The sequence below is a fragment of the Falsiroseomonas sp. genome (assembly GCF_041690465.1).
Classification (GTDB): Bacteria; Pseudomonadota; Alphaproteobacteria; order Acetobacterales; family Acetobacteraceae; genus Falsiroseomonas.
Genome location: NZ_JAWLHG010000014.1, coordinates 1 through 56,724 on the forward strand (window position 1 = coordinate 1; position 56,724 = coordinate 56,724).

Here is a 56,724-nt window from a genome sequence, read left to right on the forward strand (position 1 = left end):
TCTCCGCCTCCAGCCAAAGCTGGACGCCTACGAATCACACCCTGCCGCGCCGCATCCAATCACAAGCCGATTCCAGCCTGGGCTACTCGGGTCTAGGGTTGCCGCGAGCTTCGCCTGCAGCGTGTGGCGGCCGGCTGCCAAACGCCACGCGAACTGCTCGAGATCCTGCTTGGTCGGCACGTAGGGGGCGGTAGGGGGTGCGAGCTCGATAAGCGCGACGCTCGCGGCGACACTCGACTTGATGCCGGCCCCAGCGCGCCCGGCGCACCACTTCAGAACGCGATTGACCGCGCCGACGAGGTGGTGGGCCTGCCGCCCTTTACCGGCGCGCCAAGCATCGTCTTAAAGCCGCTTCACGTCCTCGTCCGTCAGGTCAGCGAGCAGTCGACCGTCCCAGCGCCCGCGCAACCACGGGCTGAACAGCCGGTTCCTGTAATCCACGTAGGTCTTCTCCGGCTTCACGGACTTGATATGGGCCAGGTACTCGTCACGGCCCCGCTCCCACGTCCAACCTGTCCGCGGCGCCGTCAATTCGCCTCTCAGGTCCTTGGGCAGGGCCTCCTCCCCCAGAGCCTCCTTCACGAAGAACGCGGCCGGGTCGTGCCCCTCCTTCGCCAGCAGCTTGCCCCCCTGGGCACGGGCGCGGATGACGTCGGGATCGTCGGCCTCGGTGACGAGGCCGACCTTCCGGGTTGTCTGGCCGATCTCAGCGACGTGTAGGCGGATGTCTCAGGAGACGGTCCTCTTTCTTACCCTGAGGCTCAGCCCCGGCACTCCGGTGTCTGGGATCTCCCCCTCAACGCCACCGGCCAGCATGCGCAACGCCAAGCGGACATCCTCGCGCCCAATACGCCGCGCGGCCAGCCGTCCGCCCTGCAGGGCTGCCTGCACTTTCCTGCCAGCCATCCGCGTGTCCTGTTGCTGACCCCGACCTCCGCCACAAAGGCAGTTTGGGAAACCACGGGGACACGGGCAAGGGCGGAACAATTATGATAGAGGTGATATACAGGCGACGGGACATGTAGATCTAAGTTACTGATAAATAATGGATCATATGGGATGCGCGTGGTCCGATACGAGGCGGAGAACTGATGCGTAATCAGTAGGTCCCCGGTTCAAATCCGGGTGTCGGCACCATGTTCCCTGGCGCAGGGCTGGCGCGGCCGAACTGCGGCCGCGCACCGCGATTCAGCCGAACACGTCGGCCGGCGAGTCCGCCCGCAGCCGCTCGCCAAGCTCCCTGCCGAGACGCGCCGCGTCCGAAGCCGAACCGCGCAGGCGCTGCTTCAGAAGAAAGGAACCATCGGCCCGCGCCACGAGCCCGGTCAGCTCCACATCGCCCTCCGGCCGCAGCCTCGCGTGGCCGCCGATCGGCGTGCGGCAGGAGCCGTCGAGCTCCGACAGCAGTGCCCGCTCGGCCGCGCTTGCGACAGCCGAATCGCAGTCCTGGATGATTGAGAGCATCTCGCGCAGTTCAATGTCGTCGGCGCGAACGGTGACGCCGACGATGCCCTGGCAGGCGGCTGGCACCATGATCTCCGGGTCGAGCACCTGGCCGGCCTCATGCTCCAGCTCCAGCCGGCGTAGCCCGGCAAGCGCCAGCAACGAAGCCTGCGGCCCGCCCTCGGCGCGCACCTTGGCCAGGCGCATCCCGACGTTTCCGCGGATCACCTCGACCTGGAGGTCGGGGCGCGCATGCAGCAGCTGGCTCTGCCGGCGGACCGAGGCGGTGCCGACAAGCGCACCGCGTGGCAGGCAGGCATAGGGATCACCGTCAGCCGCCGCGGCGCAGTGCGGCCCGAGCACGATGGCATCGCGCGCATCCTCGCGCCGCAGCGTGCAGGCCAGCACGATGCCGGGCGGCAACTCGGTCTCCAGGTCCTTCAAGCTGTGCACGGCGAAGTCGATCCGGCCATCGGACAGCGCCTCGTGGATCTCCTTCGCGAACAGCCCCTTGCCGCCGATATCGGCGAGCCGGCGGTCGAGCAGCTTGTCGCCGCTGGTGGCGATCACATGCTCCTCGAAGGCGTTCACCTCCCGCAGCAGCGGACAGACGCGGGTGATCAGCGAGAGGAAGTGCCGCGTCTGCCACAGCGCCAGCGGTGAGCCGCGGGTGCCGACCTTGAGCGGCAGGGCGCGCGAGGTGCCCTGGCGGTGCGGGTTGCCGGATCGGCCGGGCGCCCGCAGGCCTTCCAGCGGTGCGTCGAGCGAAGACAGTTTCATGCCGTTTCAGGCTCCGATGTTCTTGGCGCGAGCGTGCATGGTCAGGCCCGCGCAAAGCCGAAGAGGTGGGCCAGGTCCTTGAAGAAGATCCGCACATGCGCCATCGGATCGCGGCGCACGAGTTCCTTGTTCATGTAGCTCTGCCAGGTCAGGCGCTGGACGTCCTTGTCCTCGCAGATCTTGACGAACTTCTCGCGGCGCCTGTCCGACGAATACCAGAAATACTGCATGATCCCGAGGATCCAGAAGACGCGCCCGTGCTGCTTCATGAAGCGCTTGCGGGCCAGCGCGAGTGCTGCAGGGTTGCCGTTGGCGCAGAACTCCTCCGCCGCATCGGCGGCCAACCGCCCGCCGAGCATCGCGTAGTAGATCCCCTCGCCGGAGGCCGGCGCGACCACGCCCGCGGCGTCGCCGGCAAGCAGCACGTCACGACCGTTGTCCCACTTCTTCAGCGGCTTCAGCGGAATCGGCGCGCCCTCGTGGCGAATCGTCCGCAGCTTGTCGAAGCCCGTTGCCCTGCGCAGCTCGGCGACCGAGCCGCGCAGCGAGAAGCCCTTCTGCATCGAGCCGGTGCCGATGCTCACCGTCTCTCCATGCGGGAAGATCCAGGCGTAGAAATCGGGCGAGAGCTTGCCCTGGTAGTACACGTCGCAGCGGGTGCCGTCGTACTTTGCCATTCCGCCGGTGGGTGCTTCGACGATCTCATGGTAGGCGAAGACGCACTTCACCTTGTCGGCGCCCGGCACCGCCTGCTTGCCGACCTGGCTGCGCGCACCGTCGGCACCAATCACCAGCCGCGTGCGCACACGCCGCGGTGGTGCGCCATCCGCCGCATCCTTCGCCTGGTACTCCACCACCGCCACGCCGTCGGGATCATGAGCGATCCGGGTGAAGCTGCCGGTGGCGCGCACGGCGCCAGCCTCGGCGGCGCGTTCGCGCAGGAACTCGTCGAACACCTCGCGGTCCACCATGCCGACGTAGCCGCCGGTGTCGATCGGCATGTCCACCTCATGGTCCTTCGGCGAGACCATGCGTGCCGAGGTGATGCACGCGACGAGCAGATGCTGCGGGATGTCGAAATCGCGGATCAGGCGTGGCGGCACGGCGCCGCCGCAGGGCTTGATCCGCCCGGCCTTATCGAGCAGGAGGACCGAGCGACCCTTGCGCACCAGGTCATGCGCCGCAGTGGCGCCACATGGCCCGCCCCCCACCACGACGACGTCGAATGTCTCCGGCATCCCGCCGTCTCCTTCCCGCTCAACCACCAAGTGCCGCAGGCGCCGCCCGCCCGTAGCCGTCGCGCCGCCGCTGAATGGTGATGCCGATGCGCAGCGCCAGCAGCGCAGCGGCGAGGAACAGAACCGCATCCGCGAGGAACACAGCGCTGTAGCCGCCCACCACGCTGCCCGTGGCGAGCCGGCCGAAATCGAGGATCACCGTACCGAGGAAGCCGCCCAGCCCGAAGGCGATGGCCTGGGCCGCGCCGAACATGCCCATCCGCACGCCCTCGCGCCCCTGCCGGTCGCCGGCAACGAGCTGCATCATCGCGGCGATCGCGGCCGCGGCGAACACGCCGTTTGCCATGCCCAGCACGAAGAAGGCGGCGCGCAGCGGGAAAGAAGCGGTCGCGGCATGGGCGAAGGCCAGCGTGACCAGCATCGTGCACGCCAACAGGCAGCCGCCGACGATCCAGCCGCGCAGCACGTGCAGCCCGCCCCGGGTCAGGCTGCCGATCACCGCGATCAGGATCATCCCCGCCAGCACGCCGCCATGCTGCAGCGAGGAAAGCTGCGTCGATTCGCCGAGCGTCATGCCGAAGACGTTGCCGGCGAAGGGCTCCAGGATCAGGTCCTGCGCGCTGTAGGCCAGCATCGAGACGAAGACGAAGAGGGTGAAGTGGCGTGCCACCGGCTCCGCCCAGACCTCGCGCAGCGCCACCATGAAGGGCGTCTGCGCCAGTCTTGCCGCGCCAGCCGCCGCTCGCCGGCCCTCGATGCCTGCCACCGCCAGAAGGCTCACCAGGAAGGCGATGGCGCTCACGGCCGCGGTCACGCCCACCAGGCGCTCCGGCGAGTAGGGATCGAGCAGCCTGCCGGTGGTCGCGGTCGTCATCACGAAGCCGGCGATCATCATGATCCAGACGATGGAAGCCGCCGCAGGCTTGCGCGCCGGCGCCACCCGCGCCGCCAGCAGGACCAGCAGCGAGGTTCCCGCCGCGCCGACGCCCAGCCCGACCAGCAGGAAGGCGACCACGGCCAGCGCAATGCCCGGCAGCAGCGCATCGCCCATCCATGCGGTGGCCGCCGCCGCCAGCACGCCGCCAACGGCCAGCACCGCCATGCCGCCCACGATCCAGGGCGTGCGCCGCCCGCCCTGGTCGGAGCCGTGGCCGAGACGCGGCCGCAGCATCTGCACGGCATAGTGCAGCGCCACAAGCGCGCCGGGCAGCGTGGCGGGCAGCGCGTGCTCCACGACCATCACGCGGTTCAGCGCCGCCGTGGTCATCACGACGATCGCGCCGAGTGAAGTCTGCACCAGCCCGAGCCGCAGGATGCCGAGCCAGCCGAGTGGCGGCAGCGCATCGGCGTTCATGGCGCGCCTCCCGGAGCGAGGGCCAGCGCACTGGCCATCATGCCCGCGACATAGAGGGTCACACCGGCGCCGTTGTACCAGGGCGCCAGGCCGCGTGGATCGCGCAGCCATTTCCGCATCGAGAGCCCCTGCAAGGCCAGCAGCAGCGCGACGATGCCGGCGGTGATCGGCGCGCCCCAGGCCAGCAGCAGCGCCACCACGATCGCCTGCGGTGCGGCCATGACGATGCAGGCCACCCGCGCGGCGCGCTCCGCGCCCAGCATCACCGGCAGCGAGCGCAGGCCGAAGCGGCGGTCGCCCTCGATGGACTTGAAATCGTTCAGCGTCATGATGCCGTGCGCACCAAGGCCGTAGAGCACCGCCACCAACACCACGCGCGGGTCCGGCGCTGTGCCGGCAAGCACGGCCGCGCCGGTGATCCAGGGCAGCGCCTCATAGCTCAGCCCACAGGCCAGCGGCCCCCAGATGCCGTTCTGCTTCAGCCGGAGCGGCGGCGCGCTGTAGATCCAGGCGAGCACCACCGCCAGCACCGTCGCGCCGAACCCCCAGGGGCCGAGCAGCGCACCCACGCCGAGCGACACCCCGGTCCAGGCGAGCGCGACGTACAGGCCCCACCGCCCCGGCATCCGCCCGGACGGGATTGGGCGTTGCGGCTCGTTGATCGCGTCCACATGCCGGTCGAACCAGTCGTTGACCGCCTGGCTCATGCCGCAGACCAGCGGACCGGCGAGCAGGATGCCGAGCAGCGCCGGTGGCCAGCCTTCCCACAGCGAGGCGCCGGAGGCCGCGATGCCGCAGCCGAAGGCCCACATCGGCGGAAACCAGGTGATCGGCTTCAGCAGTTCCAGCACCACCGCCGGCGAAGGCCGGGCGACGGCAACGGGCGGGGCCAGGGGTGCAGGGCGCGCCATTGCTCAGCCCTCCTCGCCTTCGTCATTGCCGAGGTCGCCGAGGCCGTAGCGCCGCAGCTTCACATAGAGGCTCTGCCGGCTCAGCCCGAGCATCTCGGCGGCCGAGGCGCGGTTGTCGCCGGTGAGGTCCAGCGCCGCCTCGATGCAGAGCCGCTCGATGGCATCCGTCGCCTCGCGCACCAGGTCCTTCAACGGCACGCGGCCGATCAGCTCGGTGAGCTGCTCGACCGAACGCGTGGCGCCGCTGCCCGGCCGGGTCGCGGGCCTGATGCGGGCGCCGATGTCGCGGATCGCGAAGCCGAAACAGGGCTGCCCGCCCTGCGCCACGGAAACGGCAGAGATCTCGACCTCCGCCAGCCCGCCGAGCTCGCCGCGCAGCGTGCTGTTGTAGAGCCGCACCGCACCGCGGCTGCGCAGCGTCGCCAGCAGCACTTCGAACTCCACGCCCTGGCGGCCGAGCCAGCGCTCCAGCGCCACACCCCGCGCCTGCTCCTCGGCGGTGATCTGCACCATGTCGAGGAAGGCGGCATTGGCGGTGAGGATCGCGCCGTCCTGATCCGTCACGACCATGGCGTCCGGCACGCCTTCCACCACCCGCAGCAGCTGTTGCTTCGCGTCGGACAGGCCGCCATGATCCTGGTCGGACGGCGTCACTTCCAGCCGCACCAGGATCAGCAGCCCGCCTTCCTGGCGGAAGGTGGAGGCGGAAACCAGCACTTCCGGCCCGTCCTCGGCGAGGCGCGCGCGCAGGTCGTCCGCACGGCCGGCGCTGCGCAGCGTGGCCAGGAGCAGTTGCAGCGACTGTCGGTCGTCGGCGGCGAAGGCTTCGGGGAGTGGCCGCCCGGGCAGGCGCCGCGTGGCGTGCACGAACAGGCGCTGCGCCGCCGGGTTCGCCTCGAGCACGCGAAGCGACTCGGCGTCCAGCACCAGCAGCGGGTCCACCGACATCTGGAACAGCAGCCGGTAGCGGGTCTCGGCCTGGCGAAGGCGGGAATAGTCCCGCTCCATGGATTGCTGCACCTCGACCAGGCGCTGCTGCAGCTGCGAGAGGGGGCGCAGGTCGCGGCCGAACACCACGCGCCGGCCGGCCCGCCCAAGTGGCGCGATGGCGCAGAGGATCGGCAGCGTCGTGCCTTCCGCCGCAACGTGGTTCACATGCCGCCAGCGCGGCGCATCCCGCGGTCCGCCGCCGACAAGCAGCGCCTCCACCTTGCCGCGGCTGTCGCGGCTGACGGTGTCGATCCAGGGGCGGCCGACCCAGCCCTGCGCAACGCCGAGATCCCCCGCCAGCTCTTCGCTGCCGAAGCCGACGTCACGGATGGCCCCGCCCTCGTCAAGCACGAGGGCGAGGTCCGCCGACGCGACGACCAATTCGGCCGCTGCCTCCGCATCGAGGTGTCCGAGGGTCGTCCGTGGGGCTCTGAACGATTTCACGCGACATCCCGTCCTTCGTGCCGGGGGACCCCATCACCTACTCAACCTCCTGGTCTCGAAGCGCAGATTTCACACAGGCGTCGTCACAAGGAGCGGAGGGCGTCATTCCTCCCGGACAAGCAACGCAAGCAGAGTCTCGGCCTTGAGCACGGCCTGCTGGCCGTCGCTCGCGGTGGCATCGGCGCCGACCAGCGCGGTCAGCTCGGGGCGGTCGAGGAAGGCCTTGCCGCCCACCAGCACGCCGATCTGCGGATTGCGCGAGCCGCGGCGAATCTCCCGGATCAGCGCTGAGAGCGACTCGATCCTGGTGTCGCAGGCCAGCGAGAAGCCGACCATGCTGAACCACTGCTTGCGCACCATGGCGACGATCTCGCGCCCCGGTGCGCCGGTGGCGCTGTGCACGTCCCAGCCCTGGCGGCGGAAGAACTCGCCCACCATCAGCAGGCCGAAGCTGTGCTGCTCGCCGGGCGTGGGCGCCAGCAGCACGCGCCGGTCGGCGCCGCGTCGCCCGGGGCGTGGTCCGAAGGCCGGGCTGTTCTCCAGCACCAGCTGCTGCAGGCAGCAGAGGCCGATGGTCACGCTCGTGAAGTCGCAGCGATCGGCCGCCCAGAGATCGCCGAGATGCCGCGCCACCGGTGCCAGCAGCTCCAGATAGATGCGCTCGAGCGGCAGGTTGCGGGCGCGGAGCTCGGCGAGGAAGGTCGCTGCCCCGGCGAAGTCGCCCTGCATCGCGATGGCCGCCAGCGTCGTGACGTCGGCGGCGGTCGGCGGCTCGGCAGCTTCCGCGTGGGCGGGCCTGGCCAGTGCCTCGCGGGCGAGCAGCAGGCGGGGGATCACCTCGGCCTCGAGCGCCCTCGCGAGCACCGCGACGCGGCGATGCTCGGCCGCCCGGTTGCGCGGCGCCTGCAGCAGCGCCGGGGCGCCCCGCAGTTCGGCCGCGCAATGCCCGGCGGTGTAGCCGCCCGGCAGGCTCGTCACGCATTGCTGTCCGCTCTCACTCATCTCGGCCAGTGGCGCTCCGCCATTGATCGGTTCCGAGGCCATTGCCCTCTCCCCCCAGACTGTCAGGTCCCGCGGCTCGACTGTCAATCCCGATTTACGTCAATGACGCTTGACACTCGCTGCGATGCTTCTCTAGCCTTCGTCCACGAAGCGCGAAGAGGGGAGAGACAATGCAGAACCATCCCGCCCTCGTTGCTGGTGCCACCCTCGCTCGGATGGCCTCCCGCAGCGCGCCGCCTGTCAGGGCGGCGCAGCCCGCGCGACCCGAAGCGGACTGCCTTTGACCGAGGGTTGTCAAGCGATGCTTACACCGAACCGCCTTGCCGGCCTGATAGACGCGCTTGACAGCGCCCCGTGGGGGGTCGCGTCGGGGCGACGCCTGCCGCGCTGCGAATGCGCCGCCCCGCCCCTGTACACGCCGGAGGAGCGGGTGCGGCGCGACGCCTCGCCCTGGACCATGGTCCAGGGCGTGCTGGCGCCGCTGCAGTTCCTGGTCTTCCTGGTCAGCCTCGGCCTGGTGCTGAACTACCTGGCCACCGGCGAGGGGCTTGCCGCCGCCACCGCCTCCGTCGTGGTGAAGACGCTGGTGCTCTACACCATCATGGTCACCGGCTGCATCTGGGAGAAGCAGGTGTTCGGCCGCTGGCTGTTCGCACCGGCCTTCTTCTGGGAAGACGTGTTCAGCATGCTGGTGCTGGCGCTGCACACCGCCTATCTGGCCGCGGTGGCCACCGGCTTCGGCGACGCGCACGGCCAGATGCTGCTGGCGCTCGCGGCTTATGCCGCCTACGTCGTCAACGCAGCGCAGTTCGTGATGAAGCTTCGCGCGGCCCGGCGGCAGGAAACCTCCTCGATGTCCGGGCTGTCGGCCGCATGAGCCTGGCAGCTGTCCCCGCCGGCGGCTGCGCGACCGCGCCGGTGCTGCGCGAGCGGGGGCAGCATGAGGTGTTCTGCGGCCTTACCGGCATTGTCTGGTTGCATCGCAAGATCCAGGACGCGTTCTTCCTGGTGGTCGGCAGCCGCACCTGTGCGCATCTGCTGCAATCGGCCGCCGGCGTGATGATCTTCGCCGAGCCGCGCTTCGCCACCGCGATCATCGACGAGCGCGACCTGGCGGGCCTCGCCGACTGCAACGCCGAGCTCGACCGCGTGGTGACGCGCCTGCTGGAACGGCGCCCCGAAATCAGGCTGCTGTTCCTGGTCGGCTCCTGCCCGTCGGAGGTCATTAAGCTTGACCTCTCCCGTGCAGCGCAGCGCCTGTCCCAGCGCTTCACCCCCTCGGTGCGGGTGCTGAACTACTCCGGCAGCGGCATCGAGACGACCTTCACCCAGGGCGAGGATACTTGCCTCGCCTCGCTGGTGCCGGAGATGCCCGCCGAGCTTGGCAGCGCGCGCTCGCTGCTCGTCGTCGGCGCCTTGGCGGAGGTGGTCGAGGACCAGATGCTGCGCCATTTCGCGGCGCTCGGCGTTGGTCCGGTGCGCTTCCTCCCCGGCCGGACGGCGGCGGAGCTGGCGCCGATCGGGCCGGGCACCCGCTTCCTGCTGGCACAGCCATTCCTCGGCGACACCGCACGGCTGCTGGAATCGCGTGGCGCGACTCGCATCGCGGCACCCTTTCCGCTCGGCGCCGAGGGCACCACGCTTTGGCTGCGCGCCGCCGCCGAGACCTGGGGCTGCGACGAGGCACGCATCCGCGCAGTCACCGAACCCGGCGAGGCGCGTGCCCGCGCCGCGCTGTCCCGCCATCGCGAGCAGCTTGCTGGCCGCAGCATCTTCTTCTTCCCCGACAGCCAGCTGGAAATCCCGCTGGCGCGCTTCCTCGCGCGCGAGCTGGGCATGCGGCCCATCGAAGTCGGCACGCCCTATCTGCATCGCCAGATCATGGCGGAGGAGCTCGCGCTGCTGCCCGAAGGCACGCGGCTTTCCGAAGGCCAGCATGTGGACCGCCAGCTCGACCGCTGCCGCGCGGCGCAGCCGGACCTGACAGTCTGCGGCCTCGGCCTCGCCAATCCGCTGGAGGCGGAAGGCTTTGCGACCAAGTGGTCCATCGAGCTCGTGTTCACCCCCATCCAGGGCTACGACCAGGCGGGTGACCTTGCCGGCCTTTTCGCGCGGCCGCTGGTGCGTCGCACCAGGCTGGAGGTCTAGGCCATGCAGCTCTCGGTCTGGACCTATGAGGGGCCGCCGCATGTGGGAGCGATGCGCATCGCCACCGCGATGCGGGGCGTGCACTACGTGCTGCACGCGCCGCAGGGCGACACCTATGCGGACCTGCTGTTCACCATGATCGAGCGGCGCGCGGCGCGGCCGCCAGTGACCTACACCACCTTCCAGGCGCGCGACCTCGGCGGCGACACCGCTGAGCTGTTCAGGACGGCGGCGCGCGAGGCCTATGAGCGCTTCAAGCCGCAGGCGATGCTGGTCGGCGCCTCCTGCACGGCGGAGCTGATCCAGGACGATCCGGGCGGCCTGGCGAAGACGCTCGGCCTGCCCATCCCGGTGGTGCCGCTCGAGCTGCCGTCCTACCAGCGCAAGGAGAATTGGGGCGCCGCCGAAACCTTCTACCAGCTCGTCCGCGCATGCGCCGGCCCACAAGTTCCCGCGCCAGGCACGCAGCGGGCGCCCCGGGCGCCGGGCGTCGCGCCGCGGTGCAACCTGCTTGGCCCCACCGCGCTCGGCTTCCGCCATCGCGACGACGTCGTCGAGGTGTGCAAGCTGATCGAGGCGATGGGGATCGAGGTCTCGGTGGTCGCGCCGCTCGGCGCCACGCCGGCGGATCTCGCCCGGCTCGGCGAGGCCGATTTCAACGTCGTGCTGTATCCCGAGATCGCCGGCCTGGCCGTCGCCTGGCTGAAGCGCAGCTTCGGCCAGCCCTGCACCACCACGGTGCCGATCGGCGTCGGCGCAACGCGGCGCTTCTGCGCCGAGGTTGCGACGCTCGCCGGCCTCGCGCTGCCCGTGGAGGATCCCACGCTGCGGCTGCCCTGGTACTCGCGCTCGGTGGACAGCACCTATCTCACTGGCAAGCGCGTCTTCGTCTTCGGCGATGCCACGCATGCCGTCGCCGCGGCCAAGGTCGCCGCCTCCGAATTCGCCTTCGAGGTGGTGGGGCTGGGCACCTACAGCCGCGAATTCGCCCGCGAGGTTCGCGAAGCCGCGCGCGCCTTCGGGATCGAGCCGCTGATCACCGACGACTACCTGGAGGTCGAGCAGGCGATCGCCGCGCTGCAGCCCGAGCTCGTGCTGGGCACGCAGATGGAACGCCACATCGCCAAGCGGCTCGGCATTCCCTGCGCGGTGATCTCGGCGCCGGTGCATGTGCAGGACTTCCCGGCCCGCCACTCGCCGCAGATGGGCATCGAGGGTGCGAACGTCCTGTTCGACACCTGGGTCCATCCGCTGATGATGGGGCTGGAGGAACATCTGCTGGCGATGTTCCGCGACGATTTCGAGTTCAATGACGGCGCCGTGCCATCCCACCTCGGGTCGGGAAAGCAGGCGCAGACCGAGATGGGCATTGGGGCGGCGCCCGCCGCGCCGTCCGTGCCCGCGCCCGCGGTGGTGACTCCCCACGCCACCGCGGGCGACCCTATCCGATGGGGAACGGATGCGGAGCAGGAGCTGAGGAAGATCCCCTTCTTCGTGCGCGGCAAGGCCCGGCGCAACACGGAGCGCTTCGCGCAGGAGCGCGGCATCGGCGTGATCACGCTCGAGACCCTCTATGATGCCAAAGCCCATTTCTCCCGCTGAGGGCGCGCCGATGCGCGTCACCATCGTGACCATGGACAGCCACCTGGCGGGCGCGATGCTGCTGGCGCGCGGCGATCTCCGGCGGGAGATCCCGGGGCTTGAGCTCAGCGTGCACGCCGCCGATGAGTGGGCAAGCGACGAGGCCGCGCTGGCAGCCTGCAAGGCCGATATCGCACGCGCCGATATCGTCATCGCCACCATGCTGTTCCTGGAGGACCACATCGGTGCGGTGCTTCCCGCGCTCGCCGCGCGGCGCGATACCTGCGACGCCATGGTCTGCATGCTCTCCGCCGGCGAGGTGATGAAGCTCACGCGCATCGGCCGCTTCGACATGGGCGCCGAGGCCAGCGGGATCATGGGCCTGCTGAAGAAGCTGCGCGGCGCGAAGAAGGGCGGTGCCTCCTCCGGGCAGAAGCAGATGCGCATGCTGCGCGAATTGCCGCGGCTGCTGCGCTTCATACCCGGCACCGCACAGGATGTGCGCGCCTATTTCCTTGCGCTGCAATACTGGCTCGCCGGCAGCCGCGTGAACCTGGCGAACATGGTGCGCCTGCTGGTCAACCGCTACGCCGCCGGGCCGCGCCAGGCGCTGGCCGGCTCGTTGAAGGTGGCGCCGCCCGAACACTACCCTGATGTCGGCCTCTACCATCCGCGCATGACCGGACGCGTGGGCGAACGGCTGGACCAGCTTCCGCACGGCGGACGCTCCGGGACGGTCGGGTTGCTGATCATGCGCAGCTACGTGTTGGCGGGCAACGCGGCGCATTATGACGGCGTGATCGCGGCGCTGGAATCGCGCGGGCTCCGGGTGATCCCGGCCTTCGCCAGCGGCCTCGACAACCGCCCCGCCATCGAGCGCTTCTTCATGAAGGACGGCGTGCCGGCGGTGGATGCCGTGGTCTCGCTCACCGGCTTCTCGCTGGTCGGCGGCCCCGCCTACAATGATGCGCGCGCCGCCGAGGAGCTGCTGGCGCAGCTCGACGTGCCCTACATCAGCGCGCACCCGCTCGAGTTCCAGACGATGCGCCAGTGGCAGGCCGACCCGCGCGGGCTGCTGCCGGTGGAGGCGACGATGATGGTCGCCATCCCGGAGCTCGATGGCGGCATCTGGCCCATGACCTATGGCGGCCGCTGCGGCGCGGATGCCACCGGCAAGACCTGCCCCGGCTGCGACGGCGTCAGCTGTCAGCGCGACATGCGCCCGCATCCCGAGCGCACCGACCGCCTGGCGGAGCGCGTCGCCCGCCTCGTCGCGCTGCGCCGCTCGCAGCGGCGCGAGCGCAAAGTCGCGATGGTGCTGTTCAGCTTTCCCCCGAATGCCGGCAACATCGGCACCGCCGCCTATCTCGGCGTCTTCGAATCGCTGCTCAACACGCTGCGCGCGATGGATGCCGCCGGCTATGCGGTGGAGGTGCCGGAGAGCGTGGACGCGCTGCGCGACCGCGTGCTGCATGGCAACGCGGCGCAGTTTGGCGCGATCGCGAATGTCGCCGCGCGCATCAGCGCCGACGACCATGTCCGGCGCGAGCCCTACCTGGCCGACATCGAGCGGCAATGGGGCCCGGCGCCGGGCCGCGCGCAATCGGATGGCGCAAGCATCCATGTGCTCGGTGCGCGCTTCGGCAACGTCTTCATCGGCATCCAGCCCGGCTTTGGCTGGGAGGGCGACCCGATGCGGCTGCTGTTCGAACGCGGGTTCGCGCCGACGCATGCCTTCAGCGCCTTCTATCGCTGGATCCGCGAGGATTTCGGTGCCCATGCCGTGCTGCATTTCGGCACCCATGGCGCGCTGGAGTTCATGCCGGGCAAGCAGGCCGGCCTCTCGGCCGAGTGTTGGCCGGACCGGCTGATCGGCGTGCTCCCCAACTTCTATCTCTACGCCTCCAACAACCCGTCGGAGGGCATGCTCGCCAAGCGGCGCGCGGGTGCGGCGCTGATCTCCTACCTGACGCCGCCGGTTGCGAATGCCGGGCTGTATCGCGGCCTGCTGGACCTGAAGGCGTCGCTCGACCGCTGGCGCGGGCTCGATCCCGCCTGCGATCCGGGCGTGCGGCAAGCGCTGGCGGAGCTGGTGCAGGCGCAGGCCGCGGCGGTGGATCTGGCGCCGGCCGAACCCGCCTGGCCGGCCGGGGAATTGCAGGGCCGCGTGTTGAAGCTCACCGAGGCGCTGCTCGAACTGGAGTACACGCTGATCCCGCACGGCCTGCACGTGATCGGCGAGGTGCTGACGCGCCAGCAGCGTGGCGAGACGCTCGACGCCGCCGGCGTGACGGATGCCGCAGAGCGCGCGCGGCTCGATGCGCTGCTCGCCAGCGATCCGGAACTGCCGGCGATCCTGCATGCGCTTGATGGCGGCTACATCCGCCCCGCGCCTGGCGGCGACCTTCTGCGCACCACCGCGGTGCTGCCGACCGGGCGCAACCTGCACGGCTTCGACCCCTTCAAGATCCCCTCCGCCTTCGCCGTGCAGGACGGCGCCCGCCAGGCGGACCGGCTGCTGGCGCGGCATCGGGAGGAAGCGGGCAGCCTGCCGGAGACGGTCGCGATCGTCCTCTGGGGCACCGACAACCTGAAGACCGAGGGCGGTCCGATCGCCCAGGCGCTGTGGCTGATGGGCGCGGAGCCGCGGCACGACAGCTACGGCCGCGTCACCGGCGCGAAGCTCATCCCGCTGGAGCGGCTCGGCCGGCCGCGGGTGGACGTGATGGTCACGCTCTCCGGCATCTTCCGCGACCTGTTGCCGCTGCAGACGAAGCTGCTGGCGGAAGCCGCGCTGCTCGCCGCCGAGGCGGACGAGCCGACGGCCGAGAACTTCATCCGCAAGCACGCGCTGGCCTATCAGGCGCAGCATGGCGGCGAGATCGCGCAAGCGGCGCTGCGGGTCTTCGGCAATGCCGAGGGCGCCTACGGCTCCAACGTCAACGGCATGATCGACGCCGGCGTCTGGACCGATGAGGACGAGCTCGCCGAGACCTATGTCCGCCGCAAGGGCTTCGCCTATGGCGTGGACGGCAAGCCGGCCCGCCAGGACAAGGTGCTCACGCATCTCCTGGGAAGCGTCGAGGTGACCTACCAGAACCTCGACAGCGTGGAGGTCGGGCTGACCAGCATCGACCAGTATTTCGATACGCTCGGTGGCATCAGCCGCGCCGTCCGCCGCGCCCGCAACGGCGCCGAGGCCGCGGTCTATGTCGGCGACCAGACGCGCGGCGAGGGCACCATCCGCACCGTGGCCGAGCAGGTTGCGCTGGAAACCCGGACCCGCGCGCTCAATCCCAAATGGTTCGAGGCGCTGCTCGCCCATGGCTACGAGGGTGTGCGGCAGATCGAGGCGCAGGTCACCAACACCATGGGCTGGTCGGCCACCACCGGCCAGGTCGCCCCCTGGATCTACCAGCAGCTGGCGCAGACCTACATGCTCGACGCCGAGATGCGCGCCCGGCTGGCGAAGCTCAATCCGACCGCCTCGGTCCGCATCGCGAATCGCCTGATCGAGGCGCATGAGCGCAGTTACTGGCAGCCCAGCGAAGACACGATCGAGGCCCTCCGCCGCGCTGGCGAGGAACTCGAGGACAGCCTTGAAGGCATTGCCGTGGAGATGGCCGCGTGACCGTGATCATGAGACCGCCGCCGAATTCCAGCGTCTCCCGCCTTGGGGATGGCGAGGGCAGCGTGCAGGTGCACGCCGATCCCGCCGCCAAGATCGAGGGCGCCACCGTCTTCGCGGTCTATGGCAAGGGCGGCATCGGCAAGAGCACGACCAGCTCGAACCTTTCCGTCGCCTTCAGCAAGCTCGGCAAGCGCGTGCTGCAGATCGGCTGCGACCCCAAGCACGACAGCACGTTCACGCTGACCGGCCGGATGATCCCGACGGTCATCGACGTGCTGGATGGCGTCGGCTTCCACGCCGAGGAACTGCGGCCCGAGGATTTCGTCGTCGAAGGCTACAACGGCGTGCTCTGCGTCGAGGCAGGTGGTCCGCCGGCCGGCACCGGCTGCGGCGGCTACGTGGTCGGCCAGACGGTCAAGCTGCTCAAGGAGCACCACCTGCTCGAGGAGACGGACATCGTCATCTTCGACGTGCTGGGCGACGTGGTCTGCGGCGGCTTCGCGGCACCCCTGCTGCATGCCGACCGCGGCCTGATCGTCGCGGCGAATGATTTCGACAGCATCTTCGCGATGAACCGCATCGTCTCCGCGATCAAGGCCAAGGCCGTCAACTACAACGTCCGGATCGGCGGCGTGATCGTCAACCGCTCGGACGACACCGACCAGATTGAGAAGTTCAACGCCGCGACCGGCATGAAGACGCTGGCGCACTTCCCCAACCTCGACGCCATTCGCCGCTCTCGCCTGGCGAAGAAGAGCCTGTTCGAGATGGGTGACGCGCCGGAAATCGTCGCCGTACAGGACGAGTATCTCCGCCTCGCTGCATCGCTGCTGGCCGGCGTGACGCCGCTGGAGGCCACGCCGCTCAAGGACCGCGACATCTTCGACCTGCTGGGCTTCGACTGATGCCGACCGCCAGCTACCAGGCACGCCGCGGCGAGCTGCACGAGTATTTCGACCGCACCGCGCTGCGGGCGTGGGAGCGACTGACCTCGGACGCGCCGGTCAGCGGAATCCGCGCCACGGTCCGTGCCGGTCGTGATGCGATGCGCGCGACGCTGCTCTCCTGGCTGCCGGCAGACATGACCGGCCTGCGCCTGCTCGATGCTGGCTGCGGCACCGGCGCGCTGGCGGTCGAGGCGGCGAAGCGCGGGGCGCAGGTGGTGGCGGTGGACATCGCGCCGGGTCTGGTCGCACTGGCGAAGGAGCGCGCGGGCGCCGAGCACGGCGTCGGCAGGGTGGAGTTCCTGGTCGGCGACATGTTCGACCCTGCGCTCGGCCGGTTCGACCATGTCGTCGCAATGGACAGCCTGATTCACTACCGGCCGGAGGATACGGTGCGCGTCCTGGCCGGCCTGGCTGCACGCACCGATGCCACCATGGCCTTCACCTTCGCGCCGCGCACCGCACTGCTGAGCGCGATGCATGCGGCAGGGCGCTTCTTCCCGCGGGGCGACCGCGCGCCTGCCATCGTGCCGGTCGCCGACGCCTTGCTGCGCCGGCTGGTCGGGCGCGAACCCGACCTGTCGGGCTTTGCCGTCGGCCGCGACCGGCGGATCGCCAGTGGCTTCTACACTTCCCACGCGATGGAGCTCGCGCGGCGATGAACCGGATCGAGGCACGCATGGCGCGGGTCTGGACGCGGGTGGGGAGCCACATGCTCCCCTTCGCGGACACCACATCGGCCGAGGTGCCGATGTCCCGCCTGTTGCGCCTCTCGCTGTTCCAGATCTCCTGCGGAATGGTGGCGGTGCTGCTGATCGGCACGCTGAACCGCGTGATGATCGTGGAACTGCAGGTGTCGGCTGGCCTGGTCGCCAGCATGCTCGCACTGCCGCTCGTCTTCGCGCCGCTCCGGGCGTTGATCGGGTTCCGGTCCGACACCCACCGTTCGCTGCTCGGCTGGCGGCGCGTGCCGTATCTCTGGCTGGGCACCATCGTCCAGTTCTCCGGCCTGGCGATGATGCCCTTCGCGCTGATCGTGCTTTCGGGCGATACCTGGGCGCCGGCCTGGGTGGCTCAGGTCGCGGCGGCCATCGCGTTCCTGCTCGTTGGCGCCGGGATGCACACGGTGCAGACCGTCGGCCTGGCGCTCGCCAGCGACCTGGTGCCGCAGAAGGCGAAGCCGAACGTGGTGGCACTGCTCTCGCTGATGCTGCTCCTCGGGATGGTGCTCTCCGCCGTCATCTTCGGGCTGCTGCTCGCGGATTTCAGCCAGCTTCGCCTGATACAGGTGATTCAGGGCAGCGCCGCGGCGACGCTGGTTCTCAACTTCATCGCGCTGTGGAAGCAGGAGGCCCGCGATCCCTCTCGCACGCAGGGCCGGCAGCAGGGAGATCCCGGATTCCTGGAGAGCCTGCGGGCGCTGCAGGCGAGCGGGCCATGGAATCGTCGCCTGCTCGCGGCCGGGCTGGGTGCGGCGGGCTTCGCGATGCAGGATGTCCTGCTCGAGCCCTATGGCGGGCAGATCCTCGGGCTCGGCGTTGGCGCGACGACCGGGCTGACGGCGCTGCTGGCCGGCGGCGGGGCGGTCGGCTTCATCCTCGGCGCGCGCTGGCTGGGCAATGGCGCGGATGCGCATCGCCTCACCGCCTACGGTGCCCTGGTCGGCGTTTTCGCCTTTGGCCTGGTGATTCTCTCCGGTCCGACCGGCTCGGTGGCAGCGTATGCCGCGGGCGCCCTGTTCATCGGCCTGGGCGGTGGGCTCTTCAGCCATGCCACGCTCACCTCCTGCATGCGCTTCGCGCCGCCCGGGCAGACCGGGCTTGCACTCGGCGTCTGGGGCGCGGTGCAGGCAACGGCGGCGGGGTCGGCAATCGCGGCCGGCGGAATCATCCGCGACCTGCTGCATGCGCTCGATACGCGGGGCGCGCTTGGCGAGGCGCTGTCCGGTCCCGCCACCGGATACGTCGCTGTCTACCTGATCGAGATTGTCCTGCTTTTCGCCACCTTGGCCGTGGTCGGTCCGCTCGTGCGTGGCACGGGCGCGTCCCGCACGCGACCGCAACCGGGCCCCGGCGTCGCCGGGTCCGCCCACGTCTGAGGGATCAACGGAGGTCCGCCATGCAGTCTGTCCCGACTTCGGTCTTCCAGGACCTTGCGGCATTGTCGCTCTACCTGTTCTTCGCCTTCTTCCTGGGCCTCGTTCTGTGGTTGCACCGCGAGGGCAAGCGCGAGGGCTACCCGCTGATCTCGGACCGTGTCGGCCACCCGCTGCGCGCCCCGATCGAGGGGTTCCCGGCGACGCCGGATCCGAAGGCATTCCTGCTGCCCCATGGCCATGGCACGGTGCTCGCACCCGGCCCGCGCGTGGAACGGGACATGACGAGCCTGCTGACGCCCTATGACGCCTTCCCGGGCGCATCGCAGGTGCCGACCGGCGATCCGATGCATACCGGTGTCGGCACGGCCTCCTACGCGGAGCGTGCGGACACGCCGGACATCACCTGGGACGAGGGCGATCCGAAGATCGTGCCGCTGCGCGCAGCAGCTGGCTGGACCGTGGCGGAGGACGATCCCGAGATCCGCGGGCGGCCGGTGTTCGGGCTGGATCGCAAGGTCGCCGGCACCGTGGTGGACCTCTGGGTGGACAAGTCCGATGTGCTGCTGCGCTATGTCGAGGTGGAGGTCGTCGGCAGTGGCAAGCGCGTGCTGATCCCGCTCGGCGTCGTCTCCTGGCGCGGCGAAGGCCCGGTGAAGTGCGAGACGGCAACCTGCGCACAGATCGCCGCCGCGCCGACCACCGCCCACCCCGAGCGCGTGACGCTGCGCGAGGAGGACCGCATCAGCGGCTATTTCGGCGGCGGCGAGCTCTACGCTCAGCCCGGTGACAGCGAGCCCTTCGCATGAGCGCTTCGACCCGACCCACTTTCAGCGAGCACGACGCCGAGCCTGTGCCGGGCCTTCCCGGCCCGTTGCCGGCGGGCGAGACGATCCTCTGGCAGGGCGCACCACGATGGGGTGGCCTGGCCCGCCGCGCGCTGCACCTGCGCGGCCTTGGCGTCTACTTCTTCCTGCTCGCGGTCTGGCGCGGCGGTGCGCTCTCAGCCGATGGCGTGGGCGTGCAGGATGCGCTGCTCGGCGCGCTGTTCATCATAGCACTCGGCGCAATCCCGCTCGGGATGCTGGCGGGTTTCGCCTGGCTTTCGGCGCGGACCACCCTCTACACCGTCACCAACCGGCGTGTCGTGGTGCGTACCGGCGTGGCGCTGCCGCTGACCGTGAACATCCCCTTTGCCGTGATCGGCAGTGCAGCGGTGGCACGGCATGGCGACGGCACGGGCGACATCGCGCTGCAGGTGATGGCACCCCATCGCATCTCCTGGCTTGCGCTCTGGCCGCACACGCGGTCCTGGCGCATCACCCGCCCGGAGCCGACGCTCCGTGCGGTGCCGGAGCCGGAGGCCGTGGCCCAGTTGCTTGGGCGGGCGCTGGCCGCGGCGGCCTCGATGCCGGTGCGCGCAGTCCCGGCTTCGGCCGCGCAACGTCCGGCCGGGCAGGGCTCGGCTGAAGCGATGGCCTGAGGGAGGCACGCGAATGGCACAGGCGCTTTCCCACAAGCCGGCAGTGTCCCGCGGGCTGATGCTCGGCACGGTGCTGGTGATCGCGGGGACGCTGGCGCTCGCCTCGCTTGGCCATCGTGCGCCGCTCGATCCCGCGGCGGCGGGGGCGCGCCCGGTGGCCGAGCGCGACCTGCGGTTTGCGGATCGCGCGGATGGCGCCATCGTGGTGACGGATGCGCGCAGCGGCCGCGTGGTGGTGACGCTGCCGCCCGGCAGTGAGGGCTTCGTCCGCGGCGCGATGCGCGGCCTGGTGCGCGAGCGGAATCGCGAATCGCTCGGCATGCAAGCGCCCTTCCACCTCGCGGCCTGGCCGGATGGCCGCCTGACCCTGGAGGACACCGCCACCGGGTTGTTCATGGAACTGCACGCCTTCGGCAAGACGAATGCGGAGGCATTCCTGCGTTTGTTGTCAACAGAGGAGTAGACGCCATGACGGACCACTGGGGAGTGGGCCGGGCGATCTTCGGCGGAAAGACAGTCGAAGTGCCCTGCACAGTGGAAATCGAGAGGACTGCGGAGTTCTTCCACGCCAACGCCATCCCGGAAGGGATCGAACTCAGGCCCGGCGACCGCGTGCTGGTGCACGGCGCGCCCGACCATGTCGAGTTCGGCGAACGTGTCAGCTTCGAGACGACCGCGACCGTCTATCGCGCCGGCCCGATCGAACGCTTCTGGACGCAATGGTCCGCGCTGTTCGAACTGACCGAGCTCTATCACTGCGGCTTCGAGCCGAAGGAGGCCGCATGAACGCCATGACACCGGGCGGCCGGCCGTCCTCCTCGTCGGAGAGCACCAAGCTCGCGATGACCGAGACGGTCCTCTCGCCGCGCTTCTACACCACCGACTTCGCGGCCATGGACGCGATCAGCGTCGAGCCGGTGCGCGAGCAGTGGGACAGGCTGATGGCGGAATTCCACGCCGACCCGAACAAGGGCCACTTCATCCGCACCGCGGAATTCGACGCCTTCGACATCAACACCCTGCCCGAGCCGCTGCAGAAGGAGTTCCTGGAATTCCTGGTCAGCAGCGTGACGGCGGAATTTTCCGGCTGCGTGCTCTACGCCGAGATCAAGAAGCGCGTCACCAACCCGGACATGAAGGACCTGTTCGGCGTCATGGCGCGCGATGAGAGCCGCCATGCCGGCTTCATCAACGATACGCTGAAGGACATGAATGTCGGCGTGGACCTCGGCTTCCTGACACGGGCGAAGAAGTACCACTACTTCCAGCCGAAGTTCATCTTCTACGCCACCTACCTCTCCGAGAAGATTGGCTATGCCCGCTACATCACCATCTTCCGCCAGTTCGAACGGCATCCCGAGCTGCGCATCCACCCGATCTTCAAGTGGTTCGAGAAATGGTGCAACGACGAGTTCCGGCACGGCGAAGCTTTCGCTCTGCTGATGCGTGCGAACCCGGATCTGGTGAAGGGCGTGAACCGCTATTGGGCGCGGTTCTTCCAGCTTGCGGTCTTCGCCACCATGTATGTGCGTGACCACGCCCGGCCGGAATTCCACAAGGCGCTGGGCATGGATGCCACCGAGTACGACATGCGCGTCTTCCGCATCACCGAGGAGATTTGCCGCCAGGTCTTTCCCGACACCCTCGATGTGGACAATCCCGCCTTCCTGCGCGGGCTGCAGCGGCTGAACCGCCTCGCGGAGGCGATGGGCCGGGCGAAGGCGCAGGGCGGCATCGTGGGCAAGGCGAAGCAGCTCGGCCTTTCGGCGGCCGCGGCTGCGACCTTCGGGCGGCTCTACCTGCTGCGTCCGCGCCGCCATGCGCTGCCGGACGACGTGCGCCTTTCACCGGCCTGGTAGGAGAGGCCACCGGCATGGCCGAGTACGGTCTTCCTGCCCTGTTCACGCTCCTGCTGTGGTGGTTCAGCACGGGGTTGATCATCTACCTGGACGGGCTGCGGCGGGAGACCTTCCGCTGGACCATGCTGGGCGCGACCGCGCTGCTGGTGGCCGCGTTGGCCGGGCTGCATGCGCTGGCCCAGGATACCAGCACGGCAGGCGCCTGGCTCGGCTTCATCTGCGGCGTGCTGTGCTGGGCGTGGATCGAGATCGCGTTCCTCACCGGCATGGTCACCGGGCCGCGCCGCACCGCCATTCCGCGCACGCTCAGAGGTTGGCCGCGGCTGCGCGCGGCGCTTGCCGCGCTGCTGTGGCACGAGCTGGCGATCATCGCCATGGCGGCGGCGATCGTCGCGCTGACCTGGGAGGCGCCGAACCAGATCGGCACCTGGACCTTCATGGCCTTCTGGATCATGCGGCAGAGCGCCAAGATCAACGTCTTCCTCGGGGTTCGCAACTTGTCGGAGAGTTTCCTGCCGGATCATCTCCGCTACCTCGAGAGTTACTTCGCGCGCCGGCGGATGAACGGGCTGTTCCCCGCCTCGGTACTGGCCGGCGTCACCACCTGCGTGCTGCTGGCGCTCGCCGCGCTGGCGCCGGAGGCGACGCGGCACGAGGCGGTCGGCTTCACCCTGCTCGCCACGCTGGTGGCGCTCGGGCTGGTCGAGCATATCTTCATGGTGCTGCCGGTCTCGGCCGACGCGCTGTGGCGCTGGGGCCTCGCCTCCCGCCCCGCCGCGCAGGAGGCCCGGCCGAAGCCGTCGAGCTGCGCATGAGGATGCGCGGCCCGACCCTCACCTACGCCTCGGCCATCCCCGAGGCCACCCGCCGCGTTGCGCCGCCGCGACCGGGTCTGATGCTACCGGCGCCAACGGCTCACTGGGGGCAGTCATGAATTACGAGAGCTTCTTCCGGTCCCAGCTCGACGGCCTGCGGCGTGAGGGCCGCTACCGCGTCTTCGCCGATATCGAGCGCAAGGCCGGCGCCTTCCCGCGCGCCATCCGTCACGATGCCGGCAAGACCCGCGAGGTGACGGTGTGGTGCTCCAACGATTATCTCGGCATGGGCCAGCACCCGAAGGTGCTCGCCGCGATGCATGCGGCGCTGGATCGCTACGGCGCCGGTGCCGGCGGCACGCGCAACATCTCCGGCACCAACCACGCGCATGTGCTACTGGAGGCGGAGCTTGCCGACCTGCACGGCACCGAATCGGCGCTGCTGTTCAACTCCGGCTACATGTCGAACTGGGCGACCTTGTCCACGCTGGCCGGGCGGATGCCGGGCTGCGTGATCGTCTCGGACGAGATGAACCACGCCTCGATGATCGAGGGCATGCGCCACAGCCGTGCGGAGCGCCGCCTGTTCCGCCACAATGACGTGGCCGATCTGCGCCGCGTGCTGGCGGAGCTGCCGCCCGATGCGCCGAAGCTGGTCGCCTTCGAGAGCGTCTATTCGATGGATGGCGACATCGCGCCGATCGCCGCGATCTGCGATGCGGCCGACGAGTTCGGCGCCATGACCTATTGCGACGAGGTGCATGCCACCGGCCTCTACGGCGCACGTGGCGGCGGCATCACCGAGCGTGACGGCGTGGCGCACCGCATCACCGTCATCGAGGGCACGCTCGCCAAGGCCTTCGGCGTGATCGGCGGCTACATCGCAGGGTCGGCCGCGATGGTGGATTTCGTGCGCAGCTTCGCCTCCGGCTTCATCTTCTCCACGGCCTTGCCGCCGGCTGTGGCTGCCGGGGCGCGCGCCGCGATCCAGCATCTGAAGCAGAGCAACGTGGAACGCGAGGCGCTGCAGGAACGTGCCCGCACGCTGCGGCGGCGACTGGATGCGATCAACGTCCCGCACCTCGAGAACCCCAGCCATATCGTGCCGGTGATGGTCTATGATCCGGTGCAGTGCAAGATGATCAGCGACCTCCTGCTGGACCGCTACGGCGTCTATGTGCAGCCGATCAACTACCCCACCGTGCCGCGCGGCACGGAGCGGCTGCGCATCACGCCCGGCCCGATGCACGGCGACGCCGACATGGATCACCTCGTTGCCAGCCTGGAAGCCGTGTGGGCGCAGTTCAGCCTGAGGCGCGCTGCATGATGGATGCGACCGGCCCCAGGGGAGGGGCCGCCATGGACGAGGGCGGCGAGGTGGTGGCGGCCGGCGGCACGAAGCGCGGCAAGCCGCCGGTGGTGCCGGTTCGCCTGGTATTTCCCTTCTCGGCCATTGTCGGGCAGGACGAGATGAAGCTCGCCTTGCTGATCGCGGCGGTGGATCCCGCCATCGGCGGCGTGCTGGTGTTCGGCGATCGCGGCACCGGCAAATCCACCACCGTGCGCGCATTGGCCGCGCTGCTGCCGCCGATGCGGGCGGTGGCCGGCTGCGCCTTCGCCTGCGATCCCGGCAAGCCCGCTGCCCTGTGCGAGGCCTGCCGGGCCGCTGCGCGCCGCGTGGCGCTCAGCGTGCCCGTGCCCGTGGTGGACCTGCCGCTTGGCGCCACAGAGGATCGGGTGACCGGCGCGCTCGACATCGAGCGTGCGCTGGCCGACGGCGTGAAGGCCTTCGAGCCCGGGCTTCTCGCCCGCGCACATCGCGGATTTCTCTACATCGACGAGGTGAACCTGCTGGAGGACCATCTGGTGGACCTCCTGCTCGATGTCGCGGCCTCCGGCGAGAATGTGGTGGAGCGCGAGGGCATCAGCGTGCGCCATCCCGCGCGCTTCGTGCTGATCGGCAGCGGCAATCCGGAGGAGGGCGAGTTGCGCCCGCAACTCACCGACCGCTTCGGCCTGGCGGTGGAAGTGCGCACCCCGAAGGATCTGCCGACCCGCATCGAGGTGGTGAAGCGCCGCGACGCCTTCGAACGCGATCCCAGGCGCTTCGTCGCGGCCTGGGCGAAGGAGGAGGCGGCGACACGAAGAAGAATTCTTGCCGCGCGTCGTCTGCTGCCCAGGGTGGAGGTGCCGGAGGCGGCGCTGGAGGCTTCGGCGAAGCTCTGCCTGGCGCTCGGCACCGATGGGCTGCGCGGCGAGCTCACCCTCATGCGCACGGCGCGCGCGCTGGCCGCGCTGGAAGGCGACCGCGTGGTGACGCTCGCGCATCTCCGCCGCATCGCCGCTCCGGCGCTGCGCCATCGTCTGCGGCGCGATCCGCTCGACGAGGCCGTTGCCGGCACGCGGGTGGAACGTGCGCTCGCAGAGGTCCTGCCCGCGTGACGGAGCAAGCGGGCCCCACGCCCGCGCAGGATGCGGCCCGGGCAGCGTTGCTGTTGGCCGTGGATCCCACGGGGCTTGGCGGAGCGGTGCTGCGCGCCGCGCCGGGGCCGGTGCGCGACGCCTGGCTCGCGCTGCTGCGCAACGCGCTGCCGCCGCATCTGCCCTGGCGACGCCTGCCGCTCGGCGTGCCGGACAGCCGCTTGCTCGGCGGCCTCGACCTCGCCGCGACCCTCGCTGCCGGACGCCCGGTCGCGGAGCGCGGCGTGTTGGCCGAGGCCGATGGCGGCGTGGTCATCGCCGCGATGGCGGAGCGCATCGAATCGGCGACGGCGGCGCGCATCGCGGCGGTGATGGACACGGGCGCCGTCGCGGTGCAGCGCGATGGCCTTTCCGCGCGGCTTCCTGCCCGCTTCGGGCTGGTCGCGCTGGACGAGGGGCTGGCGCCGGAGGAAGAGGCGCCCGCCGCGCTGCGCGCGCGTCTTGCGTTCCACCTTGACCTGACCGCCATCGAGCCGACCGCCAGCGCTGCGGTGCAGGACGCCCGCGCGCTCTTGCCCGCCGTCGCAACCGATGACGCCTTGGCCGAGGCGGTGTGTGCCACCGCCGCCGCCTTCGGCATCGAGGATCTGCGCGCGCCGCTCTTCGCGCTGCGCGCCGCGCGCGCTGCCGCCGCGCTGGCCGGCCGGACGCAGGTGACGAAGGAGGATGCCGGCCTCGCCGCCCGCCTGGTGCTCGCGCCGCGCGCGACCACCGCGCCGATGGACCATCAGCCGGAGCAGCCCCCCGAACCACCGCCGCCCGAAGAGCAGCAGAACAGCAAGGACCAGCCCGACCGCGGGCCCGACTCCAAGGAACTGCAGGAGATGCTGGTCGCCGCCACCCAGGCCGCGCTGCCCGCCGGCCTGCTGGAAGCGCTGCAGCTCCGCGAGGCCGCGCGCAAGCGCAACGGCGCCGAGGGCAAGGCCGGCGCGCGGCGCGATGCCGCGCAGCGCGGCCGCCCGATCGGCACCCGCCCTGGCGCGCTGCGCGATGGCGCGCGCCTTGCGCTGGTCGAGACGCTGCGCAACGCCGCGCCCTGGCAGGCGCTGCGCCGGCGCGAACGGCCGCGCGGTCCGCCGATCCAGGTGCGGCGTGAGGACATCCGCCTGCGCCGCTTCCGTCACAAGGCCGGGACGACGGCGATCTTCGTCGTGGACGCCTCAGGCTCCGCCGCGTTGCACCGGCTGGCCGAGGCGAAGGGCGCGGTGGAGATGCTGCTGGCGGATTGCTATGTGCGGCGCGACCAGGTTGCGGTGGTCGCCTTCCGTGGCAAGGGCGCCGAGGTGCTGCTGCCGCCCACGCCTTCCCTGGTGCGCGCCAAGCGCAGCCTGGCGGGCCTGCCGGGCGGCGGCCCGACGCCGTTGGCCGCGGGGCTCGACGCCGCTGCCGCGCTGGTCGCCGAGACCGCCCGCCGGGGCCGCACGCCGCTGCTGGTGTTGCTGACCGATGGCCGCGCCAACATTTCCCGAGATGGCACGGCCGGACGGCCTCAGGCGGAAGCGGATGCGCTTGCCGCCGCCACGCGGATTCGTGCCTCGGGCGTGCCGGCGCTGCTGCTGGATACCGCACCGCGCCCGCACGCCTACGCGAAGCAGCTCGCGGCGGCGATGGGCGCGCGCTACCTCGCCTTGCCCGCTGCCGATGCGGCGCGGCTCTCCGGCGCCGTTGCCGCCGCTCGGTCCACCGGGTTAGCCGCTCCGCCGCGGGTGGCGTGACGCGGCATGGCGGACCGGCCTTCCTGGGAACGCGAGGGGCGCGACTGGCCGAACCGTGAGGCCAGCCGCTTCGTCACCGCCGCCGGGCTGCGCTGGCATGTCCAGGTGGCGGGTGAGGGGCCCGACCTGCTGCTGCTGCACGGCACCGCCGCCGCCACCCATTCCTGGCGCGACCTGCTGCCGATCCTCGCCACGCGCTACCGCGTCATCGCCCCCGACATGCCCGGCCATGGCTTCACCGATCTGCCGGCCGCCGCACGCCTCGCCCTGCCCGGCATGGCCGCGAGCCTCGCCGCGCTGCTGCACGCGCTGGAGGCGAAGCCGGCGCTGGCGGTCGGCCACTCCGCCGGCGCGGCGATCGCGCTGCGCCTGGCGCTGGATGGCCGCATCGCGCCCGATACGGTGGTCAGCCTGAACGGCGCGCTGTTGCCGCTCGGCGAGAAGCACGCCGCTTTTTTCACGCGCGCGGCGCGGATGCTGGTGGGCCTGCCCTTCGTGCCGAGCCTCTTCGCCTGGCGTGCCTCCAACCGCGCGGTGGCGGAGCGGCTGTTGCAGGATACCGGCAGCCGGATCGACGCGCGCGGCGTGGACCTCTATGCGCGGCTGTTCCGCCATTCCAGCCATGTCTCCGCGGCGCTCGGCATGATGGCGAACTGGGACCTGATCCCGCTGCTGCGCGACCTGCCGCGCCTCAAGCCGCGCCTGGTGCTGGTGGTCGGCAGCCAGGACCGCAGCGTGCCGCCTGCGCAGGCCGAACGCGTGCGCACGCGCCTGCCAACCGCGCGGATCCTGAAAATGCAGGGCCTCGGGCACCTGGCGCATGAGGAGAAGCCGCGCGAGACCGCCGAGCTCATCTTCGGCCTGCATGCAGAGGGGAAGGGGCACGAAAACGGCTCGCCCTCCGTGTCAGTCCTGCCTTACAGTCGCGCGGGTTAGGAGCCGGACCCTTGCGCATGCCGCCACCCGATCCCGAGACCTTGCAGGCCGACATGGCGGCGTGCCGGGCCATGCTCGCGGGTGGATCGAAATCCTTCCATGCCGCCTCCCGCCTGCTGCCGCGGCGCGTCGCGGAGCCGGCGACCGCGCTCTATGCCTTCTGCCGCGTCGCGGATGACGAGATCGACCTCGGCGGCGGCGCCCGCGCGCTCGCCGGGCTGCAGGACCGGCTGGAAGCGATCCATGCCGGGGCGCCGATGCCGCATCCGGCCGACCGCGCCTTCGCCCGCGTCGTCGCCCGCTTCGCCATCCCCCGCGCCCTGCCGGAGGCGCTGCTGGAGGGCCTGGCCTGGGATGCCGAGGGCCGGTGCTACGAGACCATCGCCGATCTGGAAGCCTATGGCGCCCGCGTCGCGGCCGCGGTCGGCGCGATCATGACGCTGCTGATGGGCGTGCGCGACCCGGCGGCGCTGGCACGCGCCTGCGACCTTGGCGTGGCCATGCAGTTCACCAACATCGCCCGCGATGTCGGCGAGGATGCGCGCAACGGCCGCCTCTACCTGCCGCGCGCCTGGCTGCGGGAGGAGGGGCTGGACCCCGATGCCTTCCTCGCCGCGCCGGTGTTCTCCCCGGCACTTGGGCGCGTGGTGGCGCGGCTGCTGCGGGCGGCCGACATGCTCTATCGCCGCTCCGAGTCGGGGATCGCCAGGCTGCCGCGCGATTGCCGGTCCGGCATCGCCGCGGCGCGCTTCGTCTATGCCGAGATCGGCCGGCAGGTGGAACGCCAGGGGCTCGATTCGGTCAGCCGCCGCGCCGTGGTGCCACGCCATCGCAAGCTTCGGCTGATGGCGCGCAGCCTGAACATGCTGGCGGAGCGCCCGGCCGACCTCGCCGCGCCGCCGTTGGAGGCCAACCGCTTCCTGATCGAGGCGGTGCAGGCCATGCCCCATCCGGTCGAGGCGCCCCTGCCGGTGCCGGCCTTCCGCGAGCGGCTGCTCTGGGCGGTGGAGCTGTTCGACCGGATCGACCGTCCGGATCGCGGTGCGGTCGGGATTGTCAGGTCGGCTTGACACACATCAAGGCAAGTATCCCGCTTCCTGCCTGACGCTGGCCCCGTTCCGGCACCCAGCCGACGGGAGCGTCCTGATATGCGCATCGTGCTCATGCACCCGAACTACCATTCCGGCGGCGCCGAGATCGCCGGCAATTGGCCACCGGCCTGGGTGGCCTATCTCGCCGGCTACCTGAAGGCGGATGGCTTCGACGACATCACCTTCATCGACGCGATGACGAACCACCTGACCCATGACCAGGTGCGCAATCGTCTGCTGGACCTCAAGCCCGACATCATCGGCTGCACCGCCATCACCCCCGCGATCTACGAGGCCGAGGCGCTGCTCAAGATCGCCAAGGAGGCCTGCCCCGATGCGGTGACGGTGCTCGGCGGCATCCATGGCACCTTCATGTATCCGCAGGTGCTCGCCGAAGCGCCGTGGATCGACGTGATCGTCCGTGGCGAGGGCGAGCAGGTGCTGCTGGACCTCGTCCGCTGCGTGGACGAGGGCAATTGGCCGGCAGAGCGCACCGGTGTGAAGGGCATCGCCTATGCGGTGGAGGGCAAGGTGGTGGCCAATCCCGCGGCACCGCCGATCGCCGATGTGGACCGCATCACGCCGGACTGGGCGATCCTCGAATGGGACAAGTACATCTACATCCCCATGAACACCCGCGTCGCCATCCCGAACCTGGCGCGCGGCTGCCCCTTCACCTGTTCCTTCTGCAGCCAGTGGAAGTTCTGGCGCGACTACCGCGTGCGCGACCCGAAGAAGGTGGTGGACGAGATCGAGAACCTGGTGCGGAACCACGGCGTCGGCTTCTTCATCCTCGCCGACGAGGAACCGACCATTCACAAGAAGAAGTTCGTTGAATTCTGTCAGTTGCTGATCGAGCGCGACCTGCCCGTGCTCTGGGGCATCAACACGCGCGTCACCGACATCCTGCGGGACGAGGCGCTGCTGCCGCTGTACCGCAAGGCCGGGCTCATCCACGTTTCGCTCGGCACCGAGGCCGCGGCGCAGCTGAAGCTCGACCGCTTCAACAAGGAAACCACGGTCGCGCAGAACAAGAAGGCGATCCAGCTGCTGCGCCAGAACGGCATCGTCGCCGAGGCGCAGTTCATCGTCGGCCTCGAGAACGAGACGGTCGAGACGCTGGAAGAGACCTACCGCATGGCGCTGGACTGGGATCCGGACATGGCGAACTGGGCGATGTACACGCCCTGGCCGTTCAACGACCTGTTCAAGGAGCTGGGCGACAAGGTCGAGGTGTTCGACTTCTCGAAATACAACTTCGTCACGCCGATCATGAAGCCGGACGCGATGGACCGCGCCACGCTGCTCGATCGCACCATGCACAACTACCGCCGCTTCTACCTGCGCAAGACCTTTCTCGGCTATCCCTGGATCCGCGACAGGGTGAAGCGGAAATACATGCTCGGCTGCCTCTGGGCCTTCGCCAAGAGCGGCTTCCAGCGCACCTTCTACGACCTCGGCAAGGTCGGATACTGGGGACCGCAATCGAAGAAGAACGTGGATTTCCACTTCGACGAGAGCCGCAAGCTGACCGCCGAGGCGGCCCGCGCGCCGCACAACGCGATGTGGAAGACCATGCACCGCCCGAAGGTGAAGCTGCCGGCCGCCAATGCCGCCGCGGCCAAGGCCTGCGGCGGCGGGACCGAGCAACTGCCCGAGCAGGACGAGACGGCCCGCATGCGGCCTGCCGTCGTCAAGGCCTGCGGCGGCGGCACGCAGCAATTGCCGGAATCGGTGAGCCAGGCCGCCCGGGACTGACGCGCCATGGACGGCCTGCACGCCCTGTCCCTCCCCCGTGACGCGGGGGAGGGCCGGGAAGGGGAGGTCGGCACGCAAGGCCGCATCGGCCCCAATGCCGTCACCCGCCTGGCCGAAGCCCTCGGCCCGGCACTGGCCGATGCGGTTTTCCGCGCCGCCGGATTGGCGCATCGCCTGCGGGACCCGCCGGGGCGCATGGTGCCGGAACTCGAGGTGACCGCGCTGCACCGCGCGCTGCGCGCCATGCTGGGTGAGGAGGGCGCGGTTGCGGCCTCGGCGGAGGCCGGCCGCCTCACCGCGCGCTATCTGCTGGCGAACCGCATCCCCGGCCTTCTGCAGCGTCTGTTGTGCTTGCTGCCCGCCGGGATCGCGGCGCGCATCCTCGTCGGCGCGATCGGCCGACACGCCTGGACGTTTGCCGGCAGCGGCCGCTTCCGCGCGCTGCCTGGCAGGCCGCTGCGTCTCGAGATCGCCGGCGGCCCGATCGCGTGCGCAGCGCCGGCCACGCATCCGGTCTGCGCCTACTACGCCGCCACCTTCGAAACCCTGTTCGCCGCATTGGTCAGCCCGCGGACGCAGGTGGCGGAGGTGACCTGCGAAACCACCGGCGCGCCCGCCTGCGTCTTCGAACTCCGCTGGTAGCTACCGCACCACCAGCCGGTACAGGTGCCACGTCGCGTGCCCCAGCACCGGCAGCACCACCGCCAGCCCGACGAACAGCGGCAGCGAGCCGAGCAGCAGCAGCGCCGCCACGATCAGCCCCCAGCCGGCCATCGGCAGCGGATTCACCGCGAAGGCCCGTACCGAGGTCGCGACCGCGCGCGCCACGCCGCCACCGCGGTCCAGCAGCATCGGGAAGGACAGCGCCGTCAGCACCAGCACCGCGGCGGCGAAGACGAACCCGACGGCATTGCCGAGCCAGATCATCCGCCAGCCCTCCGCCGTCTCGAACAGCGCGGTCCGCAGGTCTGTTCCCGCCGGCAACTGCCCCACGGTCGCCGCGAAGATCGCATCCGCTGCCCAGAGCCAGGCCAGGAACACCGCCGCCAGCGCGACGCCCAGCGCGACGATCGAGCCGATCGCCGGCGAGCGCAGCACGTCGAACACGTTCACCCAGCTTGCTGGCAGCCCCTGCTCCCGTCGACGGCTGATCTCGTACAGGCCGAGCGCCGCAATCGGCCCGACCAGCGCGAAGCCGGCGGCCATCGGGTAGAAGAGGTGCATCACCTCCCGTCCCGCCGCGAGCGTCGCCGCCACGAGCCCGATCACCGGATAGAGGATGCAGAGGAATACCAGCTGCGTCGGCGTGGCCATGAAATCGGCCCAGCCTCGCCGCAACGCCGTGCCGAGTGCGTCGAAGCCGATGCGCCTGATGTCGGCGCGCTCCTCGGCGGCTGCAGCCGGTGCAGTCCAGGATTCAGCCATGCTCGCCTCCGATTTCTCAGGTGGCGGAGGATCTCCGGCGCCGAGAGCCGCGCCGGCCCCGCCCCTGGCACATGGCTACGCCGCGAAAGACCGGCGTCTCACAACAACGAGAGACGGACGAGCCGGAAAGCCGTTGACTTGAGTGTCAAGGATAGCTGACAGTCAAAGGCGACAGGATGAATTGACGGTCCTGCGCCGCCACAGGCGCGCCCGTCCGCATGGGGAGACACCGCATGGATGTCGCGGCGCGTATCGAAGCCAGCCTGGCGGATGCCGTCCTGCTCGCGGAGGCCACCGGCGCCCCGCCCCGCCTGGCAGCGGCGATGCGTCACGCCGTGTTCCCGAAGGGCGCGCGAATCCGGCCGCGGCTGACGCTCGCGGTCGCCGGCGCCTGCGGCGATGACCGCCCGGCGCTGGCCTCCGCCGCTGCCGCCGCGATCGAACTGCTGCACTGCGCCAGCCTGGTGCATGACGACATGCCCTGCTTCGACGATGCCGAGACGCGCCGCGGCAAGCCGAGCGTGCACCGCGCCTTCGGCGTGCCGCTTGCGGTACTGGCGGGCGACGCGTTGATCATCCTCGCCTTCCAGACGCTCGCGCGTGTCGCGCCGGTGGCGCCGGAGCGGCTGGGCTGTGTGCTCGCCGCGGTCGGCGACGGCGTCGGCGTGCCCTTCGGAATCGTCGCCGGGCAGGCCTGGGAATGCGAGCCGAAGGTGGATCTCTCCGAATACCAGCGGCAGAAGACCGGCGCGCTGTTCGCCGCCGCCTGCGTTGCCGGGGCGGCTGCTGCCGCGCATGGCGAACCGGAGGCCTGGCGCCTGCTCGGTGACCGCCTCGGCGAGGCCTATCAGGTCGCCGACGATCTGCGCGACGCGGTGGAGACCGAGGAAAGCCTCGGTAAGCCGGTCGGCCGCGATGCCGTGCTTGGCCGTCCGAGCGCGGTGGCCGAGTTCGGGCTGGGCGGCGCGGTGGCGCGGCTGCGCCAACTCAGCGAGGCGGCCGTCGCCGCGATCCCACGCTGCCCCGGCCAGGCCATGCTGCGCGCGCTGATGCTTCAGGAAGCGCAGCGCCTGGTGCCACGAAAACTCGCCACCGCCGCATGAGCGCCTCGGCCGGTATCGAGGCGCCGGTGAGTGGAAGCCTGCGCGACCGCTTCCGCGACTGGCGCGAAGGCCTGACCGCCTCGCCGGCGTTCCGCCGCTGGGCGGCACGCTTTCCGCTGACGCGTCCGATGGCAAGGCGCCGCGCGCGGCAGCTCTTCGATATCTGTGCCGGCTTCGTCTATTCGCAGGTGCTGCTGGCCTGCGTGCGGCTGCGCCTGTTCGAGATCCTCGAGGAGGGGCCGGCGGAGGACGCCGCGCTGGCACAGCGGCTCGACCTGCCGCCGGATGGAATGCTGCGCCTGCTGCGCGCCGCCGCCGCGCTCGACCTCGTGGCGCGGCGCGATGACGGGCGCTGGATGCTGGGCCCGCTCGGCGCGGCGATGATCGGCAATCCGGGCATCGCCGCGATGGTGGAGCACCACGCGCTGCTCTACGCCGACCTGGCTGATCCCGTCGCGCTGCTGCGCCGGCCGCGTGGTGGCAATGCGCTGTCCGGCTACTGGGCCTATGCCGGCGCCGCGGCGCCCGCCCCGCTCGGGCCGGAGCAGATCGGGGACTACACCGCCCTGATGGCCGCCTCCCAGCCAATGGTCGCGGAGGAGGTGATCGCCGCCCACGATTTCCGCCGGCATCGCTGCCTGCTCGACGTCGGCGGCGGCAGCGGCGCCTTCCTCGCCGCCGTCGCGGCCTCGGCACCCGAGCTGCGCCTGATGCTCTTCGACCTGCCCGCCGTTGCCGAGCAGGCCCGCGCCCGCTTCGCGCGACTCCGCCTGGAGCAGCGCGCCACCGCCATCGGCGGCGACTTCACCACCGACGCGCTGCCGCTGGGCGCCGATCTGATCAGCCTGGTGCGCGTGCTGCACGATCACGACGACGACGTGGTGCGATCGCTGCTGCGCCGCGTGCGCGCCGCCTTGCCGCCCGGCGGACGCCTGCTGATCGCCGAGCCGATGTCCGGCACGCGCGGCGCCGAGCCGGCGGGCGACGCCTATTTCGGGTTCTACCTGCTCGCGATGGGCCGCGGCCGGCCGCGCACGGCGGCCGAGTTGCAGGGGATGCTGGCCGAAGCGGGATTCACCCGCAGCAGCATGATTCCGACCAACACGCCGCTGCTGGCGCGCGTGCTGGTCGCCGATGTCGCGTCGGCCTGACGATTCGTGTGTCAGTTTCGCTTGACAGACTTGGTTGTCAGGCTAGGCTGACGGTCTGAAAGTTATCGGAAGAACCGTGGACACCCTCGCAGTCGTCCTGGAAGCGCCCGAAAAGCTGGCTCTCAGCCGGCTGGAGCTCGCAGTGCCCGGCGATGAAGACGTCGTCGTGGACATCGAGTGGAGCGGCATCAGCACCGGCACGGAGCGCCTGCTCTACACCGGCCGCATGCCGCCCTTTCCCGGGATGGGCTATCCGCTGGTGCCCGGCTACGAATCGGTCGGCCGCGTGGCCCGTGTCGGCGCCAAGGCGTCGCGCCAGCTCGGTGAGCGGGTCTTCGTGCCTGGCGCGCGCTGCTTCGGGCCGGTGCGCGGGCTGTTCGGTGGCGCGGCGCGGCGACTCGTCGTGTCGGCAGCCAAGACGGTGCCACTCGATGACTCGCTCGGCGCCGATGGCGTGCTGCTCGCGCTTGCCGCCACCGCGCAGCATGCGATCGCGCCCGGCGTGGTGCCGCCCGACCTCATCATCGGTCACGGCGTGCTCGGCCGGCTGATCGCGCGCCTTGTGGTCGCCGCGGGTGCGCCGCCGCCGGTGGTGTGGGAACTCAACCCGCAGCGCAGCGAAGGTGGGCGCGGCTACACGGTGGTCTCGCCGGACGACGATCCGCGCCGCGACTACCGCTGCATCTGCGACGTCAGCGGTGATGCGGGCCTGCTCGACACACTTGTGCAGCGCCTGGCGCCGGGCGGCGAGATCGTGCTCGCGGGCTTCTACAGCGCGCCGCTGAGTTTCTCATTCCCGCCCGCCTTCATGCGCGAGGCGCGGATCCGCATCGCCGCCGAATGGCGCGAGCCGGACCTCCTGGCGGTGCGTGCCCTGATCGCCGATGGCCGCCTGGCGCTCGACGGCCTGGTGACGCATCGGCGCGCTTTCGCCGCTGCACCCGATGCCTACCGCATCGCCTTCGAAGATCCGGCCTGTCTGAAGATGGTTCTCGACTGGAGGGACTGCCAGTGAACGCGCCTGCCGGATTCCCGCCGAACGCCGACGCCCAGGCGAGCATGGCCGAGAAGCTGCGGGAAGAGGCCGCACAAGGTCCCGATCCCGTGCACACCGAACCGCCGAAGAAGCAGACGCAGATCATCGCGATCTACGGCAAGGGCGGCATCGGCAAGTCGTTCACGCTGGCCAATCTCAGCTACATGATGGCGCAGCAGGGCAAGCGCGTGCTGCTGATCGGCTGCGACCCGAAGAGCGACACGACCAGCCTGCTGTTCGGTGGCAAGGCCTGCCCGACCATCATCGAGACGAGTTCGAAGAAGAAGGCGGCCGGCGAGCAGGTCACGATCGGCGATGTCTGCTTCAAGCGTGATGGCGTCTTCGCCATGGAACTCGGCGGCCCCGAGGTCGGCCGCGGCTGCGGCGGGCGCGGCATCATCCACGGCTTCGAGCTGCTCGAGAAGCTCGGCTTCCACGAGTGGGATTTCGATTTCGTCCTGCTCGACTTCCTGGGCGATGTGGTCTGCGGCGGCTTCGGCCTGCCGATCGCGCGCGACATGTGCCAGAAGGTGATCATCGTCGGCTCCAACGATCTTCAGTCTCTCTACGTCGCCAACAACGTCTGCTCCGCGGTGGAATACTTCCGCAAGCTGGGCGGCAATGTCGGCGTGGCCGGCCTCGTCATCAACAAGGATGACGGCACCGGCGAGGCGCAGGCCTTCGCGGAGGCGGTGGGCGTTCCGGTGCTCGCCGCGATCCCCGCCAACGAGGACATCCGCCGCAAGAGCGCGAATTACGAGATTGTCGGCCGGCCCGAGAGCGAGTGGGGGCCGCTTTTCCAGGCGCTCGGCGTGCAGGTCTCCGAGGCCCCGCCGTTGCGCCCGACGCCGCTGACGCAGGAAGGGCTGCTCGGACTCTTCAAGGGCGACGTGGTCGGCCGCGGCGTGGTGCTGCAACCGGCCTCGCAGGAAGACATGCGCGGCGGTGTCCTGGTCGCGAAGCCCACCCTCGAAGTGATCTACGAGGGCGCCTGAGCGATGGACACGCTCCCTCCCTCCAGCGCGCCGCCCGCCGAAGGCTCCGGCTGCCATGGTGGCCGGGAAACCTTGGACGCTGCCGCACGCGCCGCCGGCAAGAGCGAGACGATGGACCGCCTCGCCAAGGATTACCCGCGCGGCCCGCATGACCAGCCGCAGAGCATGTGCCCGGCCTTCGGCAGCTTGCGGGTCGGGCTGCGCATGCGCCGCGTGGCGACGATCCTTTCGGGCAGCGCCTGTTGCGTCTACGGCCTGACCTTCACCAGCCACTTCTACGGTGCGCGCCGGACGGTGGGCTACGTGCCCTTCAACTCCGAGACGCTGGTCACCGGCAAGTTGTTCGAGGACATCCGCGACGCCGTGCACGAGACGGCGAAGCCTGAGGACTACGACGCCGTCATCATCACCAATCTCTGCGTACCGACCGCCTCGGGCGTGCCGCTCGAACTGCTGCCCAAGGTGATCAACGGCGTGCGGATCATCGGCATCGACGTGCCGGGTTTCGGCGTGCCGACGCATGCGGAAGCGAAGGACGTGCTCTCCGGCGCCATGCTGCGCTTCGCACGCAACGAGGCGGAGGCAGGCCCTGTCGCGCGCCCGCGCAACCTGGTGGAGGGCGAGCGCACCATCGCGCTGATCGGCGAGCTCTTTCCAGCCGACCCGATGGGAATCGGCGCGCTGCTGGCACCCATGGGCCTCGGCCTCGCGCCCCAGACGCCGGCGCGGGAATGGCGCGACCTCTATGCCGCGCTTGACGCCGTGGCGGCCGCCGCCGTGCACCCCTTCTATACAGCGAGCATCCGCGAATTCCGCGCCGCCGGCCGCCCCATCGTCGGCTCCGGCCCTGTTGGCGTCGAGGGCACCGCGGCCTGGATGGATGCGATCGCCAAGGCGGCGGATGTGCCGGCCGCGCAACTCGATGTCGCGAAGGCGCGCATGCTGCCGGCGATCAAGGCTGCGATGTCCGCCGCACCGATCAAGGCGCGCATCACGGTGTCGGGCTACGAAGGCTCCGAATTGCTGGTCGCCCGCCTGCTCAGCGAAGCCGGTGCGGAGGTGCCCTATGTCGGCACCGCCTGTCCGCGCACCGAATGGTCCGACCCCGACCGTGAATGGCTGGAGGCGCGCGGCACGCATGTGCAGTACCGTGCCAGCCTGGAGCAGGACGTCCACGCGATGCTGGACGCCAAACCCGACCTCGCGCTCGGCACCACGCCGCTGGTGCAGAAGGCCAAGGAGCTCGGCATTCCCGCGCTCTACTTCACCAACATGGTCAGCGCGCGGCCGCTGTTCGGCCCGGCCGGTGCCGGTTCGATGGCCGGCATCGTCGCCGCGCAGGCCGGCGGGCGCGAGCGCTTCGCGCGAATGGTGTCCTTCTTCGAGGGCGTCGGCACGCCGAACGGCGCGGGCTACGGCTTCAAGGGCAAGCCGGAGGAGCCTGCCGGCTTCCGCGAGCGGCAGAAGAAACTGCGCCTGGCGAAAGCCAAGGCCGAAGAATCGGTGGGGACCTAGCACGATGCTGGTGCTCGATCATGACCGGGCCGGCGGCTATTGGGGGGCGATCTATGCCTTCTCGGCAGTGCGTGGCCTGCGCGTGGTGATCGACGGGCCTGTCGGCTGCGAGAACCTGCCCGTCACCGCCGTGCTGCACTACACCGATGCGCTGCCGCCGCACGAGCTGCCGGTCGTCGTGACGGGGCTCGACGAGGACAGCCTCAGCCAGAACGGCACAGAGCCGAACCTCAAGCGCGCCGCCGCGACGCAGGATCCCGACCTGCCGGCGGTGGTCGTCACCGGCTCCATCGCGGAGATGATCGGCGGCGGCGTGACGCCGCAGGGCAGCAACCTGCAGCGCTTCATCTGCCGCACCATCGACGAGGACCAGTGGCAGGCCGCGGACCGCGCCATCATGTGGCTGTGGACCGAGTTCGGCGCGCGCGGCCGCAAGATGCGCGCGCGGAACCCGAAGCTCGGGCCGACGCCGCGGGTCAACATCATCGGGCCGATCTACGGCACCTTCAACATGCCCTCCGACCTCGCGGAAGTACGCCGGCTCGTGGAGGGCATCGGCTGCGAGGTGAACCTGGTTTTTCCGCTCGGCAGCCATGTGGATGACATCGCCAGGCTGCCCGATGCCGACGTCAACATCTGCATGTATCGCGAGTTCGGCCGCAAGCTTTGCGAGGAGCTGGAGCGCCCCTGGCTGCGCGCGCCGATGGGGCTGTTTGCGACGACCAACTTCCTGCGCAAGCTCGGCGAGCTGACGGGGCTGGATCCGGAGCCCTTCATCGAGCGCGAGAAGCACACCACCATCAAGCCGCTCTGGGATCTCTGGCGCAGCGTCACGCAGGACTTCTTCGCGAGTGCTTCCTTCGCCGTGGTGGCGACAGATACCTACACGCTCGGCCTGCAGCGCTTCCTCGGCGAGGAGATGGGCGTGCCCTGCGCCTTCGCCTTCGCCCGCAAGGCCGGCGAGAAGCCGGACAACGCCGCGGTACGCGAGGCGATGAAGAAGTCGCCGCCGCTGGTGCTCTTCGGCAGCTACAACGAGCGGATGTACGCCGCCGAACTGAAGAGCCGCGCGATGTACATCCCGGCGAGCTTCCCGGGCGCGATCATCCGCCGCGCCACCGGCACGCCCTTCATGGGCTACGCCGGCGCGACCTATGTGGTGCAGGAATACTGCAACGCGCTGTTCGACGCGCTGTTCCACATCCTGCCGCTCGGCACCGACCTCGACCGCGTCGAGGCGACGCCGGCGCGCACGCCGGAGCCCTGGGACGAGGAGGCGGTGGCCGCCCTCGATGCACGCGTGGAAGCGGAGCCATTCCTGCTCCGGATCTCCGCAGCGAAACGCCTGCGCGAGCAGGTGGAAAAGGCAGCACGCACTGCTGGGGAGCAGCGCGTTACAGCGGACCGTGTCTCACGAACGCTCGCGGAGAGCGTCGCATGACCACGGTTCCCCAGCGATCCCGCGTCTCTCCGAAGTCCGGCTGCTGCCGGGCGTGGACGAGGCGTGGGTCCGCCATGGCGGTTCGCCGCCTGGCAACCCGGCCGCGCGGGACCTGCGCGGTAACGGCCGAAAGGCCAATAGGAGGCTCGATGGATGGCCGAAGGTTCGCGAACCGGCCTGACTGAGGGCGAAGCGCGGGAGATCCACCGCCTGTTGATCCAGGGGTGGGCTTTCTCCGTCTTCGCTTCGATGGGTGCCCACATCCTTGTCTGGCTGTGGCGTCCGCTGGTCTACGGAAACTCCGTGGTCCCGCCGGACTGGCGCTTCTTCTAAGCAACCCGGAAGGAGAGCAAGTCCATGCACAAGATCTGGATGGTGGTTGACCCGCGGCGCTCGCTGTTCCTGGCGATGGTCGCAGTCATTGCCGTTGCGGCGGTGATCCACTTCGCGGTGCTCAGCTCGCCGCGCTACTGCGATCACCTCGGGTGGTGTGCGACGTCGCCGACCTTCACGCCGGGCCAGCCCGTCGGAAGGTAGCGACAGTCGCCGATGCCGTGCCGTGAAAGCGGCGCGGGATGTCGCTCCGCGAAAGCGGTGCGGAATGTCGCTCCGCGACAGGGGGCGAGGACGATGTGAACCCGCAGTACGGCCCTTGCATCGCCACGATGCGGGCCTGCTGCGGCACAGCGGGCCTCGCCCGCTGTCGGGGACGACGAGGAGGACAGGCAGGTCGTTGCCTGGCCAGGATGGGAGCCTCAATCCATGGCAATGCTGACCTATGAACAGAAATACCGGGTCCGCGGCGGGACGCTGGTGGGCGGCGACCTGTTCGACTTCTGGATCGGGCCCTTCTGGGTCGGGTTCTTCGGGGTCACGACGGCGTTCTTCACCTTCATCGGCACCGCGTTGATCCTGATGGGCGCGGCGATGCAGGGCACGTTCAATCCGTGGCTCATCAATATTCCGCCGCCGGACCTCGCCTACGGCCTGCGCCTCGCGCCGATGCGCGAAGGCGGGCTGTGGCAATGGATCACCGTCTGTGCGATCGGTGCCTTCGTCTCCTGGATCCTGCGGCAGGCAGAAATCTCGCGGAAGCTTGGGATAGGGTATCACATCCCCGTCGCCTACAGCGTCGCGGTCTTTGCCTACATCACCCTCGTGGTGATCCGGCCGCTGTTGATGGGTGCGTGGGGCCACGGCTTCCCGTACGGCATCTGGAGCCACCTCGATTGGGTGTCGAACGTCGGCTACCAGCACCTGCACTTCCATTACAACCCGGCGCACATGATTGCGGTGACGTTCTTCTTCACCACGGTGCTCGCGCTCGGGCTGCATGGTGGCCTGGTGCTCTCGGCCGCGAACCCGCCCAAGGGCGAGGTGATGAAGACCGCCGAGCATGAGAATACCTACTTCCGCGATCTCATCGGCTACTCGATCGGCACGCTCGGCATCCACAGGCTCGGCCTGTTCGTCGCGCTGTCGGCCGGGTTCTGGAGCGCGGTGTGCATCGTGATCAGCGGACCGTTCTGGACCCGCGGCTGGCCCGAATGGTGGGGCTGGTGGCTCAACCTGCCGATCTGGCCGCAGTAGGCCGAAGGGGGAGAGAATGACTGCCTTCGTCACCTACCAGAACATCTTCACGCGGATCCAGGTCCGCCCGCCGGAGACCTATCCCGGCGTGGCGCTGCCACCTGGCGATGCCGCGCGCGAGGGTGGATCGCGCTTCGTGCACCTGTTCGGCCGCCTCGGCGACGCGCAGGTGGGGCCGATCTATCTCGGCCTGCTCGGCGTAACCTCGATCTTCTTCGGAACGCTCGCCTTCCTGATCATCGGGCTGAACATGCTGGCCTCGGTGCAGTGGGACATCTTCCAGTTCGTCCGCCAGCTCTTCTGGCTGGCGCTGGAGCCACCGCCGGCACATTACGGGCTGCAGATCCCGCCGCTGCGCGACGGCGGCTGGTGGATCTGGACCGGGTTCTTCCTGACCATCTCGATCCTGCTTTGGTGGGCGCGTACCTATCGCCGTGCGATCCAGCTCGGCATGGGCACGCATGTCGCCTGGGCGTTCGCCGCGGCGATCTGGCTCTATCTGGTGCTCGGCTTCTTCCGGCCGCTCGCCATGGGCAGCTGGAGCGAGGCGGTGCCCTTCGGCATCTTCCCGCATCTCGACTGGACCGCGGCCTTCTCGATCCGCTACGGGAACCTCTTCTACAACCCATTCCACGCGCTCTCGATCGTGTTCCTCTATGGTTCCACGCTGCTGTTCGCGATGCATGGCGCCACGATCCTCGCACTCGGCCGCTACGGCGGCGAGCGCGAGCTGGAGCTGATCGCGGATCGCGGCACGGCGGCCGAGCGCGGCGCGCTGTTCTGGCGCTGGTGCATGGGCTTCAACGCCAGCTTCGAGAGCATCCATCGCTGGGCGTGGTGGTTCGCGGTGCTTTGCCCACTCACCGGCGGCATCGGCATCCTGCTCACCGGCACGGTGGTGGACAACTGGTACCTCTGGGCCGTCGAGCGCAACTTCGCGCCCGCCTACCCGCAACTCTGGGCGCCGATCGCCGATCCCGCCCTGGTGCAAGGAGCGCCACGATGAGGCCTCTCAAACTCAGCTGGACGGCGCAGGCCCTGATCGCACTCGCGGGCCTGCTGGTGCTGCTGATCGTCATCTTCACCTTCGAGCGTCCGCCGGTCCGCACCGCGCAGGTGGGCTATCGCGGTGTCGCGATGGAGCAACTGCAGAACCCGCGCACGGCCCGGCTGATCGTCGCGCGGAACCAGGTGCCGGAGGCGCTGCCAGCGGCGGACCCGCCCACCGACGACGCTGACAAGGCCTCCGCAGTCTATGAGAACGTGCAGGTGCTGGGCGACCTTTCCAATGCCCAGTTCCTGCGTCTCATGCAGTCCATGACCGAATGGGTGGTGCCGGCAGCGGTGCGCGAGGCCGGCAATGGCTGCAACTACTGCCACAACCCGGAGAACCTTGCCTCCGACGAGGTGTATACCAAGGGTGTCACGCGGCGGATGCTGCAGATGACGCGCACGATCAACGCCGACTGGAGCAACCACGTCGCCCAGACCGGCGTCACCTGCTACACCTGCCACCGCGGGCAGGCGGTGCCCGCGAATGTGTGGGCGAACAACGCGCCGAACCGGGCCGGCCTCGTCGGGCCGCACGCGCTCGGCCAGAACCTGGCAACGCCGCAGATCAACTATTCCTCTCTGCCCTTCGATCCGTTCACGCCCTTCCTGCTGAACGATCAGGACATCCGCAACCTCAGCACAACCTGGCATCCTGGCCAGAACCAGGACGACGTGCGGATCAGCGAGTGGACATACGCATTGATGATCCACATGTCGCAGGGGCTCGGCGTGAACTGCACCTTCTGCCACAACAGCCGTGCCTTCGGCAGCTGGGAGCAGAGCCCGCCGCAACGTCTGACCGCCTGGCATGGCATCCGCATGGCCCGGGCGATCAACACCGACTACATCACGCCGCTCACGCCGGTGTTCCAGGCGAACCGACTCGGCCATCCGGAGAATCCGAACCCACTCCGCGTCGGCCCGAACGGCGACCCGCTGAAGGTGAACTGCGCCACCTGCCACCAGGGGGTGAACCGGCCGCTGCTCGGTGCGCCGATGCTGCGGGAGCATCCGGAGCTGAACATGGTCAGCCGGGCACCGCTGCGCACCAGCGAGGCAATGCCGGTGAATGGCGCGACGCGGAACTGAGGCGTCCCGGATGACGAGGCGCGCGCGGCCGGCGGTCCCTTGCACGGGGCTGCCGGCCGCGGCACATCCGGCGGCCTGCCATGTCATCGCTCGCTGCCCTTGCCGGGCTCTTCGCCCTGGCGCTCGGCGCCGCCTCCGTGCTGCCGATGCAATCGGAGCCGGCGCTTGTTGCGTTGCTTCTGCTCGGCGAGCAGCCGCCCTGGGCCTTGGTGCTGGTGGCGAGCCTCGGCAACACCCTCGGCTCCTGCGTCAACTACGTCCTGGGGCGCGCGGTGGAGCGGTTTCGCGATCGGCGCTGGTTCCCGGTCTCGGCTGCATCGCTCGCGAAGGCCGAGGGGTGGTACCACCGGTGGGGCAAGTGGTCGCTGCTGCTGAGCTGGGCGCCGTTCATCGGCGATCCGCTGACCGTGATCGCCGGCGTGCTGCGCGAGCCGTTCTGGATCTTTCTCCTGCTCGTCGCGGTTGCCAAGACCGGCCGATACGTCGTGCTGGCGCTTGCCACGCTCGGCCTGACCTGATCAGGGGAGTGTCATGCTCGATTTCATGAGCGACCCGCGTCCCCATGCCGTCGTGATCGGCGCCGGCTTCGGCGGTCTTGCCGCAGCCGTGCGGCTGGGCGCACGCGGCTGGCGCGTGACGATCGTCGAGAAGCTCGATGCGCCGGGTGGCCGCGCCTATGTGTTCCGCCAGGATGGCTTCACCTTCGACGCTGGGCCCACGATCATCACCGCGCCCTACCTGCTCGAAGAGCTGTGGACGCTGTGCGGCCGCCGTATGGCAGACGATGTCGAGCTGCGCGCGATGGATCCCTTCTACCGCATCCGCTTCGACGACGGCACGGTGATGTCGTGCAGCGCCGATCCGGAGCAGACCCGCGCCGAGGTCGCGCGCATCGCGCCGGATGACCTGCCCGGCTTCGAGCGATTCATGCGCGACAGCGAGGCGATCTACCGTGTTGCCTTCGGCGAGCTGGCCGACAAGCCCTTCCACAGCATCGGCGCGCTGCTGCGCGCCGCGCCGGCAATGATCCGTCTGCAGGGCTACCGCACGGTGTTCGGCAAGGTCGGTGACTACTTCCGGAATCCGAAGCTCCGCATTGCCTTCAGCTTCCATCCGCTGCTGATCGGCGGCAACCCGATGACCACCACCGCCTACTACTGCCTGATCGCGCATCTCGAACGGATGCACGGCGTGCATTACGCGATGGGCGGGATGGGGGCGCTGGTGAAGGGCCTCGTCGGCCTTGTCGAGGATCTCGGCGGCCGCGTGCACTGCAATGCCGAGGTCGAGGAGATCGTCGTCGAGAACGGCCGCGCCGCCGGCGTGCGGCTGGCCAATGGCGAGCGGATCGCCGCCGATATCGTGGTGTCCAACGCCGATGCGGGCTGGACCTATTCGAAGCTGCTGGCGCGCCATCCGCGGCGGCGCTGGACTGACCGCAAGGTGGCGCGCGCGAGCTACTCGATGAGCCTTTTCGTCTGGTATTTCGGCACCGATCGCCGCTTCGAGGATGTCTATCACCACACCATGGTGCTCGGCCCGCGCTATGAGGGCCTGCTGAACGACATTTTCACGCGCAAGCATCTGTCGGATGATTTCTCGCTCTACCTGCATCGGCCGACCATGACCGATCCGTCGCTGGCGCCACCGGGCTGCGATGCCTTCTACGTGCTCTCGCCGGTGCCGCACCTGGCGAGTGGCGTGGACTGGTCCGAGCGCGCCGAGCCCTATCGCGCCGCCATCCAGAAGCGACTGGAGGAGACCGTCATGCCCGGGCTCGGAGAGGCGATCGTCACCTCCCGCATGATCACGCCGCAGGATTTCCGCGACCGGCTGCTCTCGGTGCACGGCGCTGCCTTCTCGCTGGAGCCGCAGCTCTTCCAGAGCGCCTGGTTCAGGCCGCACAACAGGAGCGAGGAGGTCGAGGGCCTCTATCTCGTCGGCGCCGGCACGCATCCCGGCGCGGGTGTTCCGGGCGTGATCAGTTCGGCGCGCATCCTCGACCAGCTGGTGCCACAGGGCGCGCTGTATCGCCGCTGATCGTCACGCCGGCGCCGGCAGCGCGATCGTCCGCCGCACCCCGCCGGCCAGATCCTCCAGCACCCGCGTTGCGGCCAGCCGGCCGGACATCGCCGCCATCGGGATGCCCGGCCCGGGATGGACAGAGCCGCCGGCGCAGTAGAGGCCGGGCAGCCGCGTGACGCCGCCGGCGCGCGCGAAGGTTCCGGTGGCGCCATGGCTCGCACGGCCATAGAGCGCGCCGCCGGATGCCGGGAACAGCGCGTCGAAGCCGGTCGGCGTGGTCGGTTCGGTGGCGTCCTCCGGCAGGCCGAGCTCCAGGCCGCAGGCGCGCAGCAGCGCCAGCGTGCGCTGCGCAAGGTCGGGCAGGTCGGGGACGAAGTCGCGCCGGTCGCCGTCGGGGGGCGCGTTGATCAGCAGCAGCAGCCGCTCCGCCGTGCCCTCTGCCACTTCGCCGCTACCGCGATCCTGGGCGCAGACATAGACGGTCGGCGCGGCGCAGATGGCGCGCCGGCGAAAGATGGCGTCGAACTCCTCCGCGTAGTCCTCGGCAAAGAAGACGTTGTGATGCGTCAGCGGGAAGCCGCGCGTCTGCACACTTGCGCACCAGGTGATGGCGGAGAGCGAGCGCGCCGCATCCGGCGTGTCCGGCACCGCGCTGCGCACCGCCGCGCCGAGCATCTCGCGCGCCAAGGCCGCGGCGTCGCCGTTGAACACTACGGCATCTGCCGCGATCCGCTCGCCATCCGCGAGGCGCACGCCGCAGGCACGGCCATTCTCCACCAGCACCTCGGCGACATGCGCGCCGAAGCGGAAGCCAGCACCCTGGCGTTCCGCCAGTGCCTGCAGCGCCTGCGCCACGCGCAGCATCCCGCCCTTCACCAGCCACACGCCGTCCTGTTCGACATGCGCCACCAGCATCAGGGTCGCGGGCGCGAGGAAGGGCGAGCAGCCGCAATAGGTGGCGTAGCGCCCGAACAGCTGGCGCAGCCGTGGGTCGCGGAAGTGGCTGCCCAAGGCACCCCACATCGTCCGCCACGGCGTGGTGCGCCACAACGCATCCAGCCGCCCCCAGCCGACGCGCCGCACCAGCGCGAGCGGCGAGGGGCGCTCGGCGGCGATGAAGGGGCCGACCAGCGTGCGGTGGATATCCGCGCTGCGGACGCAGAAATCACGGTAGCCGCGCGCTGCCTCGGGGCCCGCGAACGCGCCGATCGCCTCGGCGGAACGCGCCATGTCGGCGAACAGGTCGAGCCGCCCGCCGGCGCGCCAGGCATGCCGGGCCAGGATGTCGGCGGGCACCAGCTGAACCGCGTCCTCGATGCGCTCGCCCGCATCGGCGAACAGCCCCTCGAAGATCCAGCGCATGGTGAACACGGTCGGCCCGGCATCGATGCCGCGCAGCTGGCGCATCTTGCCACCGGCCTGTGCGGCGCGCTCCAGCACCGTGACCTCCGCGCCGCAGCGGGCAAGGTCGGCGGCCGCAGCCAGCCCGCCCATGCCGGCGCCCACCACCACCACGCGGTCGCGGCGCATGCCTGCGCTCAGGCCGCCTGCGCGACGGTGCCGCGCCGCTGCCGTGCCGCGCGCTCGATCGCCAGCCGATGCCAGATGATGATGACGAGGCCCACGGTCAGCGGGATCGCCCACATCACGGGGTTCAGCGCCAGCTCCGGGAACACGCGCACCGAACCGAAGGCCATGAAGGCCGTGTAGACCGAGATGCCGGCGCCGACGAGCGCCTTCACATGCTCCTTCAGCCAGTCCTCGCGCGTCGGCTTGTCCTTCGCCAGGAAGTGCAGGTTGGTCAGCCCCGTCGCGACGCCGACCACCGCCAGCCCGATCAGCAGCTTCTCGCCCATCATCCAGCCCTGCGCGGCGCAGTTGATCGCGGTGCCGATGGTGATCCACTGCCACGCATACATCGCCCGGGTACGGTTCAGCTCCTGCCGGCCGCGGTGGCGCACCAGCAGCCAGCCGTACCAGGTGAGATTGATGGTCAAGGTCGCCGCGCAGAGCATCAGGTGACCGAAGAAGCCGCGCACGAAGACCTCGTCGAAACGGCCGACGAGCTGCGGATGCGTGCCCATCGGGTCGTAGAGCGACAGCAGGCTGAGCGCGAGGGCGAAGCTGCCGGTGCAGAGCAGCGCGACGGTGAAGACCTGGCCCCATTTGCGGTGGTTGACGCCGCCCTTGCGGCCGATCACCGGCACCCAGAAAGCGAGCGCGCCGGTTGCGCCCGTGATGATGTGGGCGACGACCAGGGTATGGAAAACCAGCAGCTCCATCGCTGAATCCCTGTGGGCAGTAGTGACAATGCCACTTGACACAGCGGGGTGTAAAGTCGCCGAATCCACTGCAATGTAAGGCCCGCGCGACATGGCGGGGCCGTGAGGACGGCATGACCGACGCGCCGATGATCGAGGACGCCCCGGCCCGCAGTGCCGGAGCCGCCGGCTGGGCTCCTTTCGTGCCGCCCTTCACGCCGCCCTGGCCCGCCCTGCCTTCGCTGGTGCGTGCGATGCTGCGTGGCGACGGCGACCTGCTCTCGCTGCTGCCGATCGAAGCCTATCACATGAAGATCGGCCCGCTCGGCTATTCGCGCCGCTCGATTGTGGTGGTGAACGAGCCGGCGATGGTGCGCCACGTGCTGTCGGACCCCGAGGGCATCTTCCCGAAATCCGACCTCATGGTGCATGCGCTGGAGCCGCTGATCGGGGACAGCATCTTCGTCTCCTCCGGCGCCACCTGGAAGCGCCAGCGGGAGATGATCGACCCCGCGCTCTCCATGATGCGGGTGAACCGCGCCTTCCCCGCGATGCAGGCCGGCGTCGCGCAGGCCGAAGCCGAATACGACCGGCGCGCTGGCGCCGGCGAAGTCTTCTCGCTCGACCTGGCGATGAGCCATCTCACCGCGGACATCATCTGCCGCACCGTCTTCACCACCACGCTGCAGACCAAGACCGCGCATGACGTCTTCGACGCCTTCACCGAATTCGAGCGCAGCGTCGCGCAGGTGGAGATCCGCCGGCTGATCTGGGACAAGGCCTGGACCCGCGCGCCGCAGAAGGCGCCTGTGCTGGAGGCCTGCCGCATCATCCGCCGGCATCTCGGCGAGCTGCTGGACACGCACCTGGCCGCCGGCGCCAGCTTCGACGATATCGCGCAGCAGGTGATCGATGCCCGCGACGATCTCGGCGGCAAGGCCTTCACGCGGGAGGAGCTGATCGACCAGCTTGGCGTGCTGTTCCTGGCCGGCCACGAGACCTCCGCCAGCGCGCTGACCTGGGCCTTCGCGATCCTGGCGACCCAGCCCGCGCTCGTCGCGCGGCTGCGCGCGGAGGTGGAGGAGGTCACCGGCGGCGGCCCGATCGAGTTCCACCACATCAAGCGCCTGACACTCACGCGCAACATCTTCCGCGAGACGCTGCGCCTCTACCCGCCCATCACCTTCCTGCCGCGCATCGCGAACGAGGCCACGTCGCTCGACGGCTACCGTCTCAAGAAGGGCGCGCTGGTGATGGTCGCGCCCTGGGTGCTGCATCGGCACCGGCTCTACTGGAAGGATCCCAACCGATTCGATCCCGACCGTTTCCTGCCGGAGCGCGAAGCGGAGATCACCTCCGGCGCCTACATCCCCTTCGGCATCGGCCCGCGCATCTGCGCCGGCGCCGCCTTCGCCACCATCGAGGCGACGCTGCTGATCGCCCGCCTGTTCCGGCGCTACGACTGGCATCTCGCCGCGCCCGAGCGCATCCGCCCCGCGGCGCGGCTTACGACGCGCCCCGTCGAACAGGTCGCTTGCACGCTGACCCTGGCCTGAGGCGCCGATGACGCGCACCGTCCTGATCACGCTTGGGCGGCTGCCCAAGGCACTCGACATCTGCCGCAGCTTCGCACGCGCCGGTTGGCGCGTGGTGGTGGCGGAGCCCCATGCCCGGCATCTCTGCGGCGCCTCCAGCGCGGTCGCGCGCAGCATCCAGGTGCCGCCGCCCGCCGCCGGCAAGCGCGCCTATCTCGAAGCGCTTGCCGATGCGGCGCGGCAGGAAGGCGCGGAACTCGTCGTCCCGGTGTCGGAGGAGGCGATGCATGTCGCCTTCCTGCCGCCGTTGCTTCCAGGCGTGCGGGTGCTGACGATGGACCCGCAGCTCGTGCTCGCGCTGCATCACAAGGGCGGCTTCGTCGCGCTGTGCCGGCGCATCGGCGTCGGCGTGCCGGAAACCCACCCGCTCGGCAGCGCAGAGGCGGCGGCGCTCGGCGCAGCGGGGCGCGTGGTGGTGAAGCCGGTGCATTCCTGCTCCGGCCGCGGCGTGCGCGTGCTGGCGGAAAGGGAGGCGCTGCCGGCGGCCGACCCCGCGGCACCCGCCATCGTGCAGCGCTTCGTCCCTGGCGAGGAGTTCAGCAGCTGCACGCTCGCCCATGCCGGTCAGGTGCTCGGCACCGTCGTCTATCGCGGCGTGCAATTCGCCGGCTCGGTCGCGGTCTGCTTCGAGCGGGTGACGCATCCGGCGGTCGAGGATTGGATCACCCGCGCCGTGGCCGCGCTCGGCTGGTCGGGCTTCATCTCCTTCGACCTGCGGGTGGACGCCTTCGGCGGCGTGTTCGGCATCGAGTGCAACCCGCGCACCACCAGCGGCCTGCATTTCTTCGAACCCGCGGATCTGGCGCCGGCGATCGCCGAGCCTGCGCGCGCGCCACCGCTGCGCTTCCGTCCGCAGACGCGGCTGCAGCAGTTCTGGTCCTGCCTGACCGAGACGCAGCTCTCGCTGCTCCGCCGCGACCCTGCCTTGGGCCGCAACCTGCGCAACCTTCTCACCACGCGGGACGTGTGCTGGCGCGCACGCGATCCCTTGCCGCTGCTGACCATGCCCTGGACCGCCTGGCCGATCCTGCGCGAAGCCGCCCGCAAGCGCGTGCCCTTCGGCGAGGTGGCGACACTCGATATCGGATGGTTCGAGGGCGAAGCGCCGCCCGTCCCGGTCACCGCAGCGGACGTGGAACCCGGAACGGCAACATCGCGTACATCAGCGGCGATCTGAACCGGTCGAGCGACAGGCTCTCATGCACGGCCGGCGCGTCCTGGCCGAGCAGCCGCGTGTGGATCTCCGAGCGCGAGTAGAAGGGCGCGTCGGTCAGCGTGCGCACCACCCGCGCCGGGCCTTCCGCGCGGGTCGGGCGCTGCAGCCGCCACAGCGTGCGCGGCAACTCCACTTCGGGTGGCGGCGTGAAATCGGTCAGCGCGCCGTCGTCGGTCGCCTTCAGCGCCAGCGAGACGCGGCTGCCGTCGCGCCGTCGCGCATTGTAGAGGATGGCGGTCGCGTCGGGGAGCATCGCCCGGCACCAGTCCCACTGGCGAAAGTCCTGTTCCAGCGGCGCGGCGCCGGCATTGGTGTCGAAATAGGCCGCCCCCGACCAGCGCAGTGCCGGGCTTTCCAGCTCCACCTCCACGCGCGAGCGCGGCGCGATCGGCTGCCATTCGTGCCGCCCATGCGAATCGAGCGTCATGCGGCGAGTGGACAGCGCGGTCGGATGCAGCCGGACCACGCCGCGCAGGCGCGATGGGATCGGCGCCGTCATCTCCTCGATGCGCACGGTCAGCGTGGTGCCGTCCCACTCCAGCCCGCTCGGCCCGATCGCCAGCGAATCGGCGTCGCGCCGCAGCGCGTGGCGGCGCCGGTCGGTCATCGCCCAGCGTGAGGGCGCGCCGTAGAGCACCACGTTCATGCAGCAATGGTCGTGCGGATCGCCGCCGGTGCCGCCTTCGCCCAGGCGGGCCAGCGCATACCAGGGCGAGAAGACCGTGCCGATGAAGGCGATGATGGTGATGCCGTGCTTCCCGTCATCCGAGAGCGCATCCAGGTACCACCAGCAATAGCCGCGGCGCGGCACCGCCTGGTCGAAGGCCCAGCTTCGCGTCGCCGCCGCTGCCGGGCGCTGTTCCGAAGTGGCGATGCTCATCCGCGATCCTCGATCACCCTTGCTGCCGCCAGCCGCCCGGACATGGCGGCCATCGCCACCCCGGCACCCGGATGCGCGCTGCCGCCTGCCAGATAGAGGCCGGGCAGCCTGGTCCTTGCTCCTGGCCGGCTGAAGGCCGATTGCCAGCCATGCACCGCCGGCCCGTACAGCGCGCCGCCCGCGCCGGGGAAGAGCCGGTCGAACTCGGCAGGCGTGGTCACCACCTCCGCCGCCGGGTTGCGGTGCACGACGAAGCCGGCGCGGCGCAGCTGCTCGAAGGCCACCTTGCCGCAACGTGCGATCGCCTCCTCGGGCAGCGGGCGAAGGTCGGCGCGGGCCGGCGCGTTGACCATCGCCAGCAGCCGCTCCGGCCCGCCAGGCGGCGGCGCGCCGTCCATCCGATCATGCGCCCACAGCGTCACGGTCGGCGTGGTCGGCAGCCGGGCGCGATAGCCGATCTCGGCGTATTCGGCGGTCGGGTCGTCGGCATGCACCACGGTCTGCGCCGCCGGCGCGGTGCCCTCGGTCGCCGCGTGCAGCGCCCAGGTCACCGCGGAGAAGGAGCGGCGTTCGGGCGGCAGGCGCTCCACCGCGCCCGACGCCGCGCCGCCGAAGCGCCCGGCGGCCAGACCGGCGGCCTCGCCGTTCAGCACCACCGCGCCGGCGGCCAGCGTCTCCCCATCCGCCAGCCGCACGGCGGAAGCGCGGCCGCCAGAAACCAAGATCTCGCGCACCTCCGCGCCATAGCGGAAGCCGGCGCCGCGCGCGCGGGCCAGCGCCTCCAGCGCCTCGGCCAGGCGCAGCATCCCGCCCTCGACCGCCCAGAGCCCCTGCAATTCGACATGCGCCACCAGCATCAGCGTCGCCGGCGCCTGCAGCGGCGAGGAGCCGACATAGGTGGCCACGCGCGCAAACACCTGGCGCAGCCGCGGCTGCGGGAAATGCTCGCCGAGCGCGTCCCAGAGCGTCGCAAAGGGCGAGGCGCCGAGCAGCCCTCGCATCCCGGCCTGTGCCGCCAGCGTCAGCGCGCCGGGCCGCTGGGCGCGCAGGAAAGGGCCTTCCAGCGCGTCATGGATGCGCCTGGCGCGCTCACGGAAGGCACGATAGCCGCGGGCCGCCTCGGCGCCCGCGAACTGGCCGATCGCCTCCGCCGCCGCCGCCGCCGCCACCGGCAGGTCGAACCGCGCGCCGTCGGCCCAGGCATGCCGGCCGAGCAGCGCCTGCGGCCGCAGTTGCAGATGGTCGGCCAGGTCGGCCCCGGCGGCGGCGAAGATCTCCTCGAAGACCGGGCGCAGGGTGAGCAGCGCCGGCCCGGCGCCGACCGCCACGCCATCCACCGTCACCTCGCGGATCTTGCCGCCGGGTCGGACCGCGCGTTCGAGCACCATCACCTCGCGGCCCCGCGCCGCGAGCAGCGCCGCCGCGACGAGGCCGCCCATCCCGGCGCCGATCACCACCACTGGCTGGGTCCGCGCCGCCATGCGCGCATCGAAGGCGGGCGGGGCGCCCCTGTCAAGCAACCCTGACACTGCCCCGGCGTATTCCGGCGCCTCACGGTATTTACCCTTTCCATACAGGGCGCTGGCCTTGTTTCGGACACGAAGTTACGGTCTTCTTCCAATCGGCGTCATCGGATATTGACGCCACCGCGCCATGCCTCCACATGGCCAGCAAGAAGACCGAACAATCTGCCCATCCGGTGGGGTCGCGGCGCTGCGCTCCTGCCCCGCTGGACGGGATGATCCGGGACGACCTGCATGACGCGCGTTGCGATCAGCCAGCCCGATGTGACCCTGGTCCTGGACTGGGATGGCGTCATACGCGACGCCTCCGTCTCCGCCTCCATCGCGAAGGAAGGGCTGGAGGGTTGGGTCGGCCGGCGCTGGACCGACACCGTCGGCGAGATGGCCGGCGACCAGGTGCGCCGCATGGTCGAGGATGCGCGTGACCGGGGCGTCTCCGCCTTCCTCCAGGTCACCCAGCGCTTCCCCTCCGGCATCGAGGTGCCGATCGAATACACCACCGTCCGTCTCGGCGGGCAGGCCGGTCTGATCGCGGTCGGCAAGAGCCTGCTGGCGGTGCAGGAACTGCAGACCCGCCTGGTCGCCGCGCAGCAGGCGCGCGAGCAGGACTACTGGAAGCTGCGCGAGATCGAGACGCGCTCCCGCCTGCTGTTCGACGCCTCCTCCGAGGCGGTGCTGATCATCTCCGCCGCCGACCTGCGGGTGATCGAGGCCAATCCCGCGGCGATTCGCGAACTCGGCCTCGCGCCCGGCTGGGACTTCGTGCAGGAGGTCGCGCCGCGCGACCGTGACAATTTCCGCGAACTGCTGGCCCGCGCCCGCGAGCATGGCCGCACCCCGGGCGTGCTGACGCATCTCGGCGCCGCCGGCACCTCCTGGCTGATCCGCGTCTCGCTGATGGCGCGGGAGCCGGAGCCGGTCTTCCTGATCCAGCTCGCCCCCGCCACGCCGGAGCCGGGCCGTGGCCTGCCGCGCGCCGCCCCGCCGCGCACCGACGAACTGCTGGAGGCGATGCCGGACGCCTTCGTCGTGACCGACGCCGACGGCCGCGTCCGCCGTGCCAACCGCGCCTTCCTCGACCTGGTGCAATGCGCGACCGAAGGCGTGGTGATGGGCGAGACGCTCGACCGCTGGCTCGCCACGCCCGGCAGGGATGCCGCGATGCTGCTGCGCACGCTGCGCGATCATGGCGAGGTCCGGCTGTTTCCCGCCACGCTGACCGGCATTCTCGGCACCGAGGCGGAGGTCGAGATCTCCGGCGTGGCGAGCAGCGCCGGCGGCCCGCTGGCGATGGGCCTGCTGATTCGCCACATCGGCCGCCGCGGGGCCAATGATGACGGCACCGGCGAACTGCGCACCGCGATCGGCGAGGTTCTGAAGGAGATGGGACGGCTGCCGCTGCCGGTCCTGGTGCGCAACACCGCCGCCGTGGTGGAGCGAGCCTGCATCGAGCAGGCGCTGCGCCAGGCCGGCGGCAACCGCACCGCGGCGGCCGATGCACTCGGGCTGAGCCGGCAGAGCCTCTACGCGAAGCTCGAACGCTACGGCATGCAGGAGATGCGCGAGGGCGAACGCCACCCCGAGGAGGATCTCGCCGGATGAGCGAGGCGCGGCCCGCTTCCGCCGCATCGCAGGGCCCAGGATCGCAGGTCCCAGGGGCGCCGGCCTTCGGCGAGGCCGACCTCCTCAACTGCGAGCGCGAGCGGATCCACCTGCCCAGCTCGATCCAGCCGCATGGCGCATTGCTGGTGGTGCGCGAGCCCGACCATGTGGTCGTGCAGGCCAGCGCCAATGCCGGCGCGCTGCTTGGCCTGCCGAGCGTTCTCGGGCGCAAGCTGCGCGACCTCGGCGGCAACATCGGCTCCTCCATCCTGCCGCGCACGCTGGAGCCGCTCGATGGGCTGCCAGCCGCGGTGCGGCTGCAAGCCGGCACGGCGGAGGCGGCGTTCGATGCGCTGCTGCACCGCCCGCCCGGCGGTGGCCTGGTGGTGGAGCTGGAGCCGGCGCAGGACCAGCCCGACATCTCCCGCCGGGTCGAGGTGGCGCTGCAATCCTTCCTCTCCTGCTATGCGCTGCGCCCGCTCTGCGAGGAAGCGACGCGGGTGTTCCGCGACATCACCGGCCATGACCGCGTGATGGTTTACCGCTTCGCCGAGGAAGGCCATGGCGAGGTCTTCGCCGAGCAACGGCGCAGCGACCTCGAACCCTATCTCGGCAACCGCTACCCGGATTCCGACATCCCGCACGTCGCCCGCCGTCTCTACGAGCGCAACCGGCTGCGGGTGGTGGCCGATGCCTTCTACGAGCCGGTGCCGCTGGAGCCGCGGCTGAACCCGCTGACCGGCGCCGAGCTCGACATGTCCCATTGCGTGCTGCGCAGCGTCTCGCCGATGCATGTGCAGTACCTCAAGAACATGGGCGTCCACGGCACGCTGGTCTGCTCGATCATGGTCGGCGGCCGGCTCTGGGGCCTGGTCGCGTGCCACCACGAGACCCCGCGCCGCGTGCCGGTCGCGGTGCGCGCCGCCTGCGACCTGCTGGCCGAGGCGCTCGGCACCCGCATCGCCGCGCTGGAATCCTTCACCCAGGCGCAGGCCGAACTCTCCGTCCGCCGGCTGGAACAGCGGCTGGTCGAGGCGATCTCGCGCGAGGGCGACTGGCGCGCCGCGCTGGTGGACAGCCCCGCCACGCTGCTGCAGCCGCTGGGCGCCACCGGCGCCGCGCTGTTCTTCGAGGGCGGCATCCAGATCCTTGGCGAGGTGCCCGGCACCGTCGCGCTGCGCGAGCTTGCCGCCTGGCTCGACAGCCGCCCGGGCCGCGGGCTGTTCGCCACCCATTCGCTCCGCGCCGAGGTGCCCTCGCTGGCCGCCATCACGCCCGTTGCGGCCGGCGTGCTGGCGGCGCCGATCTCCGCCACGCCGGGCGAATACCTGGTGTGGTTCCGCCCCGAGCAGCCGCGCACGGTGGTCTGGGGGGGCGACCCGAACAAGCCGATGGAGGTGCGGGGCGAGATGCGCGTCCTGACGCCGCGCAGCTCCTTCGCCAAGTGGCACCAGGTGGTCGAGGGCTGTTCCGAACTCTGGTCGCCGAAGGACCTCGCCACCGCGCGGCTGATCGGCGATTCGGTCAGCGACGTGGTGATCCAGTTCCGCTCCGTCCGCATGCTGATCGCCGAGGACCAGCTGGCACAGGTGCGCCGGCAGGTCGCCGCCTCGGAGCAGCCGGTGGTGATCTGCGACCCGCGCGGCGGGATCGCGCTGGTGAACGAGGCCTTCGACCGGCTGCTGCCGGCGATACGCGGCGCCCGCCCGCGCCGCATGGAGGAGCTGGCCGCGTTCTTCGCCAATCCGGCCGAGATCCGCCGCCGCCTGCACGAATTGCTGGACAACCGCCAATCCTGGAGCGGCGAGGTGCGCCTTGCCGATGACGAGAATGCCGGCCGCCCGATGCTGGTGCGTGCCGACCCGGTCTTCTCCTCGCCTGACCGCGTGCTTGGCTTCGTCTTCCTGTTCAACGACCTGGCCGAGCGCAAGGCCGCCGACGCCGCGCGCCGGCGTTTCCAGGACGTGATCGCCGAGAGCCACCGCACCCGCGCCGGCTGGCTGGACCGCCATGCCGACCTGGTGTTCCAGGGCATCCTCGCCTCGCTGGTGGAGAATGCGCAGCTCGCGGCGCTGGAGATCGCCGAAGGTGTCGAGCTCTCCCGCATGCCGGCGATGCTCGAGAGCGTGCGCGCCTCCGTCGCGCGTACCACGGAGATGCTGGAGCTGCTCGCCCGGCAGCTTGGCACGCCGAAGCCCGAACCCTGGGACGACGGCGGGGCGTGATGTCGGCGGAAGCGCCCGGCAGCGCTCGGGGCGAGTTGCGCGACAGCGCACGGGACGAGTTACGCGACGCGACCGAGGCGGCGCATCTCCGCCTGCATGCGATCCCGGCCTTCCAGGCGCTCGCCGAGGGCCGGATCACATTGGCCGGTTACGCCGCGCTGCTGCGCCGCAAGCTTGGCTTCCATGCGGCGCTGGAGGCGCGGCTGGAGGAGGCTCCGTCGCTGACCGCCTTCGGGATCGAAACGGCCGCGCGCCGGCGCACGCCGCTGCTGCTTGCCGATCTTGCGTTCCTCGCCGCAC

49 protein-coding genes (1 of these 49 only partly in view) are annotated in these 56,724 nt (G+C 70.3%); 38 read left to right on the forward strand and 11 right to left on the reverse strand.

Annotation, left to right across the window (positions count from 1 at the left end):
• Positions 1–1,188: 1,188 nt before the first annotated feature.
• The 6 genes from hemC to ACESM1_RS15130 all read right to left on the reverse strand — a co-directional run bounded on the left by hemC (position 1,189) and on the right by ACESM1_RS15130 (position 8,204).
• Positions 1,189–2,223: a hydroxymethylbilane synthase gene (gene hemC / locus ACESM1_RS15105; RefSeq protein ID WP_372621373.1), complete on the reverse strand. Its 1,035-nt coding sequence runs from the start codon at positions 2,221–2,223 to the stop codon at positions 1,189–1,191.
• A 41-nt stretch (positions 2,224–2,264) separates the two neighbouring features.
• On the reverse strand, positions 2,265–3,461 hold the full coding sequence (locus tag ACESM1_RS15110) for a geranylgeranyl diphosphate reductase (protein ID WP_372621375.1): 1,197 nt from the start codon (positions 3,459–3,461) through the stop codon (positions 2,265–2,267).
• Positions 3,462–3,480: 19 nt separating this feature from the next.
• A complete protein-coding gene (locus tag ACESM1_RS15115; RefSeq protein WP_372621377.1) occupies positions 3,481–4,815 on the reverse strand; it encodes a BCD family MFS transporter in 1,335 nt (444 codons plus the stop codon).
• Positions 4,812–5,726, reverse strand: coding sequence for a chlorophyll synthase ChlG (gene chlG, locus ACESM1_RS15120; RefSeq protein WP_372621379.1), 915 nt, complete (start codon positions 5,724–5,726; stop codon positions 4,812–4,814). The genes ACESM1_RS15115 and chlG overlap by 4 nt, the downstream gene beginning before the upstream one ends.
• 3 nt (positions 5,727–5,729) lie before the next feature.
• Positions 5,730–7,097 carry a transcriptional regulator PpsR gene (ppsR, locus tag ACESM1_RS15125; RefSeq protein WP_372621381.1) on the reverse strand — a complete coding sequence of 456 codons (1,368 nt, stop codon included), beginning with the start codon at positions 7,095–7,097 and terminating at the stop codon, positions 5,730–5,732.
• 165 nt (positions 7,098–7,262) lie between these two features.
• Entirely contained in the window at positions 7,263–8,204 is a 942-nt protein-coding gene (locus ACESM1_RS15130) for a B12-binding domain-containing protein (protein ID WP_372621383.1), read from the reverse strand.
• A 259-nt stretch (positions 8,205–8,463) separates the two neighbouring features.
• Here ACESM1_RS15130 and bchF point away from each other — a divergent pair, with 259 nt between their 5' ends.
• From bchF to bchJ, 20 genes are all read left to right on the forward strand, one after another.
• Positions 8,464–9,039, forward strand: coding sequence for a 2-vinyl bacteriochlorophyllide hydratase (bchF, locus tag ACESM1_RS15135; RefSeq protein ID WP_372621385.1), 576 nt, complete (start codon positions 8,464–8,466; stop codon positions 9,037–9,039).
• Entirely contained in the window at positions 9,036–10,310 is a 1,275-nt protein-coding gene (locus ACESM1_RS15140; protein ID WP_372621387.1) for a ferredoxin:protochlorophyllide reductase (ATP-dependent) subunit N, read from the forward strand. The genes bchF and ACESM1_RS15140 overlap by 4 nt, the downstream gene beginning before the upstream one ends.
• Before the next feature lie 3 nt (positions 10,311–10,313).
• A complete protein-coding gene (gene bchB, locus ACESM1_RS15145) occupies positions 10,314–11,912 on the forward strand; it encodes a ferredoxin:protochlorophyllide reductase (ATP-dependent) subunit B (protein WP_372621389.1) in 1,599 nt (532 codons plus the stop codon).
• Between the two features lie 10 nt (positions 11,913–11,922).
• Positions 11,923–15,522 (forward strand): magnesium chelatase subunit H, encoded by a 3,600-nt coding sequence (locus ACESM1_RS15150; protein WP_411278369.1) that lies wholly within the window; start codon positions 11,923–11,925, stop codon positions 15,520–15,522.
• 8 nt (positions 15,523–15,530) lie between these two features.
• A complete protein-coding gene (gene bchL, locus ACESM1_RS15155; RefSeq protein ID WP_372621586.1) occupies positions 15,531–16,427 on the forward strand; it encodes a ferredoxin:protochlorophyllide reductase (ATP-dependent) iron-sulfur ATP-binding protein in 897 nt (298 codons plus the stop codon).
• Entirely contained in the window at positions 16,427–17,128 is a 702-nt protein-coding gene (bchM, locus tag ACESM1_RS15160) for a magnesium protoporphyrin IX methyltransferase (RefSeq protein ID WP_372621393.1), read from the forward strand. Before bchL ends, bchM begins: the two co-directional genes overlap by 1 nt.
• Positions 17,125–18,564, forward strand: a complete 1,440-nt coding sequence (locus tag ACESM1_RS15165) for an MFS transporter (RefSeq protein ID WP_372621395.1) — start codon at positions 17,125–17,127, stop codon at positions 18,562–18,564. Before bchM ends, ACESM1_RS15165 begins: the two co-directional genes overlap by 4 nt.
• A gap of 20 nt (positions 18,565–18,584) precedes the next feature.
• Entirely contained in the window at positions 18,585–19,370 is a 786-nt protein-coding gene (gene puhA, locus ACESM1_RS15170) for a photosynthetic reaction center subunit H (RefSeq protein WP_372621397.1), read from the forward strand.
• Entirely contained in the window at positions 19,367–20,044 is a 678-nt protein-coding gene (puhB, locus tag ACESM1_RS15175; protein WP_372621399.1) for a photosynthetic complex putative assembly protein PuhB, read from the forward strand. The genes puhA and puhB overlap by 4 nt, the downstream gene beginning before the upstream one ends.
• A 13-nt stretch (positions 20,045–20,057) precedes the next feature.
• Positions 20,058–20,507, forward strand: coding sequence for a photosynthetic complex assembly protein PuhC (puhC, locus tag ACESM1_RS15180; RefSeq protein ID WP_372621400.1), 450 nt, complete (start codon positions 20,058–20,060; stop codon positions 20,505–20,507).
• Between the two features lie 5 nt (positions 20,508–20,512).
• On the forward strand, positions 20,513–20,830 hold the full coding sequence (locus ACESM1_RS15185; protein ID WP_372621402.1) for a hypothetical protein: 318 nt from the start codon (positions 20,513–20,515) through the stop codon (positions 20,828–20,830).
• Positions 20,827–21,903 (forward strand): magnesium-protoporphyrin IX monomethyl ester (oxidative) cyclase, encoded by a 1,077-nt coding sequence (gene acsF / locus ACESM1_RS15190; protein ID WP_372621404.1) that lies wholly within the window; start codon positions 20,827–20,829, stop codon positions 21,901–21,903. The genes ACESM1_RS15185 and acsF overlap by 4 nt, the downstream gene beginning before the upstream one ends.
• 14 nt (positions 21,904–21,917) lie before the next feature.
• On the forward strand, positions 21,918–22,718 hold the full coding sequence (puhE, locus tag ACESM1_RS15195; RefSeq protein ID WP_372621406.1) for a putative photosynthetic complex assembly protein PuhE: 801 nt from the start codon (positions 21,918–21,920) through the stop codon (positions 22,716–22,718).
• Positions 22,719–22,833: 115 nt separating this feature from the next.
• Positions 22,834–24,045: a 5-aminolevulinate synthase gene (gene hemA / locus ACESM1_RS15200; protein WP_372621408.1), complete on the forward strand. Its 1,212-nt coding sequence runs from the start codon at positions 22,834–22,836 to the stop codon at positions 24,043–24,045.
• A gap of 32 nt (positions 24,046–24,077) precedes the next feature.
• Positions 24,078–25,160 carry a magnesium chelatase ATPase subunit I gene (gene bchI, locus ACESM1_RS15205; RefSeq protein WP_372621410.1) on the forward strand — a complete coding sequence of 361 codons (1,083 nt, stop codon included), beginning with the start codon at positions 24,078–24,080 and terminating at the stop codon, positions 25,158–25,160.
• Entirely contained in the window at positions 25,157–26,914 is a 1,758-nt protein-coding gene (locus ACESM1_RS15210) for a magnesium chelatase subunit D (protein ID WP_372621412.1), read from the forward strand. Before bchI ends, ACESM1_RS15210 begins: the two co-directional genes overlap by 4 nt.
• Positions 26,915–26,920: 6 nt before the next feature.
• Entirely contained in the window at positions 26,921–27,850 is a 930-nt protein-coding gene (gene bchO, locus ACESM1_RS15215) for an alpha/beta fold hydrolase BchO (protein WP_372621413.1), read from the forward strand.
• A gap of 17 nt (positions 27,851–27,867) precedes the next feature.
• Positions 27,868–28,920 (forward strand): phytoene/squalene synthase family protein, encoded by a 1,053-nt coding sequence (locus ACESM1_RS15220; RefSeq protein ID WP_372621587.1) that lies wholly within the window; start codon positions 27,868–27,870, stop codon positions 28,918–28,920.
• 78 nt (positions 28,921–28,998) lie between these two features.
• Positions 28,999–30,699, forward strand: a complete 1,701-nt coding sequence (bchE, locus tag ACESM1_RS15225; RefSeq protein WP_372621414.1) for a magnesium-protoporphyrin IX monomethyl ester anaerobic oxidative cyclase — start codon at positions 28,999–29,001, stop codon at positions 30,697–30,699.
• 6 nt (positions 30,700–30,705) lie between these two features.
• The gene (gene bchJ / locus ACESM1_RS15230; RefSeq protein ID WP_372621416.1) at positions 30,706–31,341 is read left to right on the forward strand and encodes a bacteriochlorophyll 4-vinyl reductase; all 636 of its coding nucleotides are present in this window, start codon (positions 30,706–30,708) and stop codon (positions 31,339–31,341) included.
• Here bchJ and ACESM1_RS15235 read toward each other — a convergent pair whose 3' ends face one another.
• Positions 31,342–32,124, reverse strand: a complete 783-nt coding sequence (locus tag ACESM1_RS15235) for a DUF2189 domain-containing protein (RefSeq protein WP_372621418.1) — start codon at positions 32,122–32,124, stop codon at positions 31,342–31,344. It abuts the gene before it with no gap.
• A gap of 233 nt (positions 32,125–32,357) precedes the next feature.
• Here ACESM1_RS15235 and ACESM1_RS15240 point away from each other — a divergent pair, with 233 nt between their 5' ends.
• From ACESM1_RS15240 to ACESM1_RS15300, 13 genes are all read left to right on the forward strand, one after another.
• A complete protein-coding gene (locus ACESM1_RS15240) occupies positions 32,358–33,227 on the forward strand; it encodes a polyprenyl synthetase family protein (RefSeq protein WP_372621420.1) in 870 nt (289 codons plus the stop codon).
• A complete protein-coding gene (locus ACESM1_RS15245; RefSeq protein WP_372621421.1) occupies positions 33,224–34,378 on the forward strand; it encodes a methyltransferase in 1,155 nt (384 codons plus the stop codon). The genes ACESM1_RS15240 and ACESM1_RS15245 overlap by 4 nt, the downstream gene beginning before the upstream one ends.
• 76 nt (positions 34,379–34,454) lie before the next feature.
• The gene (gene bchC / locus ACESM1_RS15250; protein ID WP_372621423.1) at positions 34,455–35,393 is read left to right on the forward strand and encodes a chlorophyll synthesis pathway protein BchC; all 939 of its coding nucleotides are present in this window, start codon (positions 34,455–34,457) and stop codon (positions 35,391–35,393) included.
• A complete protein-coding gene (locus ACESM1_RS15255; protein ID WP_411278370.1) occupies positions 35,390–36,409 on the forward strand; it encodes a chlorophyllide a reductase iron protein subunit X in 1,020 nt (339 codons plus the stop codon). Before bchC ends, ACESM1_RS15255 begins: the two co-directional genes overlap by 4 nt.
• A 72-nt stretch (positions 36,410–36,481) precedes the next feature.
• Positions 36,482–37,924, forward strand: a complete 1,443-nt coding sequence (gene bchY / locus ACESM1_RS15260) for a chlorophyllide a reductase subunit Y (protein WP_411278371.1) — start codon at positions 36,482–36,484, stop codon at positions 37,922–37,924.
• Positions 37,925–37,928: 4 nt separating this feature from the next.
• On the forward strand, positions 37,929–39,365 hold the full coding sequence (gene bchZ, locus ACESM1_RS15265; RefSeq protein WP_372621426.1) for a chlorophyllide a reductase subunit Z: 1,437 nt from the start codon (positions 37,929–37,931) through the stop codon (positions 39,363–39,365).
• A gap of 153 nt (positions 39,366–39,518) precedes the next feature.
• Positions 39,519–39,698: a light-harvesting protein gene (locus tag ACESM1_RS15270; protein WP_368414145.1), complete on the forward strand. Its 180-nt coding sequence runs from the start codon at positions 39,519–39,521 to the stop codon at positions 39,696–39,698.
• A 24-nt stretch (positions 39,699–39,722) separates the two neighbouring features.
• A complete protein-coding gene (gene pufA / locus ACESM1_RS15275; protein WP_372621428.1) occupies positions 39,723–39,902 on the forward strand; it encodes a light-harvesting antenna LH1, alpha subunit in 180 nt (59 codons plus the stop codon).
• Positions 39,903–40,127: 225 nt separating this feature from the next.
• The gene (gene pufL, locus ACESM1_RS15280; RefSeq protein WP_372621430.1) at positions 40,128–40,955 is read left to right on the forward strand and encodes a photosynthetic reaction center subunit L; all 828 of its coding nucleotides are present in this window, start codon (positions 40,128–40,130) and stop codon (positions 40,953–40,955) included.
• A 16-nt stretch (positions 40,956–40,971) separates the two neighbouring features.
• Positions 40,972–41,961 carry a photosynthetic reaction center subunit M gene (gene pufM, locus ACESM1_RS15285; protein WP_372621432.1) on the forward strand — a complete coding sequence of 330 codons (990 nt, stop codon included), beginning with the start codon at positions 40,972–40,974 and terminating at the stop codon, positions 41,959–41,961.
• On the forward strand, positions 41,958–43,097 hold the full coding sequence (pufC, locus tag ACESM1_RS15290) for a photosynthetic reaction center cytochrome PufC (RefSeq protein WP_372621433.1): 1,140 nt from the start codon (positions 41,958–41,960) through the stop codon (positions 43,095–43,097). Before pufM ends, pufC begins: the two co-directional genes overlap by 4 nt.
• Positions 43,098–43,177: 80 nt before the next feature.
• Positions 43,178–43,615 carry a YqaA family protein gene (locus ACESM1_RS15295; protein WP_372621435.1) on the forward strand — a complete coding sequence of 146 codons (438 nt, stop codon included), beginning with the start codon at positions 43,178–43,180 and terminating at the stop codon, positions 43,613–43,615.
• 13 nt (positions 43,616–43,628) lie between these two features.
• Entirely contained in the window at positions 43,629–45,137 is a 1,509-nt protein-coding gene (locus ACESM1_RS15300; protein WP_372621437.1) for a phytoene desaturase, read from the forward strand.
• Between the two features lie 3 nt (positions 45,138–45,140).
• On the opposite strand, the gene crtD (ACESM1_RS15305) is transcribed toward ACESM1_RS15300, so the two are convergent.
• Both crtD (ACESM1_RS15305) and ACESM1_RS15310 read right to left on the reverse strand, forming a co-directional pair.
• Complete coding sequence (gene crtD / locus ACESM1_RS15305) at positions 45,141–46,652, reverse strand: 1-hydroxycarotenoid 3,4-desaturase CrtD (protein ID WP_372621439.1); 1,512 nt, start codon at positions 46,650–46,652, stop codon at positions 45,141–45,143.
• Between the two features lie 8 nt (positions 46,653–46,660).
• Complete coding sequence (locus ACESM1_RS15310) at positions 46,661–47,404, reverse strand: hypothetical protein (RefSeq protein WP_372621440.1); 744 nt, start codon at positions 47,402–47,404, stop codon at positions 46,661–46,663.
• Positions 47,405–47,517: 113 nt separating this feature from the next.
• On the opposite strand from ACESM1_RS15310, the gene ACESM1_RS15315 reads away from it, so the two are divergent.
• Both ACESM1_RS15315 and ACESM1_RS15320 read left to right on the forward strand, forming a co-directional pair.
• Positions 47,518–48,939 (forward strand): cytochrome P450, encoded by a 1,422-nt coding sequence (locus ACESM1_RS15315; RefSeq protein ID WP_372621441.1) that lies wholly within the window; start codon positions 47,518–47,520, stop codon positions 48,937–48,939.
• Between the two features lie 7 nt (positions 48,940–48,946).
• The gene (locus ACESM1_RS15320) at positions 48,947–50,155 is read left to right on the forward strand and encodes an ATP-grasp domain-containing protein (protein ID WP_372621443.1); all 1,209 of its coding nucleotides are present in this window, start codon (positions 48,947–48,949) and stop codon (positions 50,153–50,155) included.
• Here the strand turns inward: ACESM1_RS15320 and ACESM1_RS15325 are convergent.
• Both ACESM1_RS15325 and crtD (ACESM1_RS15330) read right to left on the reverse strand, forming a co-directional pair.
• Positions 50,097–51,074, reverse strand: a complete 978-nt coding sequence (locus ACESM1_RS15325; protein ID WP_372621445.1) for a carotenoid 1,2-hydratase — start codon at positions 51,072–51,074, stop codon at positions 50,097–50,099. The two genes, ACESM1_RS15320 and ACESM1_RS15325, sit on opposite strands and share 59 nt — an antisense overlap.
• Positions 51,071–52,555: a 1-hydroxycarotenoid 3,4-desaturase CrtD gene (gene crtD, locus ACESM1_RS15330; RefSeq protein WP_372621446.1), complete on the reverse strand. Its 1,485-nt coding sequence runs from the start codon at positions 52,553–52,555 to the stop codon at positions 51,071–51,073. Before crtD (ACESM1_RS15330) ends, ACESM1_RS15325 begins: the two co-directional genes overlap by 4 nt.
• A 276-nt stretch (positions 52,556–52,831) precedes the next feature.
• Here crtD (ACESM1_RS15330) and ppsR (ACESM1_RS15335) point away from each other — a divergent pair, with 276 nt between their 5' ends.
• The 3 genes in view from ppsR (ACESM1_RS15335) to ACESM1_RS15345 are tightly spaced (each overlapping or abutting the next) and all read left to right on the forward strand, a layout consistent with a single transcriptional unit that may run on beyond the window.
• Positions 52,832–54,199 (forward strand): transcriptional regulator PpsR, encoded by a 1,368-nt coding sequence (gene ppsR / locus ACESM1_RS15335; RefSeq protein WP_372621448.1) that lies wholly within the window; start codon positions 52,832–52,834, stop codon positions 54,197–54,199.
• Positions 54,196–56,424 carry a GAF domain-containing protein gene (locus ACESM1_RS15340; protein WP_372621450.1) on the forward strand — a complete coding sequence of 743 codons (2,229 nt, stop codon included), beginning with the start codon at positions 54,196–54,198 and terminating at the stop codon, positions 56,422–56,424. The genes ppsR (ACESM1_RS15335) and ACESM1_RS15340 overlap by 4 nt, the downstream gene beginning before the upstream one ends.
• Positions 56,424–56,724: the beginning of a biliverdin-producing heme oxygenase gene (locus ACESM1_RS15345; RefSeq protein WP_372621451.1), read on the forward strand. 434 nt of this gene lie beyond the right edge of the window; only the first 301 of its 735 coding nucleotides appear in the window; it begins with the start codon at positions 56,424–56,426; its stop codon lies off the right edge, out of view. Before ACESM1_RS15340 ends, ACESM1_RS15345 begins: the two co-directional genes overlap by 1 nt.

What these genes read in the sequence shown, in the direction of transcription:
- hemC (WP_372621373.1), bottom strand. Translation starts at nt 2,223, where the DNA reads ATGAAACTGTCTTCGCTCGACGCACCGCTGGAAGGCCTGCGGGCGCCC.
- ACESM1_RS15110 (WP_372621375.1), bottom strand. Translation starts at nt 3,461, where the DNA reads ATGCCGGAGACATTCGACGTCGTCGTGGTGGGGGGCGGGCCATGTGGC.
- ACESM1_RS15115 (WP_372621377.1), bottom strand. Translation starts at nt 4,815, where the DNA reads ATGAACGCCGATGCGCTGCCGCCACTCGGCTGGCTCGGCATCCTGCGG.
- chlG (WP_372621379.1), bottom strand. Translation starts at nt 5,726, where the DNA reads ATGGCGCGCCCTGCACCCCTGGCCCCGCCCGTTGCCGTCGCCCGGCCT.
- ACESM1_RS15130 (WP_372621383.1), bottom strand. Translation starts at nt 8,204, where the DNA reads ATGGCCTCGGAACCGATCAATGGCGGAGCGCCACTGGCCGAGATGAGT.
- bchF (WP_372621385.1), top strand. Translation starts at nt 8,464, where the DNA reads ATGCTTACACCGAACCGCCTTGCCGGCCTGATAGACGCGCTTGACAGC.
- ACESM1_RS15140 (WP_372621387.1), top strand. Translation starts at nt 9,036, where the DNA reads ATGAGCCTGGCAGCTGTCCCCGCCGGCGGCTGCGCGACCGCGCCGGTG.
- bchB (WP_372621389.1), top strand. Translation starts at nt 10,314, where the DNA reads ATGCAGCTCTCGGTCTGGACCTATGAGGGGCCGCCGCATGTGGGAGCG.
- ACESM1_RS15150 (WP_411278369.1), top strand. Translation starts at nt 11,923, where the DNA reads ATGCGCGTCACCATCGTGACCATGGACAGCCACCTGGCGGGCGCGATG.
- bchL (WP_372621586.1), top strand. Translation starts at nt 15,531, where the DNA reads ATGAGACCGCCGCCGAATTCCAGCGTCTCCCGCCTTGGGGATGGCGAG.
- bchM (WP_372621393.1), top strand. Translation starts at nt 16,427, where the DNA reads ATGCCGACCGCCAGCTACCAGGCACGCCGCGGCGAGCTGCACGAGTAT.
- ACESM1_RS15165 (WP_372621395.1), top strand. Translation starts at nt 17,125, where the DNA reads ATGAACCGGATCGAGGCACGCATGGCGCGGGTCTGGACGCGGGTGGGG.
- puhA (WP_372621397.1), top strand. Translation starts at nt 18,585, where the DNA reads ATGCAGTCTGTCCCGACTTCGGTCTTCCAGGACCTTGCGGCATTGTCG.
- puhB (WP_372621399.1), top strand. Translation starts at nt 19,367, where the DNA reads ATGAGCGCTTCGACCCGACCCACTTTCAGCGAGCACGACGCCGAGCCT.
- puhC (WP_372621400.1), top strand. Translation starts at nt 20,058, where the DNA reads ATGGCACAGGCGCTTTCCCACAAGCCGGCAGTGTCCCGCGGGCTGATG.
- ACESM1_RS15185 (WP_372621402.1), top strand. Translation starts at nt 20,513, where the DNA reads ATGACGGACCACTGGGGAGTGGGCCGGGCGATCTTCGGCGGAAAGACA.
- acsF (WP_372621404.1), top strand. Translation starts at nt 20,827, where the DNA reads ATGAACGCCATGACACCGGGCGGCCGGCCGTCCTCCTCGTCGGAGAGC.
- puhE (WP_372621406.1), top strand. Translation starts at nt 21,918, where the DNA reads ATGGCCGAGTACGGTCTTCCTGCCCTGTTCACGCTCCTGCTGTGGTGG.
- hemA (WP_372621408.1), top strand. Translation starts at nt 22,834, where the DNA reads ATGAATTACGAGAGCTTCTTCCGGTCCCAGCTCGACGGCCTGCGGCGT.
- bchI (WP_372621410.1), top strand. Translation starts at nt 24,078, where the DNA reads ATGGACGAGGGCGGCGAGGTGGTGGCGGCCGGCGGCACGAAGCGCGGC.
- bchO (WP_372621413.1), top strand. Translation starts at nt 26,921, where the DNA reads ATGGCGGACCGGCCTTCCTGGGAACGCGAGGGGCGCGACTGGCCGAAC.
- ACESM1_RS15220 (WP_372621587.1), top strand. Translation starts at nt 27,868, where the DNA reads ATGCCGCCACCCGATCCCGAGACCTTGCAGGCCGACATGGCGGCGTGC.
- bchE (WP_372621414.1), top strand. Translation starts at nt 28,999, where the DNA reads ATGCGCATCGTGCTCATGCACCCGAACTACCATTCCGGCGGCGCCGAG.
- bchJ (WP_372621416.1), top strand. Translation starts at nt 30,706, where the DNA reads ATGGACGGCCTGCACGCCCTGTCCCTCCCCCGTGACGCGGGGGAGGGC.
- ACESM1_RS15235 (WP_372621418.1), bottom strand. Translation starts at nt 32,124, where the DNA reads ATGGCTGAATCCTGGACTGCACCGGCTGCAGCCGCCGAGGAGCGCGCC.
- ACESM1_RS15240 (WP_372621420.1), top strand. Translation starts at nt 32,358, where the DNA reads ATGGATGTCGCGGCGCGTATCGAAGCCAGCCTGGCGGATGCCGTCCTG.
- ACESM1_RS15245 (WP_372621421.1), top strand. Translation starts at nt 33,224, where the DNA reads ATGAGCGCCTCGGCCGGTATCGAGGCGCCGGTGAGTGGAAGCCTGCGC.
- bchZ (WP_372621426.1), top strand. Translation starts at nt 37,929, where the DNA reads ATGCTGGTGCTCGATCATGACCGGGCCGGCGGCTATTGGGGGGCGATC.
- ACESM1_RS15270 (WP_368414145.1), top strand. Translation starts at nt 39,519, where the DNA reads ATGGCCGAAGGTTCGCGAACCGGCCTGACTGAGGGCGAAGCGCGGGAG.
- pufA (WP_372621428.1), top strand. Translation starts at nt 39,723, where the DNA reads ATGCACAAGATCTGGATGGTGGTTGACCCGCGGCGCTCGCTGTTCCTG.
- pufL (WP_372621430.1), top strand. Translation starts at nt 40,128, where the DNA reads ATGGCAATGCTGACCTATGAACAGAAATACCGGGTCCGCGGCGGGACG.
- pufM (WP_372621432.1), top strand. Translation starts at nt 40,972, where the DNA reads ATGACTGCCTTCGTCACCTACCAGAACATCTTCACGCGGATCCAGGTC.
- pufC (WP_372621433.1), top strand. Translation starts at nt 41,958, where the DNA reads ATGAGGCCTCTCAAACTCAGCTGGACGGCGCAGGCCCTGATCGCACTC.
- ACESM1_RS15295 (WP_372621435.1), top strand. Translation starts at nt 43,178, where the DNA reads ATGTCATCGCTCGCTGCCCTTGCCGGGCTCTTCGCCCTGGCGCTCGGC.
- ACESM1_RS15300 (WP_372621437.1), top strand. Translation starts at nt 43,629, where the DNA reads ATGCTCGATTTCATGAGCGACCCGCGTCCCCATGCCGTCGTGATCGGC.
- crtD (WP_372621439.1), bottom strand. Translation starts at nt 46,652, where the DNA reads ATGCGCCGCGACCGCGTGGTGGTGGTGGGCGCCGGCATGGGCGGGCTG.
- ACESM1_RS15310 (WP_372621440.1), bottom strand. Translation starts at nt 47,404, where the DNA reads ATGGAGCTGCTGGTTTTCCATACCCTGGTCGTCGCCCACATCATCACG.
- ACESM1_RS15315 (WP_372621441.1), top strand. Translation starts at nt 47,518, where the DNA reads ATGACCGACGCGCCGATGATCGAGGACGCCCCGGCCCGCAGTGCCGGA.
- ACESM1_RS15320 (WP_372621443.1), top strand. Translation starts at nt 48,947, where the DNA reads ATGACGCGCACCGTCCTGATCACGCTTGGGCGGCTGCCCAAGGCACTC.
- ACESM1_RS15325 (WP_372621445.1), bottom strand. Translation starts at nt 51,074, where the DNA reads ATGAGCATCGCCACTTCGGAACAGCGCCCGGCAGCGGCGGCGACGCGA.
- crtD (WP_372621446.1), bottom strand. Translation starts at nt 52,555, where the DNA reads ATGGCGGCGCGGACCCAGCCAGTGGTGGTGATCGGCGCCGGGATGGGC.
- ppsR (WP_372621448.1), top strand. Translation starts at nt 52,832, where the DNA reads ATGACGCGCGTTGCGATCAGCCAGCCCGATGTGACCCTGGTCCTGGAC.
- ACESM1_RS15340 (WP_372621450.1), top strand. Translation starts at nt 54,196, where the DNA reads ATGAGCGAGGCGCGGCCCGCTTCCGCCGCATCGCAGGGCCCAGGATCG.